Here is a 57,671-nt window from a genome sequence, read left to right on the forward strand (position 1 = left end):
AACGCCCGGGCCAGGACCGCCGACGACTCGACGTCCTCGTCCAGGTCCACCAGCACGATCCGGCCCGGGTTCTCCGACTGCGCCGAACGCAACAGACCCCAGACCGCAGCAGCGGCAAGATCCTCACCGGTGCTCGCACCGCGCGTCACCACCACCAGGCGGGAGTCCGCGAACTCCTCCGCCGCCAGCCACTCCTGCACCAGCGCCAGCGCCTCCCGCACCGCCGCGTGGGTGGCAGCGGCAGCGTCGCCGGCAGGAGCGACAGCCCCGGCGGGCAGCGGGACCAGCACCGCCCCCGGCACGGCCCCGGCCGCCGCCACGGCCGCCAGATCGGCGAAGCACACCGCGCCCGGCAGGCCGAGGTCCTCGTCGCCCAGCACGGCGATCGCCCCGGCCGGAGCGTCCGGCGGCAACGCCACCGGCATCCACTCCCGGCGGAACAGCGACTCATGCCCGCCCGAGGCCGCCAACTGCTCGGCTGCGAACGGACGCAGCACCAGCGACTCGACCACCGCGACCGGCTGCCCGGTGGCATCCGCCACTGCGAGCGACACGGCATCCGTGCCCGCCACCGAGATCCGCACCCGAAGCTCACCGGCACCGGCCGCGTGCAGGGACACCCCCGTCCAGGCGAACGGCAGCCGCCCCTGACCGGTATCCTCCAGCAGCCCGCCCACGCCCACGGCGTGCAGCGCGGCATCCAGCAACGCCGGATGCAGACCGAACAGCCCGGCCTCCGCCCGCGCCTCCTCCGGCACGGCAACCTCGGCGAACACCTCACCGTCCCGCCGCCACGCCGCCCGCAGCCCCCGGAACACCGGCCCGTACTCCAGCCCTGCGGCAGCGAGTCCCTCGTACAGCCCGTCCACCGCGACCGGCTCCGCGCCGGCCGGCGGCCACTGCGCGGGCTCGAAGGCAGGGGGTACGACCGTGGGTGACAGGAAGCCCGTCGCGTGGCGCGTCCAGGGCAGTTCGGGCCACGTGTCGTCGTCGGTCTCGTCGTCCTGCGGACGGGAGTGCAGGCTCAGCGGCCTGCGTCCCAGCTCGTCGAGGGCCCCCACCGTCAGGCACAGCTGGACGGACCCCGTCACGGGAACCACCAGCGGTGCTTCGACGGTCAGCTCGTCCAGCCTGCTGCACGCCAGCTGGTCGCCGGCCGCCACCGCGAGGTCCACGAAGGCAGTGCCGGGGAGCAGCACCCGGCCCGCGACGGCGTGGTCGGCCAGCCAGGGATGCGTCCGCAGCGACAGGCGCCCGATGAACAGTCGCCCGTCCAGCTCGGGCACCGACACGACGGCCCCGAACAGTGGGTGCGTGATCGAGCCGAGGCCGGCCGCCGTGACGTCACCGATCTGATCGGCGCCGCTGTCGAGCCAGTACCGCTCGCGCTGGAAGGCGTACGTGGGCAGGTCGACGCGGTGGGCGGCGGTGCCGGCGAAGACGGCCTGCCAGTCCAGCTTGACGCCGCGCACGTGCAGCTGGGCGAGAGCGGTGGCGAAGCTCTGAGCCTCGGCGCGGTCCCGACGCAGGGCCGGGGTCAGGACGGCGTCGGAGTCCTCCGTCAGGCACTGCTGAGCCATCGCGGTCAGCGTGCCGTCCGGGCCGAGCTCCAGGAACGTCCGGACGCCCTCGGCCTCCAGCACCTGGACGGCGTCGGCGAAGCGGACGGCCTCGCGGACGTGGCGCACCCAGTACTCGGGGTCGGTGAGTTCGGTGGACGCGAGCGCGCCCGTCAGGGTCGAGACGACCGGGATCCGCGGCGCCTGGAAGGCCACCTGCGCGGCGACCGCACGGAAGTCCGCCAGCATGCCGTCCATCAGCGGCGAGTGGAACGCATGACTGACGGTGAGCCGCTTGGACTTGCGGCCCTCCAGCTCGGCCACCACCGCCAGCACCGCGTCCTCGACGCCCGAGATCACCACCGACGTCGGGCCGTTGACCGCCGCGATCCCGACACCCTCGGTCAGCAGCGGCAGCACCTCCGCCTCCGACGCCTGCACCGCCACCATCGCACCACCGCGCGGCAACGCCTGCATCAACCGCCCACGAGCCGCCACCAACTTCGCGGCGTCCGCCAACGAGAACACACCCGCCACATGCGCGGCAGCCAGCTCACCGATCGAATGCCCCGCCAGGAAGTCCGGCCGCACACCCCACGACTCGACGAGCCGGAACAGCGCGACTTCGAGGGCGAACAACGCCGGCTGGGTGAAGCCCGTCTCGTCGATCAGCTCCGCATCCGCGATCGCCTCGCGCAGCGGACGATCCAGCAACGGATCCAGCGCCGCGCAGACGGTGTCGAAGGCATCCCGGTACACCGGGTACGCGGCGTACAGCTCCTCGCCCATGCCCGTCCGCTGGCTGCCCTGACCCGCGAACAGGAACGCCGTCCGCCCCGCCGTCCCCGACACCCCGGACACCGAAACCGACGCCGAACCCGCAGCCGACCCACCCGCCGCCAGCGCCTCCAGCCCCGCCAGCACCTGCGCCCGGTCACCGCCCACCAGCGCCGCCCGGTGCTTGAGCGCCGCGCGGCCGGTGGCAAGGGACAGGGCGACATCCGCGAGGTGGACGTCGTCGTCGGCGGCCAGGTGGGCCCGCAGGCGCTCGGTCTGGGCCCGCAGGGCCGCTTCGTCGTGGCCGGAGAGCACCAGTGGCACGGGGACCGGCACCGCGCGCGGCGCGTCCACCGTCTCGGCCGACCCGGACGACCCGGCCGGCACGGGGGCCTGTTCGAGGATGGTGTGGGCGTTGGTGCCGCTGACGCCGAAGGAGGAGACGGCGGCCCGGCGCGGGCGGCCGGTCTCGGGCCAGGGGCGGGCCTCGGTGAGCAGCTCGACGGCGCCGGCCGTCCAGTCGACGTGCGGGGAGGGCTCGTCCACGTGCAGGGTCTTCGGCAGCACGCCGTGCCGCATCGCCATGACCATCTTGATGATGCCGCCGACGCCGGCCGCCGCCTGGGTGTGGCCGATGTTGGACTTGAGCGAGCCGAGCCAGAGCGGGCGGTCCTCGTCTCGGCCCTGGCCGTAGGTGGCGAGAAGGGCCTGCGCCTCGATCGGGTCGCCGAGGGTGGTGCCGGTGCCGTGCGCCTCCACCGCGTCGATCTGGTGGGCGGTCAGGCGGGCGGCGGAGAGGGCCTGGCGGATGACGCGCTGCTGTGCCGGGCCGTTGGGGGCGGTGAGGCCGCTGCTGGCACCGTCCTGGTTGACGGCGGTGCCGCGGACCACCGCCAGGACGGGGTGGCCGTTGGCGAGCGCGTCGGAGAGCCGCTCGACGAGCAGCATGCCGACGCCCTCGCCCCAGCCGGTGCCGTCGGCGGCGGCCGCGAAGGACTTGCAGCGGCCGTCGGCCGCGAGTCCGCGCTGGCGGCTGAAGTCGATGAACGCGTTGGGGGTGGACATCACGGCGACGCCGCCGGCCAGCGCCAGCGAGCACTCCCCGGCGCGCAGCGCCTGTACCGCCCAGTGCAGGGCGACCAGCGAGGACGAGCAGGCGGTGTCGACGGTGACGGCCGGACCCTCAAGGCCGAGCGCGTACGCGACGCGGCCGGAGGCGACGCTGCCGGAGTTGCCGTTGCCGAGGTAGCCGGCGACCTCCTCGGGCACCGTGACCAGGCGGGAGGCGTAGTCGTGGTACATCACGCCGGCGAAGACGCCGGTCGCTGTGCCCCGTACGGATTCCGGATCGATCCCGGCCCGCTCGAAGGCCTCCCAGGAGGTCTCCAGCAGCAGGCGCTGCTGCGGGTCCATGGCCAGGGCCTCGCGGGGCGAGATGCCGAAGAACGCCGGGTCGAACTCGGCGGCGTCGTGCAGGAAGCCGCCCTCGCGGGTGTACGAGGTGCCGGGGCGCTCCGGGTCCTCGTCGTGCAGGGCGGAGACGTCCCAGCCGCGGTCGACGGGGAACTCCGAGACGCCGTCGCCGCCGTCGGCGACCAGCCGCCACAGCTCCTCGGGCGAGGTCACCCCGCCCGGGTAGCGGCAGGCCATGCCGACGATCGCGATCGGCTCCGGCTCCTGCTCCTCCAGCTCGCGCAGCCGTCGGCGCGTCTCGCGCAGATCGGCGGTCGCCCGCTTGAGGTAGTCGAGGAGCTTCTCTTCGTTCTCCACGTGCTGTCACACCCTTGAACCCGGTCGTGGGGGCCGTGCCGGCCACTTCGGAACGTCCGAGCACGTCCGGAGGGCCCTGGGCACGGCCGCCGTTGATTCGCGATGAAAACGTGCGCCCGAAACTCCCCGCCGATGCGGGAGATATCTGGCCCCGGCAATTCCGGCTTCGGTTCCCCGCGCCCGCCCGCCGGATTTCGCGGCGCCCCGGCGGGCGATATCCCCCGGCGGGATCGCGGGAATTGCCTGCGCGCCGTCACGCTAGCAGCGGCGCTCAACAGGAGGCATCCCCTAACCTCCCCCTAACCGGGGGTTCCCCGGGTCCCGAATGGACCCGGGGCCCTTTCCTGCGGCCCCGGGATCAGCCCATCGGGAATTTCACCTGGCCGGAGACGATCGGGTTGAGGTAGTTCGGGCCGGCGATCTTCAGGCGGTTCATGGCCAGGCCGGTGAGGCCCTCGAAGATGGCGCGGCGGGCGTTCATGGTGGTGGAGTAGCCGGGGTCCAGGTGCGGGGCGACCTCGACGACGTCCATGCCGATGACCTTGGTCTCGTGGCAGATCCGGCGGAAGGCCGGGAAGATCTCACGGTTGGTCAGGCCGCCGGGCTCGGGGGTGCCGGTGCCGGGGGCGTAGACGGGGTCCAGCACGTCGATGTCGAGCGAGAGGTACACGTACTCCGCCTTCTCCTGGACCTCGGCGATCGCCTTGTCCAGCACGGCGTGGAAGCCGATCCGCTCGATCTCGGCCATGAAGTGCGTCTTCATGCCCTGGCGCCGCATCCAGTTGAAGAGCTGGTTGTCCGGGCCGGTGACGGTGCGCACGCCGACCTGGACCACGTTGCCGGCCGGGATCTTCTCGTCCTCGATGATCCGGCGGATCGGGGTGCTGTGGGTGGCGCGGTGGCCGAGCTGGCTGTCGTGGCAGTCGGGGTGGGCGTCGAAGTGGATGACGCCGATCTTCTCCGGGCCGTACACGTCGGCGAGCGCGCCGACGCTCGGCCAGAGCAGCGAGTGATCGCCGCCCAGCAGCACGGGGACGGCGCCGACCTCGGCGATCTCGCGCACGAGGGAGCGGATCGGGCCGAGCGAGTCGGCGGTGCTGAACGCGTCCACGGCCGCGTCGCCGTAGTCGACCACCTTGAGCACGTCGAAGGGGTTGATCCGGGTGCTGGCGTTGATCATGGCTTCGGGGGTGTTGAAGATGTAACGCTCGTCGGCGCGGATCATGCGCGGGCCGTACGCGGCGCCGCGGTGGCCGACCGAGGAGTCCAGCGGGATGCCCAGCACGGCGACGTCGACGTTGCCCGCGCGCAGGTCCTCCTGGTTGAGGCAGAACGGGACGCCCATAAAGGTCGCCAGGCCCGAGTAGGCGGGGTGTGCGTAGTAGCGGCGCAGGTCGATCGGGCCGGGCTCCCGGGCGGGGGCCGCGGAGCGGTCGATCTCCACGAGGTGTTCCGGGGTCTGAGGCTGGTCGTTCACACACATCTCCTCGGTGGCGTGGCATGGCGGGTGGCGCGGGCAGGGCGATGGCGCTGGGCGCGGTGTGTCGCGCCGCCGGGCGGGGTCGCGGGCCTGCACACACGTCGCTGCGGATCGAGCGTAGATCCGCTGAAATGCCGTCAATACCCGTGCGAGCCACCTACCCGACCCCTAGTTCGCAAGGACCGACCCCTACCCCTGCCGCGGCGGACGCGGACGGACGTCGACGCGGACAGGGGCAGGGACCGGGGTGGGCGGCGCCGGCCGGCCGCCGGGAGCGGGGGAACTCCCGGCGGGCGCCGGCGTCAGTTCAGGCCGAGCTCCTCGTCGAGGAGGCTGAACAGCTCGTCTGCCGTCGCCGCCTCCAGCGCGGCGTCCTCGGCCGCCCGGGCGGGCTCGGGGCCGGCCGGGGTCCGGGTCTCGGTCCACATCGCGAGCAGCGTGCGCAGGCGGGTGGCAACACTCCGGTGCTCCTCGTCGCCCGGGGAGAGGGCGGCGAGCGCCGACTCCAGCCGGTCGAGTTCCGCGCCGATCGGCAGGGCCGGGGCCGCCGCCTCCCGCTCGCGGGTCTCCTCGCGCAGGTAGGCGGCGAGGGCGGCCGGCGTCGGGTGATCGAAGATCAGCGTCACCGGCAGCCGCAGGCCGGCGGCCGCCCCTAGGCGGTTGCGCAGGTCGACGGCGGTGAGCGAGTCGAAGCCCAACTCCACGAAGCCGCGGGCCGGTTCGATGGCCTCGGCGCCGCCGTAGCCGAGCACCCCGGCGACCTGGGCCCGCACCGCGTCCAGCAGGATGCGGTCGCGGTCGGCGTCCGGCAGGCCGCGCACCTGCTCGGCCAGGGTGCGCGGGGCCTCCTGCCCGGCCCGGTCGGCCGTGGCCGCCCGGGAGCCGGCGGCCGGGCGGCGGGCCGGTATCCGGACCAGGTGGCGCAGCAGGTGCGGCACCGCCTCGGGGTCGCCCTGCGCCCGCAGGGCGGCCGGGTCGAGCCGCATCGGCACCAGGACGGCGTCCGGCAGGGTCGGCACCAGGTCGAACAGGTCCAGGCCCTCGGCGGTGGGCAGCGGGGCGAACCCGGCCCGGGTCATCCGGGCCACGTCGGCCTCGTCCAGCCCGCCGGACATCCCGCCGCCGGTGCCGTCCTGGGCCCACAGGCCCCAGGCCAGCGAGACGGCGGCCCGGCCACCGGCCCGGCGGTGCCGGGCCAGTGCGTCCAGGAAGGTGTTTCCTGCGGCGTAGTTGGCCTGGCCGGGGCCGCCGAGCACGCCGGCGGAGGAGGAGAACATCACGAACGCCGAGAGGTCGAGCCCGGCGGTGAGCTCGTGCAGGTGCCAGGCCGCGTCGATCTTGGGGCGCAGCACCGCCTCCAGCCGCTCGGGCGTCAGTGCGCCCAGCACACCGTCGTCGAGCACGCCCGCGGTGTGGACGACGGCGGTGAGCGGGTGCCCGGCGGGGACGGCGGCGAGCAGGGCGGCGAGCGCCGTCCGGTCGGCGCTGTCGCAGGCCGCGACGGTGGCCTCGGCGCCCAGCGCGGCGAGCTCGGCGATCAGCCCGGCCGCGCCGGGGGCGTCGGCGCCGCGCCGGCTGGTCAGCAGCAGGTGCCGGACGCCGTGCCGGGAGGCCAGGTGACGGGCCACCAGCGCGCCGAGCGCGCCGGTGCCGCCGGTGATCAGGACGGTGCCGTCCGGGTCGAAGGCCGGCCGCTCGGGCCCGGCGCCCTCGGCGTCCGGGGTGGCCGCGACGGGCACCCGGGTCAGCCGCAGGGCGTGCGCGACGCCCCGGCGGACGGCCAGCTGCGGTTCCCCGGAGTCGAGGGCGGCGGGCAGCGCCCGGAGGGACTCGGAGTCCTCGTCGAGGTCGACCAGCACGATCCGGCCCGGATTCTCGCTCTGGGCGGAGCGCAGCAGGCCCCACACCGGCGCGTGCACCAGGTCGGTGAGGTCCTGGTCGTCGGCGGTGGCGACCGCGCCCCGGGTGAGTACCACCAGCCGGGCGTAGGCCGGGCCCTGGTCGGCGGCCCAGTCCTGGGCGAGCCCGAGGGCGCGTCGGACTGCGGCCCGGGCCGCGGCCGGGGTGTCGGCCGCCGGGGCGGTGCCCGGGAAGGCCGGGACGAACACCGTGTCGGGCACCGGCGCCCCGCCGGTGACGGCGGCCGCCAGCGCGGCGAGGTCGGCGTAGGCGGGCGGGGCGACCGACGACAGACCGGACAGTGCGGCGGCGGCGCCGAGCACCGCCCAGTGCCGGCCGGCTGCCGCCGGGCTGCCGACCCCGCCCGCGGTGGCGCCGGGCAGGGCGGTCCACTCCGGACGGAACAGCGAGTCGTGGTGGGCGCCGTGGGCGGAGTGCAGCTGCGCGGGCGAGGCCGCGCGCAGCACCAGGGCGTCGACCGTGGCGACCGGGCGGCCGTGCTCGTCCGCGAGGTCCAGCGTCACCGCGTCCTGGCCGGCCGGGGCGAGCCGTACCCGCAGCGCGGCGGCGCCGGGGGCGTGCAGCCGCACGCCCGTCCAGGAGAACGGCAGGCGGGGCCGGCCGGGGTCCTGGTCGGCGGCCGGCACCAGGCCGCCGAGGCCGATGCCGTGCAGGGCGGCGTCCATCAGCGCCGGGTGCAGCCCGTACGGCGCGGCGTCCAGCGGGCGGCCGGCCGGTTCGGGGCGGATCTCGGCGAAGAGCTCGCCGTCCAGCCGCCAGGCGCGGCGCAGACCCTGGAACGCCGGTCCGTAGTCGAGGCCGGCGGCGGCGGACCGCTCGTACAGGCCTTCGGTGTCGACGGGCTCGGCGCCGGGCGGGGGCCACTCGGTGAGCTCGACGCCGTCCGCCGGGGCTCCCTCGGCCAGCAGGCCGGTCGCGTGGCGGATCCAGGGCTCGTCGGCGGGCACGTCCTCGATCCGGGAGTACAGGGCCAGGGCCCGCCGGCCGTCCGGCTCGGCCGCCGCGACGGTCAGGCGCAGCTGGACGCCACCGCGCTCGGGCAGCACCAGCGGTGCGGCGAGCGTGAGTTCGTCCAGCAGGTCGCAGCCGGCCTGCCGGCCTGCCGTCAGCGCGAGCTCCACGAGGGCGGTGCCGGGCAGGACGGCCGTGCCGTGCACGGTGTGCTCGGCCAGCCAGGGCTGGGTGGAGCGGGCCAGCCGGCCGGTGAACACCACGGAGCCGGTGTCGGGGAGTTCGACGGCCGCGCCGAGCAGCGGGTGGCCGGCCAGGTCGAGTCCGGCGGAGGCCATGTCCCCGGCGGACAGGCCGGTGTCCAGCCAGTAGCGCTCCCGTTGGAAGGCGTAGGTGGGCAGGTCGATCCGACGGGCGTGGTGGCCCGCGGTCAGGGCCCGCCAGTCGACCTCGGCGCCGCGTACGTGGAGTCCGGCGAGGGCGCCGGCCAGGGTGAGGGGTTCGGGCCGTTGGCGGTGCAGGGCGGGCAGGAAGGCGGCGCCCGTCCCGGTGGTGCAGTCCTGGCCCAGGGAGCTGAGGACGCCGTCGGGGCCGAGCTCCAGGTGGCGGGTGACGCCCTCGGCCTCCAGCACCCGGACGGCGTCGGCGAAGCGGACGGCCTCGCGGACGTGGCGTACCCAGTACCCGGGGTCGGTGAGCTCCTCGGCCGTGGCGAGCGCGCCGGTGAGGGTGGAGACGATCGGGATCCGCGGCGCCTGGTACGTCAGCGTCTCGGCGACGGCGCGGAAGTCGTCCAGCATGCCGTCCATCAGCGGGGAGTGGAAGGCGTGGCTGACGGTGAGGCGCTTGGTGCGCCGGCCGTCGGCGGCCAGCTTCTCGGCGATCTCCAGGACGGCGGTCTCGGTACCCGAGAGCACCACGGACGTGGGCCCGTTGACGGCGGCGATCGCGACGCCGTCGGTGAGCAGCGGCAGTACCTCGGCCTCGGCGGCCTCGACGGCGACCATCGCCCCGCCGCGCGGCAGCGCCTGCATCAACCGGCCACGAGCCGCTACCAGCTTCGCCGCGTCCGCCAGCGAGAACACACCCGCCACATGCGCGGCCGCCAGCTCACCGATCGAGTGCCCGGCCAGGTAGTCCGGCCGCACCCCCGAGGACTCCACCAGCCGGAACAGCGCCACTTCGAGGGCGAACAGCGCGGGCTGGGCGCAGCCGGTCTCGTTGATCAGCTGCGGGTCGGCGACGGCCTCGCGCAGCGGACGGTCCAGCAGCGGGTCCAGCTCCGCGCACACCGCGTCGAACGCCTCGGCGAACACCGGGAAGGCCGCGCACAGCTCCTGCCCCATGCCGGCCCGCTGGCTGCCCTGGCCGGTGAACAGGAAGGCGGTACGGCCGGGGGCGGCCGAGCCGCGCAGCAGACCGGGTGCCTCGGCGCCCTCGGCGAGCGCGGCCAGGGCGGTGAGCAGCTCGGCCTGCCCGGCGGCGACCAGGACGGCGCGCTGCTCGAGGGTGGCCCGCGTGGTGGCGAGCGCGTGGCCGACGTCCAGCGGCTCCGGCGCGGGGTGGTCCTCCGCCAGGTGCGCCAGCAGGCGGGCGGCCTGGGCGCGCAGGGCCGGCTCGCCCTTGGCGGAGAGCGGCCAGGCCAGCACGGGCGGCCGGGCCCCGGCGGGCACGGCCGGATCGTCCTGCGGGGCCTGTGGGGCCTGCGGGGCCTGTGGGGCCTGCTCCAGGATGGTGTGGGCGTTGGTGCCGCTGATCCCGAAGGAGGACACCCCGACCCGGCGGGGCCGGCCGGTCTCCGGCCAGGGGACGGATTCGGTGAGCAGCGTGACCGCGCCCGCCTCCCAGTCCACGTGCGGCGAGGGCTCGTCCACGTGCAGGGTCTTGGGCAGCACACCGTTACGCATCGCCATGACCATCTTGATCACACCGGCGACACCCGAGGCGGCCTGGGTGTGCCCGAGGTTGGACTTCACCGAGCCGAGCCGGAGCGGCCGCTCGGCGCTGTGCTCCTGGCCGTACGTGGCGAGCAGGGCCTGCGCCTCGATCGGGTCGCCGAGGCGGGTGCCGGTGCCGTGCGCCTCGACGGCGTCCACGTCGGCGGCGCTCAGGCCGGCGTCGGCCAGCGCCTGGCGGATGACGCGCTGCTGGGAGGGGCCGTTGGGCGCGGTGAGCCCGTTGGAGGCGCCGTCCTGGTTGACGGCCGAGCCACGCACGATGGCCAGCACCTGGTGGCCGTTGCGGCGGGCGTCGGAGAGGCGCTCGACGAGCAGCATGCCCGCGCCCTCGCCCCAGCCGGTGCCGTCGGCGGCCGCCGCGAAGGACTTGCAGCGGCCGTCCTCGGCGAGGCCGCGCTGGCGGCTGAATTCCATGAAGGTACCGGGGGTGAACATCACCGTCACCCCGCCGGCCAGCGCCATGGTGCACTCGCCGTTGCGCAGCGCCTGGGCGGCCAGGTGCAGGGCGACCAGCGAGGACGAACAGGCCGTGTCGACGGTGACGGCCGGGCCCTCAAGGCCGAAGGTGTACGCGACGCGGCCCGACACGACGCTGCTGGAGCTGCCGGTGCCCAGGTAACCCTCCACCTCGTCGGGCGCGGTGCGCAGCCGGGTGCCGTAGTCGTGGTACATCACGCCGGCGAAGACACCGGTACGGCTGCCGCGCATGGTCGCCGGGTCGATGCCGGCGCGCTCGAACACCTCCCAGGTGGTCTCCAGCAGCAGCCGCTGCTGCGGGTCCATGGCCAGGGCCTCGCGCGGCGAGATCCCGAAGAAGGCCGGGTCGAAGTAGTTGGCGTCGTGCAGGAACCCGCCCTCGCGGGTGTACGAGGTGCCGGGGTGATCGGGGTCCGGGTGGTAGAGCGCGTCGAGGTCCCAGCCGCGGTCGGTGGGGAAGCCGGTGATGCCGTCGCGCTCGCCCGCGATGAGCTGCCACAGCTGCTCGGGCGAGGAGATGTCGCCGGGGTAGCGGCAGGCCATGCCCACGATGGCGATCGGATCCTCGTCGCCGGTGCCCGTGGTGGTGCCGGCGGGCCGCAGGTCGGCGGCGGCGGGCCGGTCGCCGAGGAGTTCGGCGCGCAGGTGGACGGCGAGCGCGGCGGGGCTGGGGTAGTCGAAGACCAGCGTGGCGGGCAGCCGCAGGCCGCTCGCGGCGCCGAGCTGGTTGCGCAGCTCGACGGCGGTCAGCGAGTCGAATCCGAGCTCCTTGAAGGCGCGTTCGGCGTCGACGGCGCCGGCGTTCGGGTAGCCGAGCACGGCGGCGACCTGGCCGCGGACGAGGTCGAGCAGCTCGCGCTCCTGCTCGGCGGCGCCGAGTGCGGCGAGCCGCTGGACCAGTTCCGACTCGGCGGTGCCCGTGGCGGGGCCCGCGGTGCGCACGGCCCGGCGCAGCGGGGCGCGGACCAGGCCGCGCAGCAGCGGCGGGAGGTGGCCGCTCGCGGCCTGGGTGCGCAGGGCGGCGGTGCTGATGTGCATCGGCACCAGGACGGCGCCGTCGTCCTGGGCGCGCTGGGCGGCGAGGGCGGCGTCGAACAGGGCCAGGCCCTCGTCGGCGGAGAGCGGGCCCAGGCCCGAGCGCTCCATCCGGGCGAGGTCGTTCTCGGTGAGGTGCCCGCTGACGCCGCTGGCCTGCGCCCACAGGCCCCAGACCAGCGAGGTGGCGGGCAGGCCCCGGGCCCGGCGCCGGCCGGCGAGGGCGTCCAGGTAGGCGTTGGCGGCGGCGTAGTTGCCCTGGCCGGGGCCGCCGAAGAGGCCGGCGGCGGAGGAGAAGAGCACGAAGGCGGCGAGGTCGAGCCCGGCGGTGAGCTCGTCCAGGTGCCGGGCGCCGTCGGCCTTGGGGCGCAGCACGGCGTCCAGGCGGCCGGGGGTGAGCGAGCCGATCACGCCGTCGTCGGTGACGCCGGCGGTGTGGACGACGGCGGTGAGCGGGTGCCCGGCGGGGACGGCGGCGAGCAGGGCGGCGAGCGCCGTCCGGTCGGCGGTGTCGCAGGCCGCGACGGTGGCCTCGGCGCCCAGCGCGGCGAGCTCGGCGATCAGCCCGGCCGCGCCGGGGGCGTCGGCGCCGCGCCGGCTGGTCAGCAGCAGGTGCCGGACGCCGTGCCGGGTGACCAGGTGACGGGCGAGCAACGCGCCGAGCGCGCCGGTGCCGCCGGTGATCAGGACGGTGCCGTCCGGGTCGAAGGCCGGCCGCTCGGGCCCGGCGCCTTCCGCGTCCGGCGTGACCGCGACGGGCACCCGGGTCAGCCGCAGGGCGTGCGCGACGCCCCGGCGGACGGCCAGCTGCGGTTCCCCGGAGTCGAGGGCGGCGGGCAGCGCCCGGGCGGAGCCGGGGTCCTCGTCGAGGTCGACCAGGCTGATCCGGCCGGGGTTCTCGGTCTGCGCGGAGCGCAGCAGGCCCCAGGCGGCGGCGTGCGCCGGGTCGGTGACCTCCGGGTCGTCGGCGGCGGCGACGGCGCCCCGCGTGAGCACCACCAGGTGGGTGTCGGCCGTCCGCTCCTCGGTGAGCCAGCCCTGGAGGAGGGCGAGCACCCGGTACAGCGCCTCGGTGACGGCCTCGGCGCCCCGGGGGGCGTCCGGCCCGGCCGGCGGGAGGCAGGGGGCGAGTGCCACGGCGGGGACATGGGCCGCCGCGGTGAGCGCGGCCAGGTCGGCGTGGCGCTCCACGGGGAGGCCGAGGCCGGCCGGCGGCTCGCCGCCGAGCACGGCCCAGCGCTCGTCGGCGGCGGGGGCGGCGCTCGCACCGAGGGGCAGCGCGACCCATCGCGGGCGGAACAGCGACTCGTGGAACACGGCCTGCGCGGACTGCACCTGCTCGGCCGTCACGGGCCGCAGCACCAGCGAGTCGACGGTGGCGACCGGGCGGCCCTCCTCGTCGTCCAGGCGCAGGGTGACGCCGTCCGTGCCGTGCGGGGTCAGCCGGGCCCGCAGCGCGGCGGCGCCGGCCGCGTGCAGGCGCACGCCCGTCCAGGAGAACGGCAGGCCGGCCTGCCAGTCGGCGCCGTCGGCGACGGTCAGGCCGAGCGCGTGCAGGGCGGAGTCGAGCAGGGCGGGGTGCAGGCCGAAGCGGGCGGCGTCGGCCTCCGCCTGCTGCGGCAGGCGCAGTTCGGCGTACACCTCGCCGTCGTGCCGCCAGGCGCGGCGCAGGCCCTGGAAGGACGGGCCGTAGTCGAAGCCGACCGCGACCATGCCCTCGTAGCGGCCGCCGAGGTCGACCTCGGTGGCGCCGGCGGGCGGCCAGGGGCCGGTGGCGGGTTCGGGCCGGCCGGCGCCGGTGGCGGCGAGCAGTCCGGTGGCGTGCCGGGTCCACGGCTCCTCGGCGGGGAGGTCCTCGCGGCGGGAGTGCAGGCTGAGTTCGCGGCGGCCGCTCGGGTCGGGCGCGCCGAGGGTCAGCCGCAGCTGGACGCCGCCCTGCGGGGGCAGCACCAGCGGTGCGGCGAGGGTGAGTTCCTCCAGCAGGTCGCAGCCGACCTGGTCGCCGGCCCGGATGGCGAGCTCGACGAAGGCGGTGCCGGGCAGCAGGACGGAGCCCAGCACGGCGTGGTCGGCCAGCCAGGGGTGGGTGGCCAGGGCGAGCCGGCCGGTGAACACCAGGCCGCCGGAGTCGGGGAGTTCGGCGGCGGCGCCGAGCAGCGGGTGGTCGGCGGCGCCGAGGCCGGCCATCGTGACGTCGCCCGCGTCCATCGGCGGGACGTTCGGCCAGTAGCGCTCACGCTGGAAGGCGTAGGTGGGCAGGTCGATCCGGCGGGCGCCCTGTCCGGCGAACACCTCGGGCCAGTTCGGGGCCGCACCGCGCACGTACGCCTGGGCGAGGGCGGCGGTGAGCGTCTGCCCCTCGGGGCGGCCGTGGCGCAGCACGGGCGCGAAGGCGGCGGGTTCGGTGGTGCTCTCCTGGGCGAGGGCGCTGAGCACACCGTCGGGGCCGAGCTCCAGGTAGGTGGTGACGCCCTGGGCCTCCAGGGCGCGGACGGCGTCGGCGAAGCGGACGGCCTCCCGGACGTGCCGCACCCAGTACTCGGGCGAGGTCAGCTCCTCCGGCGAGGCCGGGGCGCCGGTGAGGGTGGAGACGAGCGGGATGCGCGGCGCCTGGAAGGTCAGCCGCGCGGCGACGGCACGGAAGTCCGCCAGCATGCCGTCCATCAGCGGGGAGTGGAAGGCGTGGCTGACGGTGAGCCGCTTGGTCCTGCGGCCCGCCAGCTGCTCCGCCACGGCCAGCACGGCGTCCTCGATGCCCGAGATCACCACGGACGTGGGCCCGTTGACGGCGGCGATCGCGACACCCTCGGTGAGCAGCGGCAGCACCTGCGCCTCGGTGGCCTGCACCGCGAGCATCGCCCCGCCGCGTGGCAGCGCCTGCATCAGCCGGCCCCGGGCGGCGACCAGCGCGGCGGCGTCCGCCAGTGCGAACACGCCCGCCACGTGCGCGGCGGCGAGCTCGCCGACGGAGTGCCCGGCCAGCACGTCCGGGTGCAGGCCCCAGCTCTCCAGCAGGCGGAACAGCGCCACCTCGACGGCGAACAGCGCGGGCTGCGCGTACGCCGTCTCGTTGACCAGCGTCTCGTCCGCGATCGCCTCGCGCAGCGGCCGCTCCAGGTGGCGGTCCAGCTCGGCGCAGACCGCGTCGAAGGCCTCGGCGAACGCCGGGTGGGCGGCGTACAGCTCCTCGCCCATACCGGCCCGCTGGCTGCCCTGGCCGGTGAACAGGAAGGCGGTGCGGCCGAGGACGGCCGTGCCGCGGACCAGGCCGGGTGCCTCGCCGCCCTCGGCGAGCGCGGTCAGCGCGGCCAGCCGTTCCTGCTGGTCCTCGCCGGTGATCAGGGCCCGCTGTTCGAGGGCGGCGCGGGTGGTGGCCAGCGAGTGACCGACGTCCAGCGGGCTCAGCGCGGGCTGCTCGGCGAGCAGGGCGGCAAGCCGCGCGGCCTGGCCGCGCAGCGCCTCCGCGCTGCGGGCGGAGAGCGGCCACGGCACGGTGGCCGGCGCGACGGGCGCGGGCGCGGGGGCGTCCTCGGGCGCGGGGGCCTGCTCGATGATGGTGTGCGCGTTGGTACCGCTGACGCCGAAGGAGGACACGGCGGCCCGCCGGGGCCGCCCGGTCTCGGGCCAGGGGCGGGCCTCGGTGAGCAGTTCGACCGCGCCGGCCGACCAGTCGACGTTCGGCGAGGGCTCGTCCACGTGCAGGGTCTGCGGCAGCAGGCCGTGCTGCATCGCCAGGACCATCTTGATGACGCCGGCGACACCGGCGGCGGCCTGGGTGTGGCCGAGGTTGGACTTCACCGAGCCGAGCCAGAGCGGCTGCTCCCCGGTGTGCGCCCGGCCGTACGTGGCGAGCAGCGCCTGCGCCTCGATCGGGTCGCCGAGGGCGGTGCCGGTGCCGTGCGCCTCCACCGCGTCGACCTCGGCGGGCGACAGCCCGGCCGAGGCGAGCGCCTGGCGGATCACCCGCTGCTGCGACGGGCCGTTCGGGGCGGTGAGGCCGTTGGAGGCGCCGTCCTGGTTGACGGCGGAGCCGCGGACCAGCGCCAGTACGGGGTGGCCGTTACGGCGGGCGTCGGACAGCCGCTCGACCAGCAGCAGGCCGACGCCCTCGCCCCAGCCGGTGCCGTCGGCCCCGGCCGCGAACGCCTTGCAGCGCCCGTCGGCGGCCAGGCCCCGCTGGCGGCTGAAGTCGATGAAGTTGCCGGGGGTGGACATCACGGTGACGCCGCCCGCGAGCGCCAGTTCGCACTCACCCGAGCGCAGCGCCTGGATCGCCCAGTGCAGCGCGACCAGTGAGGAGGAGCAGGCGGTGTCGACGGTGACGGCCGGGCCCTCCAGGCCCAGCGTGTAGGCGATCCGGCCGGAGAGCACGCTGGCCGCGTTGCCGGTGCCGAGGAACCCCTCGGAGCCGTCGGGGGCGCTCAGGATGAGCGGCAGGTAGTCCTGGCCGTTGGTGCCCGCGAAGACGCCGGTCCGGCTGCCGCGCAGGCTCGCCGGGTCGATGCCGGCCCGCTCGATGGCCTCCCACGAGGTCTCCAGCAGCAGCCGCTGCTGCGGGTCCATCGCGAGCGCCTCGCGCGGCGAGATGCCGAAGAAGCCGGGGTCGAAGGCGCCCGCGTCGTCCAGGAAGCCGCCCTCGCGGACGTAGCTGGTGTCCGGGTGGTCCGGGTCGGGGTGGTAGACGGCGTCGAGGTCCCAGCCGCGGTCACCGGGGAAGGGGATCAGCGCGTCGGTGCCGTCGGCGAGCAGCCGCCACAGCTCCTCGGGCGAGCCCACCCCGCCGGCGAAGCGGCAGCTCATGCCGACGATGGCGATCGGTTCGTCGTCCGCGCCGGCGCCCGCCGCCCGCTCGGGGGCGGCCTCGGGGGCGGCGCCGAGCAGTTCGGCGCAGAGCAGCTCGGCGAGGGCGGTGGCGTTGGGGTGATCGAAGACGAGCGTGGCGGGCAGCCGCAGCCCGGTGAGGACGGCGAGCAGGTTGCGCAGTTCGACGGCGGTCAGCGAGTCGAAGCCCAGCTCGCGGAAGGCCCGGCCGGGTTCGACGTCCTGCGGCCCGGCGTGGCCGAGGACGGCGGCGACCTGGGTGCGGACGAAGTCCAGCGCCAGGCGGGGCCGCTCGCTCTCGGCGGCGGCGAGCAGCCGCTGCCGGAGCGAGGAGGCGTCCGACTGGGCCTGGTACTCGGCGTCGGCGGCGGCCATCGCCTGTCGGGCCTGGGGCAGCTCGTCGAAGAGGGTGCTGGGGCGGATGGCGGTGTACTGGGGCGCGAAGCGGTCCCAGAGCACGTCCACCACGATGGAGAAGGTCTCGTCGAGGTCGAGGGCGTGCTGCATGGCGGCGACGGCGGTGGCCGGGTCGAGGGCCGGGACGCCGCCCCGGCGCAGCCGCTCCTTGACGGTGTCGTCCACCGCCATGCCGCCCTCGGCCCAGGCGCCCCAGGCCATCGCGGTCGCGGGCAGGCCGGCGGCGCGGCGCTGCTCGGCGAGCGCGTCCAGGAAGGCGTTGGCGGCCGCGTAGTTGGCCTGGCCGGGGCCGCCGAAGGTGCCGGCGAAGGAGGAGAACATCACGAACGCCGAGAGGTCGAGCCCCCGGGTGAGTTCGTGCAGGTTGACGGCGGCGTCCACCTTGGGGCCCAGCACGCCGGCGAGGCGCTGCGGGGTGAGCGCGTCCAGCACGCCGTCGTCCAGCACACCGGCCGCGTGGACCACGGTGCTCAGCGGGTACTTCGCGGGGATCTCGGCCAGCAGGGCGGCGACCGCGGCTCGGTCGCTCACGTCACAGGCCGCGACGGTCACCCGGGTGCCCAGGGCGGTGAGTTCGGCCTCCAGCTCGGCGACACCGGCGGCGTCCCGGCCCCGGCGGCTGGTCAGCAGCAGGTGCTCCGCGCCCTGGCGGGCCAGCCAGCGGGCGACATGGGCGCCGAGGGCGCCGGTACCGCCGGTCACCAGGGCGGTGCCGCGCGGGGACCAGCCCTCGGCCGGGGCCTCGGCGCGCGGGGCGCGGACCAGGCGGCGGGCCAGGATGCCGGACGGGCGGATCGCCAGGTGGTCCTCGGCGCCGAGGCCGGCGAGCACCGCGGCGAGGCGGGCCTGCGCCCGCTCGTCCGGGGCCGGCGGCAGGTCGATCAGGCCGCCCCAGCGGTCGGGGTGCTCCTGGACGACGACTCGCCCGAGGCCCCAGACCTGGGCCTGGACGGCGCTCTCCAGCCGGTCGGAGCGGCCGGTGCTGACGGCGCCGCGGGTGGCGCACCAGAGCGGCGCCTCGATGCCCGCGTCGCCGAGCGCCTGCACCAGGGCGAGGGTGCCGGTGAGGGCGAGTGGCGCCGACGGGTGCTCGGGGTGGCGGCCGGCGGCCAGCGGGAGCAGCGAGAGGACGCCCGCGAACTGCTCCCCGTCCGCAGGGAGTTCGGCGTGCAGCAGCGCGGCGAGTGCGGCCCGGTCGGTGGCCGCCGGGTCGACGGCGAGGTGCCGCACGCGCACGCCGCGCCGGGTCAGGGCGGTGGCGGCGGCCGTCACCCAGGCATCGGCGCCCTCGGACTCGGCGCCCTCGGCGCCCTCGGCGCCCTCCAAGCCTGCGCCGGCGTCGGCGTCGGCGGCCGGGGTCACCAGCAGCCAGGCCCCGGAGAGCTGGGCGGCGGGCGTCTCGGTGACCGGCCGCCAGGTGATCCGGTAGCGCCAGTCGTCGACGGTGGAGCGCAGACGGCTGTGGCGGCGCCAGGCGGTCAGCGCGGGCAGCACCGAGCTGAGCGGCTGGTCGCCGGCGACCGCCAGGGTGGTGGTGAGCGCCTCCAGGTCACCGCGCTCGACGGCCGCCCAGAACTCCTCGTCGACCGGGGATCCGGCCGACGGCTCGGTGCCCGTGCCCTCGTCCCAGGCCCCGGCGGTGGGCCAGAAGCGGCGCTGCTGGAAGGCGTAGGTGGGCAGGTCGACGTGGCGCGCGCCGGTGCCGGCGAAGTACGCCTGCCAGTCGGCGCGCACCCCGCGCACCTGAAGCTGCGCGAGGGCGGTGGTCAGCGCGCGCAGCTCCGGGCGGTCGGCGCGCAGGGCCGGGGCGAAGGCGCTGTCGGCGCGCTCCGCGCTCTCCTGGCCGAGGGCGGTCAGCACCCCGGCCGGGCCCAGCTCCAGGAACGTCCGGACGCCCTCGGCCTCCAGCACCCGGACGGCGTCGGCGAAGCGGACGGCCTCGCGGACGTGGCGCACCCAGTACTCGGGGTCGGTGAGTTCGGTGGACGCGAGCGCGCCCGTCAGGGTCGAGACGACCGGGATCCGCGGCGCCTCGAAGGCCACCTGCGCGGCGACCGCACGGAAGTCCGCCAGCATGCCGTCCATCAACGGCGAATGGAACGCATGACTGACGGTGAGCCGCTTGGACTTGCGGCCCTCCAGCTCGGCCACCACCGCCAGCACCGCGTCCTCGACGCCCGAGATCACCACCGACGTAGGCCCGTTGACCGCCGCGATCCCGACACCCTCGGTCAGCAGCGGCAGCACCTCCGCCTCCGACGCCTGCACCGCCACCATCGCACCACCGCGCGGCAACGCCTGCATCAACCGCCCACGAGCCGCCACCAACTTCGCGGCATCGGCCAGCGAGAACACACCCGCCACATGCGCGGCGGCCAGCTCACCGATCGAATGCCCCGCCAGGAAGTCCGGCCGCACACCCCACGACTCCACCAGCCGGAACAGCGCCACCTCCAACGCGAACAACGCCGGCTGCGTGAAGCCCGTCTCACCGACCAGCTCCGCATCCGCGATCGCCTCGCGCAACGGACGACCCAGCAACGGATCCAGCTCCGCGCAGACAGCGTCGAAGGCCTCCCGGTACACCGGGTACGCGCCGTACAGCTCCTCGCCCATGCCCGTCCGCTGGCTGCCCTGGCCGGTGAACAGGAAGGCCGTGTGGCCCTCGACCGGCGAGCCGAGCACCAGGTCGGCCGAGCGCCCGCCCGTCGCCAACGCGTCCAGCGCGGCGAGGAACTCCTCGCGGCCGTCCGCCACCAGCACCGCGCGCTGCTCCAGCGCGGCTCGGCCGGTGGCGAGCGTGTAGGCGACGTCCAGGGGCCGCAGGCCCGGCTTTGCCGTCAGCCGCTCGCGCAGCCGGGCGGCCTGCGCCCGCAGCGCCGCCTCACCCTTGCCGGAGAGCGGCCAGGGCAGCACGGCGGGCACCGGCAGAACGGCCCCGGCGGCCCCGGCGCCCTCGGTGCCCCCGTCCGCCGCCGGGTCCCGGTCCGCCACCGCCTGCTCCGCCTCCGGCGGGGCCTGCTCGATGATGGTGTGCGCGTTGGTGCCGCTGAAGCCGAACGAGGAGATGCCGACCCGGCGCGCCCGCCCGGTCTCCGGCCACGGGCGGGCCTCGGTGAGCAGCTCCACCGCGCCCGCCGACCAGTCGACGTTGGCGGTCGGCCGGTCCACGTGCAGGGTCTGCGGCAGCAGGCCGTGCCGGATCGCCATGACCGACTTGATGACACCGCCGATGCCCGCCGCGGCCTGGCTGTGGCCGATGTTCGACTTGAGCGAGCCCAGCCAGAGCGGGCGGTCCTCGGGCCGGTCCTGGCCGTAGGCGGCGATGATCGCCTGGGCCTCGATCGGGTCGCCCAGCATGGTGCCGGTGCCGTGCGCCTCCACCGCGTCGACCTGGTCGGGTGTCAGGCGGGCACTGGCCAGCGCCTGGAGGATGACGCGCTGCTGGGAGGGGCCGTTCGGGGCGGTGAGCCCGTTGGACGCGCCGTCCTGGTTGACGGCCGAGCCGCGCACGATGGCCAGCACCGGGTGGCCGCCCCGCCGCGCGTCGGAGAGCCGCTCGACCAGCACCATGCCGGCGCCCTCGGCCCAGCCGGTGCCGTCGGCCGCGTCCGCGAAGGACTTGCAGCGCCCGTCGGTGGCGAGTCCGCGCTGGCGGCTGAAGTCCACGAAGGTGCCGGGGGAGTTCATCACGGTGACGCCGCCGGCCAGGGCGAGTGAGCACTCGCCACTGCGCAGCGCCTGGACGGCCAGGTGCAGGGCGACCAGCGAGGAGGAGCAGGCCGTGTCGACGGTGACGGCCGGGCCCTCCAGGCCCAGGCTGTAGGCGATCCGGCCGGAGACGACGCTGGCGGCGATCCCGGTGCCGAGGTAGCCCTCGACGTCGTCGGCGGAGCCGAGCAGCACCGACAGGTAGTCCTGACCGCTGGTGCCGGCGAAGACTCCGGTCCGCGTGCCGTGCAGCGACAGCGGGTCGATGCCGGCCCGTTCGAAGGCCTCCCAGGACGTCTCCAGCAGCAGCCGCTGCTGCGGGTCCATCGCCAGTGCCTCGCGCGGCGAGATGCCGAAGACGGCGGGGTCGAACTGCGCGAGGTCGTGGATGAACCCGCCCTCACGCGTGTAGCAGGTGCCCGGGTGATCCGGGTCCGGGTGGTAGAGGTTCTCCAGGTCCCAGCCGCGGTCGGCCGGGAAGCCGGACATCGCGTCGGCGCCGGACGCCACCAGCTGCCAGAGGTCCTCGGGCGAGCGGACCCCGCCGGGGTACCGGCAGCTCATCCCGACAATGGCGATCGGCTCCTGGTCCTTGGCCTCGGTCTCCCGCAGGCGCAGCCGCGTCTGGTGCAGATCGGCGGTCACCCGCTTGAGGTAGCCGCGGAGTGTCTCTTCATTCGCCATGTTTACTGTGACCTCTTTACGGCCTTGCGGCTGCGAGCGGATGTTCGCCCAATGCAGGGTTGTTCCGACCGGGCGGCGGGATTTCGCGGGCGGCGCCGCACCGAAATGCGGGCCCGGGCAGCCGGAAATCCCCGGCCGGGCGCCGCTCCACGCAGAAGCGAAAGCCCGCCAGAGGCTTCTCGGTGTCCGAACTCCGCGTTCGCCGGCAGGCCCGACCCGCCTGCCGCCTGCGACGCTCCCGAGCTCATCGGAGAACCATTTCCGGCGCCACGCTAAAAGCGGCTCCCGGGGCGAACAACCCCTACCACTCCCCTACGGGGTGCCCCGGCCGCCGCCCGGGACGTGCGGGGCCGGACCCGGGGATCAGCCCCCGGGGTGCCCCACGGGAGGGTCGCGGCGGCCGGGGCGGCACGCCCGCTCCCCCCGGGGCTCCCGCCGCCACCACCGGATGCCGGCACCTCCAGAGGATCTTGACGCTTCATCAGGTCATCCGTCCGGGACTATTGACTGTCATTCCAACAGTGGAGATTCTCGTCACATCGAGTACGCGGGACATGACAGTCGGCCGGACGGGCGCGGTCATGCCCCGGACGGTCCGGTGCTTCGACCGCGTCATCCGCTCACCGAAGACATGAGTGGTGACCATGACCCAGCACGCGCACAGCAGAACCAGGCTCATCACGCTCCTGTCCCTGCTCCTCACCCTGGTGGCCATGGCACTGGCCGCCCCCGCACCGGGCGCACCGGCCGCGGGCGCGACGCAGTGGTGGAACCCGGTCGCCCGGCCCGCCCCGGACTCGCAGATCAACGTCACCGGCGAGCCCTTCAAGGGCACCGACGCGCAGGGCCACGTACGGGGCTTCATCGACGCGCACACCCACCTGATGGCCAACGAGGCCTTCGGCGGCCGGCTCATCTGCGGCAAGCCGTTCTCCGGACAGGGCGTCGCGGACGCCCTCAAGGACTGCCCGGAGCACTACCCCGACGGCTCGCTCGCGATCTTCGACTACATCACCCACGGCGGCGACGGCAAGCACGACCCCGTCGGCTGGCCGACGTTCAAGGACTGGCCCGCCCATGACTCGCTGACCCACCAGCAGAGCTACTACGCCTGGGTCGAACGCGCCTGGCGCGGCGGCCAGCGGGTGCTCGTCAACGACCTGGTCACCAACGGCGTGATCTGCTCGGTCTACTTCTTCAAGGACCGCGGCTGCGACGAGATGACCTCCATCCGCCTCCAGGCGCAGAAGACGTACGAGCTGCAGGCCTACATCGACACCATGTACGGCGGGCCGGGCAGGGGATGGTTCCGGATCGTCACCGACAGCGCGCAGGCCCGCTCGGTCATCGAACAGGGCAAGCTGGCCGTCGTCCTGGGGGTGGAGACCTCCGAGCCGTTCGGCTGCAAGCAGATCCTGGACATCGCGCAGTGCAGCAGGCAGGACATCGACCGCGGCCTGGACGAGCTGTACGGGCTCGGTGTGCGCAGCATGTTCCTGTGCCACAAGTTCGACAACGCGCTGTGCGGGGTCCGCTTCGACGAGGGCGCCCTCGGCACGGCGATCAACGTCGGCCAGTTCCTGTCGACCGGCACCTTCTGGAAGACCGAGCGGTGCGCCGGGCCGCAGCACGACAACCCGATCGGTCTCGCGCCGGCGCCGGCCGCGCAGCAGGAACTGCCGCAGGGCGTGGCCCTGCCCTCGTACGCCACCGACGCCCAGTGCAACACCCGCGGCCTCACCGAGCTCGGCGAGTACGCCGTACGCGGCATGGTGCAGCGCAAGATGATGCTGGAGATCGACCATATGAGCGTCAAGGCCGCGGGCCAGGCCTTCGACATCCTGGAGTCCGTGTCGTACCCGGGTGTGATCTCCTCGCACAGCTGGATGGACCTCGACTGGACCGAGCGGGTCTACCGGCTCAACGGCTTCGTCGCCCAGTACATGCACGGCGCCGAGGGGTTCAGCGCGGAGGCGCAGCGCACGGCCGCGCTGCGTGACAAGTACCACGTCGGCTACGGCTACGGCACCGACATGAACGGCGTCGGCGGCTGGCCAGGACCGCGCGGTGCGGACACCCCGAACCCGGTGCGCTACCCCTTCCGCAGCGCGGACGGCGGCTCCCTGATCGACCGCCAGACCACCGGCGACCGCACCTGGGACCTCAACACCGACGGCGCCGCGCACTACGGACTCGTCCCGGACTGGCTGGAGGACATCCGGCTGGTCGGCGGCCAGGGCGTGGTGGACGACCTGTTCCGGGGCGCCGAGTCCTACCTCGACACCTGGGGGGCGTCCGAGCAGCACCGGGCCGGGGTGAACCTCGCCGCGGGCTCGTCCGCCTCGGCGAGCTCCGCGGAGTGGAACCCGTTCATCAGCTACGCGCCCGGCCGGGCCGTGGACGGAAGTACGGGCACCCGCTGGGCGAGCGACTGGAGTGACGACCAGTGGCTGCGGATCGACCTCGGGACGACCGCCCTGGTCGGGCGCGTCACCCTGGACTGGGAGCGCGCCTACGGGAAGGCTTACCGCATCGAGGTCTCCACCGACGGCGCGAACTGGCAGTCCGTGTGGTCCACCACCACCGGTGACGGCGGCCTGGACACCGCGCGGTTCACGGGCGTGCCGGCCAGGTACGTCCGGGTCCACGGGCTCCAGCGCGGCACCAGGTGGGGCTACTCGCTCCACGAGGTCGGCGTCCACAGCACCTGACGGGGTCTCGTGTCCGCCCGGCCGCGGGTCCGCGGCCGGGCACCCGGAGCGAGAGGAACCCCATGACACGGATGCCGTCGGCCGACCGGCGCCGGCAGCTGACCGAGGCCGCGATCCGCGCGATGACCCGCGACGGTGTCGCCGGCACCACGACCCGGTCGGTCACCGCCGAGGCGGGCGTGTCACTGAGCGTCTTCCACTACTGCTTCGACTCCAAGCAGGCCCTGCTGGAATCCGTCATCGCCACGATCACCGAGCACTCCGTCGCGGTGGTCAAGGAGGCGATCCGGCCCAGAGCCACCCTGCGGGAGACCGTCCGGGCCGGCTTCCAGGCCTACTGGGACCACGTCGGCGCCAACCCGGGCGAGCACATGCTCACGTACGAACTCACCCAGTACGCCCTGCGCCACCCCGGGTTCGAACAGCTGGCGCGGCGCCAGTACGAGCTGTACCTCGCCGCCTACACCGAACTGCTCGAACACCTGCGCCGCGAGGCGGGCTTCGAGCTGCGCATCCCCGCCGAGGTGCTGGCGCGCTACCTGGCCGCGATGACGGACGGGCTGACGCTGAACCTCCTGGTGCTCGGCGGCGAGGGGGCGGCGGAGATCCTCGACATGATCGCCGACCACGTCGCCGGCCTGGCCCTGGACCAGGGCTGAGCAGCCCGGGCTACACCGGGTCCGGGGCGCGCTCCAGGGCCGGCAGGAACTGGTCGTAGAAGCTCACCTTGAGCTCCAGCGCCCGCTCCTCGGTCTCCCGGAAGCCGGCGGTGGACTCCTCGCGGGCGAGGAGTTCGCTCAACCGCAGGGCCAGGCGGTCGGAGTGGGTGGTGGACAGCAGGGACACCGCGGCGAGCGGGTGCGCCTTGGCGTCGTGGAGGTGGTGCGGGTAGTAGAAGCGCGAGCGGTTCCCGCCGTCGTGCGTCAGCAGCGGCTCCATCCGCTCCCACAGCCTTCCGTACTCGACGGAGACCAGCACCTCGCCCCAGAAGCGCAGCAGCGTCAGCAGCCGCAGGTCGGCGTCGTCCTCGGCGCCCGCCTCGGCGATCAGGTCGAGGGTGTCGGTGATGGCCTTCTGGGTGGCCGCGGTCGGCCGCGACCCGGCCAGGCTCGTACGGGGGATGCCGAGCAGGCGCAGATCGTGCGTCATGTCCTCACGGTGCGAGGGCGTATGCCCGTTGCTGTCCGGGTACTCCTCGCGCAGGATGACCCGGGCGATCCGCCGCCCGGCCTCGTCGTTCAGCAGGTCGATCGCGAGGTCGTAGGAAGGGGTGAAGGCGAGCGACAGGAAGCGTCGCTGGAGCAGGACCGCGGCGAAGTCGCCGTCCGGGAGCAGGCGGATGTTCGCCAGGACCGGGTGCTGCGCGAACCCCTCGATCAGCCCGTCCTCGAACGCGTCCAGTTCTCGCGTGGTCGCCATGTCTCGTCCTTCGATCACAGGTTGATGGTGCTGACCGATGCGCGCCAGTCACCGAGATCGACCTCGCGGCCGATCTCCCACAGCATGTCCAGTTCCCGTTGGACCTGCCGGCCCATGGGAGTGTCACTGCCGTCGATCTCCGTCTGGGTCGAGCGGATGGCGAGCTGGCCGTGCAGGAACGAGCTGACCAGGTAGTGCTGGTCGGCCTTGTAGACGGCGATCGACGGCAGGGAGTTGTACACCCGCACCTGGAGCCGTGCCCGGTCCTCGCGCGGCACCTCGCGGTGGAGAGACTCCAGGATGGACAGCGAGCGTTCGACGCTGGCCTTCACGTCCTCGTCGAGGGCGGGATCCCGTACGGTGCGCAGCGCCTCGTCGCGCAGCCGCGCCACGGGCGAGGAGGGGTGCAGCAGCAGGATCCGGATCCGCTGGACCCGCCGGTCGATCAGTGCCTTGCGCAACGCGGCGTCGAGCAGGTCCAGATTGGGGATCCAGGTCTGCAGGATGGCCACCTCGCTGCTCGCGCCCTCCACGAACCCGGTGAAGGTGTCGTCGGGGAAGCGGCGGTGCACCTGGACCACGCCGCCGTAGTGCTCCTCCTTGAGCTGCTGCGCGAGAGCGCCGATGTCGAGCTTGGAGAGCTGCGCGTCGACGTGGTCGAGCACCTTCAGGCGGTCGACCTCCAGCAGGAGGAACACGGTGACGGTGCTCAGGATGAGCAGCGTGATCTTCGGGAGCGTGCCGCCGGGAGCCACCTTGTCCAGCCACCCGAGGAGGTCGGCGATCAGGACCGCGATACCCGAGGTGGCCATCAGGGCCAGCGATATCCGCTCGGCCCGGTAGCGAATGCCGCTCCCCATACCCACCCCAGGTTCTGACGCGCCGTCATCGGTGATCCACGGTACACCGTGGCCTGCCCGGGAGGCCGCGATTCGAGATCACGGCCGGGGCCGGGACCGCCATACCGCACGACGTCCGGGAAAGGCTGATCACCGGCCGGATTCCCGCCACCTTGATCGCCGATGGACGGTCCGGCGGGTGGCGGACGACGGGGCCCGATGTCAGGTTCCGGCCAAGGGCGATCCGTCGGGCGGGTGGCGGCGCCCGCCGGCCGAGACCGCTTCGAGGACGCACGACCCGAAGCCGGTCCAAGATCCGTGCCGGCTCCGCACCGCGGCACCCGACGGCCGGGGCGGCGGCCCCGGCCGCGTGATCCAGCCGGATTCGGCATTGGCGGATTAGGTTCGAACTTCCGTTCAGCTTCGACCGAAAGCGGGCGGAACTCCGGCCGCACAGCGGTATCAATGACTGCGCACGGCCCCGATTGCCCGACGCCGGCCGGCGCAGGTCGGCCCGGGAATCGAATCGAAGTGCCGGCGCCATTCCTTTCGCCACGCATTTCGCCGCAGCACACCGTGCTGCGCGAGGGGCCGCACCGTTGTTCCACCGCTACGCGCAGACAGCTACGGGTAGCACCGGTGGCCGCAAGAGCCGTGCCCGACACACCACTGGGAGAAGTGGAATGACCACAGAAGCAGACAGGGAATCCACCCGGGAACGGGACAGGGAGCGGGAACAGCTCAGCCTCAGTACCGCCGCCGCGCGGAACCTCGCGACGACCACCAAGTCCGCCCCGCAGATGCGCGGCATCAGCTCGCGCTGGCTGCTGCGCCGGCTGCCGTGGGTGGAGGTGTCCGGCGGCACCTACCGGGTCAACCGGAGACTCTCGCTGGCCGTCGGCCGCGGCCGGGTCGGCTTCGTGCAGGCCGGAGCGGACGACGTGCGGATCATCCCCGAGACGCTGCGCGAGATTCCCGTGCTCCGGGATTTCGGTGACACCGCCCTGCTCACGGAACTCGCCGGGCGGTTCACCGCCCGCGACTTCCGCAGCGGCGAGGTCATCGTGGAGGAGGGCCACCCCATCGAGGAGGTCTTCATCGTCGCGCACGGCCGCATCGAGCGGCTCGCCACCGGGAAGTACGGCGACCAGGAAACGCTGGGTGTCCTCGCGGACGGTGACCACCTCGGGGACGAGGCGCTGCTCCAGAGCGACCCGCTCTGGACGGCCACCGTCCGGGCCGACACCGCAGGGACCGTCCTGGCGCTCCCCTGGGCGGACTTCCTCGACCTGTTCAACCGCTCGGAGGACCTGCGCGACCACATCAACGCATTCCTCGCCAACGCGTCCCGGAAGGTCAATTCCAAGGGCGAGGTGGAAATCGCCGTCTCGGCCGGTCACGAGGGCGAGGCCGAAATCCCCGGCTCGTTCGTCGACTACGATCTGGCACCCCGCGAATTCGAGCTCTCGCTCACCCAGACCGTCCTGCGGGTCCACTCCCGGGTCGCCGACCTCTACAACGACCCGATGAACCAGCTGGAGCAGCAGCTCAAGCTGACGATCCAGGAGATCCGGGAACGCGAGGAGTGGGAGCTGTTGAACAACCGGGAGTTCGGCCTGCTCCACAACGCGGCCTACGACCAGCGGATCAACACCTGGTCGGGCCCGCCGACGCCGGACGACATGGACGACCTGCTGTCGATGCGCCGGGGCACCGACTTCTTCCTCGCCCACCCGAAGGCGATCGCGGCGTTCTTCCGCGAGTGCAACAAGCGCGGGATCTACCCCGACAGCACCGATGTCGACGGCCACCGGATCCCCGCCTGGCGGGGGGTGCCGATCTTCCCCAGCGGCAAGATCCCGATCACCGGCGGGCAGGTCTCCTCCATCCTCGCGATGCGCACCGGCGAGGACCGGCAGGGCGTCATCGGGCTGCACCAGACGGGCATCCCGGACGAGTACGAACCCGGCCTGAACGTCCGCTTCATGGGCATCGACGACCAGGCCGTCATCCGCTACCTGGTGACGGCCTACTACTCGGTGGCGATCCTCGTCCAGGACGCCGTCGGCATCCTGGAGAACGTCCACCTGGCCGCCCCCCGCTCCTGACCGGCTCCCCAGGAGGACCGATGCCCCCCTCGCAGAGCGCCGCCCGTCCGGGGCGGCCGCTGCCGACCGGCCCGACCGGGCTCGGCACGTCGGCGGCCCGGATCACCGGGCCGCTCCGGACACCCGCCCCGCCCACCGCCACCCGCACCGCCCCCGGCGCACCCGCCCGCGGGCGCGGCGCAGGCGTCCCCGAGCTGTACTGCCCGCCCCACCTGCGCGACGACGCCGCCCTGGGTGAGGAGGTCAACGAGCGTCTGGTGCGCTGGGCCGAGGAGGTCGGCATCTACGCCGGCCGGCTGGAGAAGTTCCGGCAGGCCGACTTCGGCCGCCTGCTGATGCTGACCCACCCCGACACCGACGACCCCGACCGGCTGCTCGCGGCGGCCCGCTGCATGGCCGCGGAGTTCGCCGTCGACGACTACTTCTGCGACGAGGCCGCCGCCGGCGACCACCCCGAGCGGCTGGGGCCGCAGCTGATGCTCGCCCAGTCGGCGATCGACCCGGCGCAGCTGCCCGGTGGCGCCCGCGCCCGGTACGAACGCGCGATGGCCGGGCAGCCGGTGTGGAACGCCCTGCGCCGTTCGGTGGCCGACCTCGCCGGGTACGCCAGCGGCTCGCAGATCAACCGGCTCCGGCAGGAGATCGCCGGGCTCTTCCTCGGCATGGACGCCGAGGCGGGCTGGCGGATCGGCGGCAGCCCGCCGCCCGTCTGGGAGTACCTGGCGAACCGCCAGATGAACAGCTTCCTGCCGTGCATGGCCCTGGTCGACGCCGTCGGCGGCTACGAGCTGCCCGCCGACGTCTACGGCCGCCCGGACGTGCGCCGCGCGACGCTGGAGGCCGCCCTCGCGTCCGTCCTGCTCAACGACGTCTACTCGATGCACAAGGAGGGCGGCGCCCAGGGCGTCGAGTACAACCTGCCGACCGTGATCGCGGCGGAGGAGGGCTGCTCCCTCCAGGAGGCCCTGCGGCGCTCCGCCGACCTGCACAACGAGCTCGTGCACTCGTTCGAGGCCTCCGCGGCCGAGATCACCCTCACCGCGGACCCGGTGCTCACCCGCTACCTGGGCGGCCTGTGGGCCTGGCTCGGTGGCAACAAGGAGTGGCACGCCAGCAGCCCCCGTTACAACCAGAGTTAGGGACCATGCGATGACCGTGACCGACACCCGTACCGACGTGCTGTCCACCCGGTACCAGAAGTCCGTGGCCGACTACTGGAACCAGGAGCAGGACCCCGTCAACCTGCGCCTGGGCGAGGTCTCCGGCACCTTCCACCACCACTACGGCATCGGTGACGTGGACCGGTCGGTGCTCGAAGGCCCCGAGAGCGCCCGCGACGAGCGGATCATCGAGGAACTGCACCGGCTGGAGAACGCCCAGGCCGAGTTCCTGCTGGACCAGCTGGGCCGCCTCACACCGCAGGACCGGGTGCTGGACGCCGGCTCGGGCCGGGGCGGCACCAGCTTCCTGGCCAACCTGCGCTTCGGCTGCCGGGCGGACGGCATCTCGATCTCCGAGAAGCAGGTGGGGTTCGCCAACGAGCAGGCGCGCCGGCGCGGCGTGGCCGACCAGGTGGCCTTCCACTTCCGGAACATGCTCGACAACGGCTTCCCCGCCGCCACGTTCCAGGCGATCTGGAACAACGAGAGCACCATGTACGTCGACCTGCACGAGCTGTTCGCGGAGCACGCCCGCGTCCTCAAGCCCGGGGGCCGGTACGTCACCATCACGGGCTGCTACAACGACGTCCACGGCCGCCAGCCGTCCCGGGCCGTCAGCCAGATCGACGCGCACTATATCTGCGACATCCACCCGCGCAGTGACTACTTCGCGGCCATGGCGGCCAACGACCTGCTCCCGATCAGCGTCGTCGACCTGACCGCCGCGACCATCCCCTACTGGGAGCTGCGCGCCGAGTCCCCGGTGGCGACCGGCATCGAGGAGGCCTTCCTCACCGCGTACAAGGAGGACAGCTTCCACTACCTGATGATCGCGGCCGACAAGGTGTGACGGCCCGCCGCCGCCCCCGGCGACGCGCGGCGGCCCCGAGTCGGGGACTCGGGGCCGCCGCGGCCCGCCGCCGGAACGTGCGGTGGTCAGACCTGCTGGTCCTCGGGCAGGGTGATGACCCAGCGGGTGTTCTGACGCGGCCGCAGGTAGAGCACCCAGTACAGGCTGGCGACGACGGTGATACCGCCGGTCCAGGCCAGGGCGGCGTGGTCGAGCTGGGTCAGGACGTAGCCGAGCACCACGATCAGCGCGATCGGCAGCACCGGCCAGAGCGGCTGCCGCCACGCCGGGGCGTCCCCGTGGCGCCCGCGCCGGGAGAACAGCGCGGCCACCGCGACGAGCAGGTAGAGCGCGGCGACGGCGACCCCGGTGATGTTGGTCAGCAGGTCCTGGGGGACGAAGCAGAGCACCGCGCCCGGGATGCCGACCGCGAGGGTGGAGATCCACGGGGCGCTGAAGCGGTTGAGGGTGCCGAAGGCCCGGTTGGCGGGCTCGGGCCAGGCCTTGTCCCGGCCCGAGGCGTACAGCACCCGGGAGTTCTGGATGACCATGACGATGCCGGCATTGATGATCGCCAGGGCGATGCAGAGACTGACGAAGGTGCCGAGGGCCGTCCCGGACCAGCCGGTCACCAGCTCGGAGATGTTGCCCGCGGTCAGGCTGTCCAGGTCGGGGGCGCCCATCGTGACGGCGGCGACCGGCACCAGGATGATCACCACGGAGAGTCCCAGCGTCCACAGCACCGTACGGGCGACGTTGCGGCGCGGGTTCTCCAGCTCCTCGGAGAGGTAGATCGCGGTGGAGAAGCCCTGGGTGACGAACAGCGCGGTTCCCATCGCGGCGAGCACGGCCGCCAGGCCCACGGTGCCGCTGCCGCCGCTCCCGTCGCCCACGGCGCCGTGCAGCAGGCTGCTCACCCCGCGCTCACTGTGCGCGAAGCCGAGGAAGGAGACGACCGCGCAGGCGATCACCTCCAGCACCAGGAAGACGCCGGTGATCCACGCGTTGGCGCGCAGGTCCAGCAGGCCCGCTACGGTGGCCGCGATCATCACCGCGGCGCCGGCGATCCCCGGCGGAATGTCGACGATCGGCGCCAGGTAGTCGGCGGTACCGATCGCGATCAGCGAGGGCACGATCATCACGACGATCAGGGACTGGATGAACACCAGCCAGCCGGTGAAGCGGCCCGCCAGCGTGCCGACCATGGCGTACTCGCCGCCGGCACTGGGGATCAGCGTGCCGAGCTCCGAGTAGCAGAACGCCACCGCGACGCAGAGCAGCGAGCCGATGGCGATGGCCATCGCGGTGTACGTGCCCAGGCTGCTGAAGAGCTCCGGCACGATCACGAACAGCGACGACGCGGGGGTCACGCACGACAGCGTGAGCAGGGTGCCCCCCACGACGCCGAGCGACCGGGCGAGCTGCTTCGGCGCACCGGCCTTCGTGCCGGGCGCCACCGCCGGGACTGTGGGGGACGGGTCAAGCGTGTCGGTCATGGCCGGTTCCGATCGACTCGGGCACGCGGTGAGGCGTGCTCCTCGGTGCTCTGCTGAGTGGGGAGCGGTATCTCCTCCGGACAGTTCTCGCGGTCTTGGGTCCTGTCGCTCCCGGCTCGCCATGGAAGCGGGCCGGCGGGGCGCCGTCAACGCCGGGAACGCTTCGGATTTCGTTGCGGACGGCCACATAGGTATCCGACCCGGCCGCGCCGACATATCTCGGTCGACCAAGGATCCAAGCCACAGGCACCGTACAGACGTAGAAGGCAAGGCCACATTGCCGATCTGACTGCGATCCGAGCGTGCGATGCACCGTTGCCGCGCATGGCTATGACCGGGGGCGGGCCGGGAGCGGCGCAACGATAACCGCAGGCGAGGGCGGAGAAGTCGTCCATAACATTTCAGCCAGTGGTCACTCGGCGGTCACCCGGCTGGTCACCGGGCGGCGGCACGACCTCCGGATGCGCCGCCCGCGGGCCGGCCGGGGCGATGACCGCCGCGGGCCGAGCGAGGTCGGAGGAAGAAGGTTCGCTCCGGGAGTGACACCGGGCACCGCGCGGACGCTGAAGGACATGAGACACCCCCTCCGCCCCAACCCGCGCTACCCGCAGAGGCTGCCCAGCGATGACGACACACCCTCATTCCGTGCACGAGGACACGGTGCCGATCCCGCGCTTCGAGGACGACCTGCCGGGCGGCGCCGCGCCGGACCGGGAGCCGGCTGCCCAGCCGAACCCGGTCTTCGTCGACACCTCCGGCCGACGCCAGCGCAGGGTTCGCCGTCTGGGCCAGGTGATGGTCGTCCCAGCCGGCGCCTATGTCGCCCTCCTGGCCAGCACTCTGCTCGGCGGGCCCACGGTGCAGTCACCGTTCCTCCCCTCCGCCCAGGCACCCCGCGCCGGCGCTCCCGCGACCGGGCCGAGCCCCTCACCCACCTCCGCCGAGACGGTGGCCACCGCCGCACCACGATCCGCCCGCCCCACACCCCGCGCGGCCCCGGCCACATCCGCCACCGTCCCCCGTCCCACCGCGCGCACGACGCCTGCCACCGCCCCGACCACGAGCACCGAGCCGACCACGAGCACCGGGCCGACACCGACCGCCACCAGCACCGGCCCCGGTGCCGGCCACGGCAAGGCGGGTTCAGCCCCCGGCCAGAGCGGCAAACCCACCGCCCGCCCGTGACCCGCCCGACCGCCACAGGCAGGAAAGCCCCCCCTTGTCGAAGAACCGCCGCCACCCCCGCGGCCGACACACCAGCACCCGCAACGTCCCGCTGCGCACCCACTGGCTGCTGCTCAGCACCCTGGTCCTGACCCTGTCGGCCGCGCTGCTGCTCCAGGGCTACACCCAGCACATGTTCGACAGCACCGCCGACGGCGCCCCTCGCGCGAAGAGCGCGGCCGGGGCCGTCCCCGAACAGGTCGCCTCCGGTGGCCCCGTCATCGAGGCCGCAGCCGGGCGAACGGCCGAACCGGCGGCCCACACGATCGCGCTGACCTTCGACGACGGCCCCGACCCGGTCTGGACCCCCCGGATCCTGGACATCCTGCGCCGCAACGACGTCCACGCGACCTTCTTCACCGTCGGCACCCAGGTCGCCGCCCACCCCGACCTGGCCCGGCGGATCGTCGCGGACGGCCACCAGATCGGCCTGCACACGTTCACCCACACCGACCTCGGCGCCGCATCGCCCTGGCGGCGATCCCTCGAACTGCGCGAGAGCCAGCTCGCCATCGCCGGCGCCACCGGCGTGACCACCCCGCTGCTGCGCCCGCCCTACTCCTCCACCGCGCAGGCGCTCACCGACGCCGATTGGAGCGCCGTCGTCCAGGCCGGTCAGGAGGGCTACCTCACCGTCCTGACCACGCAGGACAGTGAGGACTGGCGCCGACCCGGCGTGGACCGGATCATCGCCAACGCCACTCCCCGAGGCAGCGACGGCGAGATCCTGCTCATGCACGACGCCGGCGGCGACCGCACCCAGACCGTCGCCGCCCTGGAGCAGCTGATTCCCAAGCTCAAGGCAGCGGGATTCCGCTTCGCCACGGTCGGCGACGCCAGTGGCGTGCCCGACGCCGTGCGACCCGCGACGGCCGCGGACCACTGGCAGGGGCTCGCCCTCATCACCGCGCTGCGCACCAGCGACTGGATCCTCGCCGCGCTCTCCTGGCTGCTGTGGGCAGCCGGCGCGATCAGCGTGCTGCGCGCCGGCGCGGTGCTCGTCGCCGCGCGTCGTCACGTCAGGATGCGCCGAGAGCCCTGGGGCCGTCCGGTCACCGAGCCCGTCAGCGTCATCGTCCCCGCCTACAACGAGAGCGCCGGCATCGAGGCGGCGGTGCGCTCGCTGCTGGCCTCCGACCACCCGGTCGAGATCATCGTCGTCGACGACGGCTCCACCGACGGCACCGCCGACCTCGTCGAGGCCCTGCGCCTGCCCGGCGTCAGAGTCATCCGCCAGGCGAACGCCGGCAAGCCCGCCGCCCTCAACACCGGCATCGCCGCCGCCTCCTGCGACCTGCTCGTGATGGTCGACGGCGACACCGTCTTCGAACCGGACGCCGTACGCATGATCGTCCAGCCCTTCGCCAACCGCCGCGTCGGCGCGGTCTCCGGCAACGCCAAGGTCGTCAACCGCACGGGCCTGCTCGGCCGCTGGCAGCACATCGAGTACGTGGTCGGATTCAACCTCGACCGCCGCCTGTTCGACCTCGCCGAGTGCATGCCGACCGTCCCCGGCGCCGTCGGCGCCTTCCGGCGCGAGGCCCTGCTGCGCATCGGGGGCGTCAGCGACACCACCCTCGCCGAGGACACCGACCTCACGATGGCGCTGTGCCGCAGCGGCTGGCGGGTCGTCTACGAGGAGCGGGCCAAGGCCTGGACGGAAGCCCCGGCCTCGCTCGGCGCGCTGTGGAAGCAGCGCTACCGCTGGTGCTACGGCACCCTCCAGGCCATGTGGAAGCACCGCGGCGCCCTCACCCAGCGCGGCCAGGCCGGCAAGCTCGGCCGGCGCGGCCTGCTCTACCTGCTGATGTTCCAGGTCCTGCTGCCGCTGCTCGCCCCCGTGGTCGACGTCTTCGCCGTCTACGGCCTGATCTTCCTCGAACCGCTGCGCATCGTCGGCCTCTGGAGCGCCTTCCTCCTGCTCCAGGTGCTGATGAGCGTGTACGCCTTCCGCCTCGACGAGGAGCGCGTCGGCCCCCTCTGGAGCCTGCCCCTGCAACAGTTCGTCTACCGGCAGCTGATGTACCTGGTCGTCATCCAGTCCGTCTTCACCGCGGTCGCCGGCTCCCGGCTGCGCTGGCAGCGGATGGAGCGCTACGGCAGCCTCCAGGTGCCGCCCGGCTCCCCCGCTCCCCCTCCCCCCGCACCCGCGGTGCCGGGCCTCGAACTCGCCCAGGCCTGGACCGCGGAGGCCCAGGCGGCGGAAGTGACCCCGGGAGTCGTCTTCCACAGCAGGCTCCCCGGTGCGGCGTGGGACCACCCGCACCGGAGCGGCGGGTCACCCGGCCGTCCCGGGGCGAGCTAGGCACGGGCGACGTCGACCGAAGCGGCCCGCGCCCCGGGCCCACACTGCCGACGGGGCCCCGGCAGAACACAGCTGCCACTCAGGTGTGACACCGGAGAGGGCCCCGGCGCTTATCAACGTGAGACCTGCCCGTCAGCTCCCGCCGCCGCGCCGGTCTCTCCCCCTACCCAAGACAGTGAACGGTAGCCATGCACAGATCCTTCACCACCAGAGCCGCTCTCACCGCGGCGGCGGCAGCCTGCCTCGCGCTCGTTCCCGCCACGTCGTCCGCCTTCGCCACCGCCGGCGGCACCTACACGGTCGGCATCCACCAGAACCCCCCGATCACGGCCACCGGGTTCGCCGAGCACGAGGCGAAGTGCGGGGGGATCGGTGCCGACCAGGACGGCTGGCACTTCGTTCTTCCCGGCAACAGCACGGACTTCGTGAAGCTCACGGTCGCCTTCGACAACGGCGCGCCGCAGGTCGTCACCACGTTCGGGCCGCCCACCACCAAGCACGCGTACGTCGCCTCCGCACCGGGCGCGAAGCTCACCTCGGCGACCGCCGAGGTCAAGGGCGGCGAGGTGAAGTGGTTCAACCTCTCCCACACCTGCCCGGCCACCGCGGTGCCCCCCAGCCCGACCGCGTCGAGCCCGGCTCCCACCACGAAGCCGAGCACCACCGCGTCGCCGACGGCGTCCCCGAGCACGACGACGGCCCCGAGCGCCACCACCTCGCCGACCGCGACCGGGGCGCCGACCTCCACTGCCTCGGCCGGGGTGTCGCCGCAGCCGACCGCCAAGCCGACGCCGTCGACGGCTGCCTCCACCGCTGCGAACGTCGACGCCGCGCGCTCCCCCTCCGCCGGTCCGTCCACCGCCGCAACCACCCCGGTGAGCTCGGACACCCTGGCCTCCACCGGCGCCGATGTCGGCCTCGCCGCCCTCGCCGGCGTGGCCCTGATCGGGGCGGGCGGCGTCCTGGTGATGCGCCGGCGCTCCCGCTCCGCGCAGCACTGACACCCGGCTCGGCCGGACGGTCCCGACCCGTGATCCTCCGTCGGCGAAGGACCTGACCACCTCGTGCCGAGGGGCCGCACGGCACCGCCCACACGGTGCCGTGCGGCCCGTTCCCGGAGCGCGCCCGGCGATCGCCGCCGCTCTCACCCGCCTGCCGCGCGACACCGTCGGCACCGGCGCGTCCTGCCGCGACGCCCCGGCCCCGGCCCGCCCGGTGACCTGGCTGCTCGATCCCCCGGCGAGCCCTGACGGCCCCGGGTAGCATGGCCCGCTCCCGAGTTCAGGACGGACCCGGCGCGAGTCGAAGGAGAGTCAGGCCATGGGCGCCCCCTATCCGCCGATCGAACCGTACACGCACGGCATGCTCGACACCGGCGACGGGAACCTCGTCTACTGGGAGGCCTGCGGCAACCCCGAGGGCAAGCCCGCACTCGTCGTCCACGGCGGCCCCGGCTCGGGGTGCACGAGCGGCCCCCGCAGGTCCTTCGACCCCGAGCGCTACCGGATCATCCTCTTCGACCAGCGCGGGTGCGGCCGGAGCACGCCGCACGCCGCCGATCCCACCACCGACATGACGCTCAACACCACCGAGCACCTGATCGCCGACATGGAGCGGCTGCGCGAGCACCTCGGCGTCGAGCGCTGGCTGCTGTTCGGCGGTTCCTGGGGCTCGACGCTCAGCCTGGCCTACGCCCAGCGGTACCCCGAGCGGGTCTCGGAGATCGTCCTGGTGGCCGTCACCAGCACCCGCCGGCACGAGATCGACTGGCTCTACCGGGGCGTCGGACGGTTCTTCCCCGAGGCGTGGGAGCGCTTCCGGGATGCGCTGCCCCCGGAGGACCGCGACGGCGACCTCGTCGCGGCATACGCGCGGCTGATGGAGCACCCGGACCCGGACGTCCGGAGCCGGGCCGCCGTCAGCTGGGCCGCCTGGGAGGACGCCGTCCTGTCCGCGGAGCCCGACGGCGCGCCGAACCCCTACGGCGACCGGCCGCCGGTGGCCCTGCTGGCGTTCGTCCGGATCTGCGCACACTACTTCGCCCACGCCGCCTGGCTGGAGGAGGGCCAGTTGATCCGCGACGCGGGGCGCCTGGCGGGCATCCCCGGCGTGCTGATCCACGGCCGCCTGGACATGAGCGGGCCGCTCGAGACGGCCTGGGAGCTCGCCCGCGCCTGGCCCGGGGCGGAACTGGTGGTCGTCGACGACGCGGGACACAAGGGAAGCGCCACCATGCGGGCCGCCCTGTACGGGGCCTTCGAGCGGTTCGCGAAGCGCTGAGCGGGGCCGGCCCGCCATCTGCCGGCCGGGTGAGACCCGCCGCCCACGGGAGCCCGGGCCACCGGCACTGACGTACCGGTTCCGCAGCTGCGTTTGTCCGTCGATCCCGCTCAGTTGCCGCTGCCCGCACCCGACCTGCTCGCCGAGCTCAGCCGTCCGACGGCGGGCTCCCGATGAGGCCGCTGGCCGCCCGCGCGGCACTGGCTGCCGCCGTCGCTGCGGTGGCGCTGCTCGGCTCGGCCGCCTGCACCGGCCATGGCGCCGGCCGGGTCCCCGGAGGGTGCCCTCGGCCGGCCGTGCCGCACGGTGACCTGCACGGCGTCACGCGCGGCCATCACCCGCGCCGACTCCCCTCCGACCAGCCACCCGACGGAGACCTGTCGCGGGCAACGCCCGCACCGACGGCGCGTACGGCCCGCCCGTCCTCGCGCCGGCCGATGCGAGCGCCTTTCACCGGGCGCCGGCTGTCGGCGGGAGGAATCCTGGATGGGATGCCCGACCACCCGGGACGGACAGCAGCAGGACAGGACGGACCGACCCCGGTGCCCTGGCCGGGTCCGACGGGTCCGGGAGGATGGTGCTCCGAGTGGGTGATCCGAGTGGGTGATGAGATGAACGGGCACGGGGGTCACGGTCCGCCGGTGCTGGTCGGCGTGGATCCCGGGACGCAGGGTGGCGGCGTGGGCGACATCGTCCGATTCGCGGCCCGGGAGGCTCAGCTGCACCGGACGGCGCTGCGGCTGCTGCACGTCGTCGACCGGACCGAGCGGGCCCCGGCTCCGGCGGAGGGGGGCCTACCGGAGCAGGCGGGCGCCGGTGTCCTCGCGCCGTACAGCGCGCTGGTCCGCGCCGAGTTCCCCGGCCTGGACGTCGCGGAGCACACCGAGCCGGGGAAGCCCGCGTCCGTACTGGTCACCCGGTCCGGCGAAGGCGCGATGATCGTGCTCGGCCACCGTGGCCACGGCGGCTTCCCCAGGCTCCCGCTGGGGTCGGTCGCCCTCCAGGTCGCCACCAACGCCCGCTGCCCGGTGGTCGTCGTGCGACCCGCTCCGGCCGAGCGGGACGCGCCCGTGGTGGTCGGATTCGACCTGCCCGAGGACTCACTCGACGCGCTGGAGTTCGCCTGCACCGAGGCCGGGGCGCGCGGGGCGCCGCTGGAGATCGTGCACGCGGACTTCCACCCCCAGGTGCTGCCCCCCGGCATGGCACCGCCCGGGCAGACCGACCAGGGCGAGATCGTCCGGGCCGAACGGCAGTTCCTGGAGGCGGAGGCCGCGCAGGTCCGCGAACGGCACCCCGGCCTGACAGTCCGCGTCCGCGTCGCACACACCAACGCCACCTCGGCCCTGCTGGCCGCCGGGGCGGACGCCGCGCTACTGGTCGTCGGCACCCACCAACGCTCGGCGCTGGCCAGGCTGCTCCTCGGCTCGGTGGCCGGCGAGGTCCTGCACCGGGCCCGCTGCCCGGTCGCGGTGGTCCCCAAGGCCGGCACCGGCACCAGGACCGGCGCCGGCACGGAGGAGGCAGGATAGACACCACCTCGCCGAGGAACGCGCTGGTCAGACCTTGGTGAAGCAGAGGGTGTAGTCGGTGCCCCGGCTGATCGAGTACTTGATGCCGTAGTCGAACTTCGACCCGCAGGACTTGTCGGGGCCGTACAGCTTGTCGGCCGTCTTGTACTGGGCCTCGGCGGACTTGCAGTCGACGATCTCCGGCAGGGGGTCGCCCTGCGGGTCCTGGACCTTGACGCAGTCGCCGATCTTCGGGTCGTGCTTCTTGTCCTCCTCGGCCCGCGCCGACTGCGAGGCCTGCGCCTTGGCCTTGCCGCCGTTGGGGTCGGTGTTGTACTTCCAGACGTACCACGCGCCGCCGCCGAGGACCGCCACGATGATGGCGATCGAGAGCAGCGAGTGCACCGGGCTCCTCCGCTGCGGCTGCTGCGGGCGCTGCGGGCCGCGCTGCGACGGCTGCGGCGGCGCCGGCTGCTGACCACCGTACGGCGGTTGCTGCCCGTACCCGGGCTGCTGGCCGTAGGGCGGCTGCTGGCCGTACCCGGGCTGCTGCCCGTACGGCGGCTGCGCCGGCGGCGCGTACCCGTACGGCTGCTGCGGCGGCTGGTTCTGATAGGGCGGCGGTGGTGCGGACATGACTTGGGATCCCCGTGATCGACTGCACGAACATTGGGTCAACGCGATGTTGACCGGTGCAGGTTACAGTTCGCCGCCTGTCCGTCCGTCAGCAGGCCGCCCTCACGACCTCCGGCCCTGGTTCGGTGTCCTGCTCCGCGAGGACCTTGCGCAGGACCCGGATCGCGTAGAAGTTGCGGGACTTGACCGTCCCCACCGGAACGCCGAGGGCCACCGCGGTGTCGGCGACAGAACGGTCCTTCAGGTGGAGCTCCACCACCACCTCGCGGTGGTGGGGCTGCAGCCTGGCGAGGACGGCGCAGAGGTCCTGGGAGGCCAGTACCTCGTCGAAGGGGTTCACCACGGCGGTGCGCTCCTCGGGGATGTCGGTCATCACCTCCTGGGCCCGGGCGCCGGCCATCCGGAGGTGGTCGATGGCTATCCGACGGGCGACCGTGAACAGCCACGGCCGGCTCCGCTCCGGCCCCCGGGACATCACCTCGGGGTGCTGCCAGGCGCGCAGCAGCGTCTCCTGCAGGATGTCCTCGGCCTTGCCGCGGTCGCCGTTGGTCACGCGCAGGACGGAGCGCAGCAGGTAGGGGCCGTGCAGCCGGTAGAGCTCGGCGAGCTCGTCGTGGTCCAGAGTGGCGCGAGGGGCGGCGGCCGACGTGGCGGCCACGGCGGGTGCGGCGGGAGCGACGGGAGCCGCGGGAGCCGCGGGAGCGGAAGGTACGGCGGACACGGCACGCATCACGGACACCCTCCGTACGGCGGACGCGGATTGGGCCTTCGGCGACGGGGTGCTGAGGGCGGCGGCGCCACCACCGGTACGGTTCGCGGCCACGGCAAGGGTCTGCATGGTCACACTTCTCTCTCTTCGCGTCGGCTCGCCACGGGTCCCGGTCCCGGGGTGGCGTCGCCTGGGCGACGCCCGGGAACCTCCCTGGCCTGACCCGTCGGATCCTTCAGGGCACTGCCAACAGCGCCCCAAGGCGTCACCAACGAGCGCCCTTGCCGCGGCCTTGGCCGCCTGCACCGCCCCGCACCGCCGGCACCGCCGGCACCGCCGGCACCGCCCGCTGGACTGAACGCACCGCAGGCCCCGGGCCGTTCAGCTGGGTGACGGTCGAAGCGATGCACAGGAGGCAGCTGGTGGCAGCGGCGGCAGGCAACGGGGCAGCGACGGTGCGGCGTTTGGCGGACGACCGCGACTGGGACCGTTCGCCGGACTACACCCCCGCCGAGTGGCCGATGCCCATGGCGGTCGGAGCAACCGGAGCTGTCGGCGAGGTCGGACGGGCAGCCCCTGGGACGGACTCCCCGGCGGCCGCACCGGACTGGATGCGCCCCCTGGACCCGCTGGGGACGGTGCTGGTCCCGCCGACCGCGCGGCCGGCCCGCAGCGCGGTGGAGCCGCGGGTGGAGGCCGCCGCCCCCGTGGCCGCGGCGATGCCCGCCGACCGGACGATGCCCCCGACGCCGCCCGAGCTCCTGCTCCCGCCCATGCCCGCGGCCGCGCCGGCGGTCGGCCGGCCACCCCAGCCCCAGCCCCAGCCCCAGCCCCAGCCCCAGCCCCAGGCGAACGGAACCGCCGCCCCCGCACCGCGCAGGCGCTTCGCCGGTCTCGGCGGTGGCGGCGGGTGGGAGCAGGAGCAGCTCGCCGCCATCCGCACACCGCTCAGCCGCAGCTACCGAGTAGCCGTGATCGGCCTCGCCCACGGGGTGGGCAAGACCACCACCACGCTCGGCCTGGGCTGGATGCTGGCGTCCGAGCGTTCCGGCGGGGTGGTCGCGATCGACGCCGACCCGGGCACGGGCAGCCTCGGGCGACGGGCCGGGCACCGCAATCCCGCGACCGTCCGCGACCTGGTGGAGGCGGCCGCACCACTCGCCGGCCGGCACGACGTACGCCGCTTCACCTCGCAGACCCCGCACGGCCTGGACCTCCTCGCCCACCCGGTGGGCCCCGCCAGCGCGTTCTCCCCCGCCCTCGACGCCGGGGCCTACCGGCAGGCGGTCCAACTGGCGGGCGACCAGTACCCCGTGACCCTCGCCGACTGCGGCGCGGGCCTGCCGACCGAGGCACTGCGCGGGGTGCTCGACGTCGTCGACCAGGTGGTCGTCGCCGCCGGTACCACCGTGGACGGCGCGCGGGGCGCGCTCGCCACGCTGGAGTGGCTGACCGCCTACGGCTACGGGGAGCTGGCGCAGCGCGCGATCATGGCGGTCTGCCCGGCGCGCAGTGCCGGACGCCGGATCAGGCCCGAGGACATGGCACCCTACTTCCGGGCCCGCTGCCGGGACGTGGTGGTGGTGCCGCCCGACGAGCACCTCGCGGGCGAAGGCGGGTTCGACCCCGCCGAGCTACGGCCGCGGACCCGCAAGGCCTTCCGCACCCTCGCGGCGCTGGTCGGCGAGGACATGCGGCGCGTTGAGCGGGCCGGCGCCGGCTCTCAGTGATCCACCGCCGGCGCGGGCCGGGGAACCCGCGCGGTGAGGAGGGGCTGGTAGAAGCCACTGGCCTCGGGTAGTTCCCAGGCGATCTCGGTGAACCCGGCGCCGGCCGCGAACTCCGTCAACTGCCGCTGTGTGAGGGCCCAGTAGGTGGTGCGGCGAACGGCGACCCGCCAGTCCTGCTCCTGTGCGACGAGCTGGAAGTGCTCCAGGTCGTAGCGTTCGCCGTCGTCGTGCCAGTGCCACAGCTGGAAGGTGACGGCACGGCCGCCGGACGTCGGCCCGACCTGCGGCGGGGTCGACGCGGGACGGGCCCGAAGGAGCTCGTCGTAGGGCCGGGTGCTGACCACCAGCAGTCCGCCGTCGCGCAGGACGCGTCGCATCTCGGCCAGGGCGGCGCGCACGTCCTCCTCGGTGAGCAGGTGCGGGAGGGAGTTGTCCGCGCACACGACGACGTCGAACACGGCGTCGGCGAAGGGCAACCTCCGCATGTCGGCGGTCGCCGCCGGCAGCCGCGCCCCTCGCAGCGCCGCCTCCCGCGCCGCCCGGCCGACCGCCGCGGAGCTGAGGTCGGTACCCGTGACCCGGTGGCCGCGAAGAGCGAGGCCGATCGCCTGGGTGCCGATCCCGCAGGAGCAGTCCAGCACGGACGCGGCACCCTCGCCGAGCCTGCCGCGGATCACCGCGTCCAGGACCTCGCCCTGCCGGGTCATGGTGGCGTCCCAGTCGGCGAAGATGAGGTGGTAGTCGGCCGCGAGCCGATCGTAGAAGTCTGCCACTGAGTCGTCCCGCATGACGGCCACCCTAACGCCGGCTGCCCGCGCGTCAGCCGGGCCCGGCCCGGCCGGCCTCCGGCACCGATCGTGCGGTGGCCGCCGTCCTGCGGCGCACCGCACAGACCGTCAGCGCGCGGCGTGCCGGACGCCTCGCTCCCCTTCGCCGCCCCGGCCGGTGGTGCCCATCCCCGTCCCTGCCAGCCGTCAGCCGGTGCAGTCGGCCCGGATGGCGGCGGCCGCCAGGTGGGCGGTCTTCGAGCTGCCCTCCCAGTCGTTGCCCCTGTCGTGCAGCATCACGGCGATCCTGCCGTTGCTCACCGGGAACGTAGGGGTGCCGACCCAGCGGCCGCGGTTGCCGACCTGGTCGACGGTGAACGAACCGCTCGTACCGCTGCCCGGGCTCGTGCCGCTCTGCACCGTGTAGTACGCCGGTGCGCCACCCACGGCCTTGACGTCGCCGTTGTCCGGAACGTAGACGGAGAACTTGCAGCTGCCGCTCTTGACCTGACCGGTGGAGAACGTCCAGAGCGCGGAGTTCTCGTAGTCCTTCTTGGCGTCGCCGGACATCGGCATCGAGCTGTATTTGCCCTGGCAGCCGTCGCCGCTGTACCCGCCCTTGGAGTTGACGACCCAGCCGGACTCCCCCTTGTCGTACCAGCCGAACTGCTGGAAGCCGGTACCGGCGTTGACGTTGGTGCAGGAGGCGCCGGTGACCGCCCGGTAGGTGGGTGGCGCCGGCGGTGCGGAGGCCGAGGGGGCCGGGTTGGGCCGTGCCTGCGCCGGGGCGGGGGCCGCCGCCTGAGGCGGCGCCGCAGGCGGAGCGGCCGGCGGCTGGCCCTGCGGCTGGGATCCGCCCTGCGACTGGGGCTGGCCCTGCGACTCGGACCGGTTCTGGGGCTTGGACGAGGACTGCGACTGCTGTTGCGACTGGGTACCCCCGGAGCCGCCGCCGCGGGTCGTCGTACCGCCGGAGCCGCCGTTGCCCGGCGGGGCCGCCGGTGCTCCCATGACGTCGCCGCCGCCACTGCCACCACCTGCACCGACCGGTGCGCCGCCGTCGGTACCGGCCGGAGTCTGCGAGTTCGGCGCCGGCTCCGCGGGCGGACTGCTCGCCCGGGGTGAGGCGCCGGGGTCGACGTTCCCGTGCGCGTCGGCCGTCGGAACGAAGCCGTCACCGCCGTCGCCCTGCTGGTCGTAGCCGGCCGCGGCCGCGGCGGCCTGCCCGTGGTGCGCACCGTCGCCACCACCGCCGAGGGGCGAGAGGAGCAGCGGCAGACCTATCAGTACCGCGCCGGCGGTCGCCGCGGCGGCGATCATCGGCTTGGGGAACCGGCCGGGCCTGCCGGCGTTCCGCGAATCGGGAGCCGCAGGGGCGGGCGGCACTCCGCCGGACCGACCGGCCGGTGCCGGGACGGTCGCGATCTCGGTGCTGCTCCCTGCCGAGCCCGCAGCCCCGACCCCGACACCGGCCGATGTCCCGGCCCCGGCGTCCGCCCCCGCCCCTGCGGGCGCGGGCACGGACGCGGGCCCCGAGCCGGCGCCGATCTCGGACGCGGCAGCGGTACCGGGCGCCCCGGGGGCCTCGGGGGTCTCGGGCGCAGCAGCGGCCTGGGGCGCCGTCTCCTGTCCCTGCTCCGGCACCTGCCCCGCTGACTCCTCCTCGGCCCAGGCTGCGGCCGGCAGCTGGTACCCGGCGGTCGCCGCCGGCCCGTCCGGTCGTCCGTTCTTGCCGTGCCGGTACTTGCCCACCTGGTTCCTGGCCCTTCGACGACGGTTCTCGGTGGAACGCGCGCCGCTCCTGCCCCGGTGGGCGGAGCGCAGACGCGTCCATCCGCAGTGACGGACGGCGGGGCCCCGCGGGTTCACCACCCCCGCGACCGGCCTGAACCGGCCCGAACCGCACGGGTTCGCCGACCCGGGACACCGGAGCCTGCCGCCGGAAGGCGCACGGCCGGGCGCACGGCCGGACAGTGTGACAGGGATCACCCCCTATATGCTGAACCACCCCCTGCCGCGCCGACCGGCCCCCAATCAGACTGCCATCTGGGGAAGTTCGGGAACCAGGCCATACCCCGCCGGCATCCTGGCCGATGACCGGGCGGCAGCGGGGCCGCAGGGCGTACCGCTGCCACCCCTCACCGTCGTTAAGCTGCTTGTCCGGTTATCGACCAGAAGGCTCCGGGGTGGTCTGCGTTGGGGAACGCATGCGGGATTCGGCTGCTCGGACCGGTGGAACTGCGGGCCGATGACGGCACGCCGGCGGAGGTGGCCGGCTCACAGCGACGTGCCGTGCTTGCGCTGCTCGCACTTCAGCTGGGGCGTGTCGTCCCGGTGGACCGATTCTTCGAGCTGCTCTGGGGCGACCAGCCGCCCGCCCAGGCGAAGGCCGCCCTCCAGGGGCACATCGCCGCCCTGCGCAAGGTGCTCGGCGGCACTTCCTTCACGCTGCACACCCGCCCACCCGGCTACCTGCTGACCGGGGAGGCGGACGACGTCGACCTGTGCCGCTTCGAGGCCCTGGCCGCCCGCGCCGAGGCCGCCACGCAGGACACCGAGGCCGCCACGCTCCTCCAGCAGGCCCTGGACCTCTGGGGCGGCGCGGCGCTCGCCGACCTGCCCGACACCGAGCTGCGCCAGGCCCTGGCCGGGCAGCTCCACGAGTCCTGGACCCTGGTGCTCATGGCCTGGGCGGAGCGGCTGTTGCGCCTGGGCAGCGGAGCCGTCGCCGTCCCGGCCCTGGAGCAGGGCGTCCGGGCGGACGGCCTGCGCGAGCCCCTGGTCGCCCTGCTGATCCGCTGTCTGCACCAGGCGGGCCGGCTCTCGGACGCGCTGACCACCTATCACCAGGCACGCGAGCGGCTGGACAGCGAGCTCGGCGTCACCCCGGGCCCCGCGCTGCGCGCCGCCTTCGCCGCGGCGCTCAGCGACGACCTCCCGGTCGCCGGCGGCGCGGGCCTGGGCACGCCGGGCCAGGAGCCGCGGCCGGCGGCGGCCCAGCCGCCCGCGGAGCCTCACGCACCGGTGGCCCACGCACCGGCAGCCGAAGCGACCGAGGCCGCTGGGGCCGCCGGGGCCGCCGGGGCGGGCGAGGTCGCCACGCCCCCCGGCACAACCGAGACCGCCCCCGACCGCACCACCGCCGTCCCGGGCACGCCGCCCGTACGGGCAGCGGCCACCGCCCGCGCCCGGCACCTGCCCCGGCAGCCCGCCGGATTCGTCGGCCGCAGCCTGGAGTCGCACTGGCTGGACCAGGAGTGCGGCCCGGACCGGGTCGGCGACGGGCTGGCCGTGGTGGTCGGCCCGGCCGGCGTCGGCAAGAGCGCCACCGTCGTCCGCTGGGCGCACACCGCCGCCGAGGGCTTCCCCGACGGCCGGCTCTTCACCGACCTGCGCGGCTTCGACCCAGCCGGGCCGACCGACCAGGGCGAAGTGCTCACCCAGTTCCTGATCGCCCTGGGCGTGGCGGAGAGCGCCGTCCCGCGGGACCCGGCGGCCCGCGCCGCCCTCTACCGCGCGCGCACCGAGCAGCAGCGGATCCTGGTCGTCCTGGACAACGCCCGCAGCGCGGCGGACGTGATCGGCCTGCTCCCGAGCGGTCCGCACTGCTCGACGGTCATCACCAGCCGCAACACGCTGGAGGATCTGCTGGTCACGGAGGGCGCCGCCCTGCTGCGGCTGGACGCGCTGCCCGACGGCGACGCACTGCGGCTGCTGGAGCGGGCACTGACCGCCGACCGGGTGCAGGCCGAGCCCGCGGCGGCACAGCGGCTGATCGCCCTCTGCGACCGTCTCCCGCTGGCACTGCGGATCGCGGCCTCCCGGCTGGCCTCCCGCCCGAGCTGGACCATCGCCGACCTGGTCGCCGAACTCTCCGACGAGCGCACCCGGCTGCTCACCCTGGACACCCAGGGCTCGGTCAGCGTCCGCACCGCGCTCACCCTGACCTATCGCCACCTCTCCCTCACTGCCGCCAGGCTGCTCGTGCTGCTGGCCGCCCATCCGGGCCCCGAGGTGGACGGCCACGCCGCCGCCGCGCTGCTCGGCCGCGAACTGCGCGACGCGCGGCGCGCCCTCGGCGAGCTGGCCTCGTACCACCTCCTGACCGAGAACACACCCGGCCGCTACGGCCGCCACGACCTGGTCCGGTTGTTCGGCATGGAGCTGTACGAGGAGCAGCCGGCCGAGGTCCGCCGGCTGACCACCGACCGCCTGATGGACTACTACCTGGAGGCGGCCCGGCAGGCCGCCGACCACCTGGACCCCGGCATCGAGTGCTACGGCGAGCGGGAACACCCTCCGCTGGCCGTCCCGCAGGCCGGCGACGCCCGCTCGGCGCTCGCCTGGTTCCGCCCGGAGGAGCCCGCCATCCGTGCGCTGGTCATGGACGCCACCGCCGACGGCCGGTACGAGCGGGCCTGGCGGCTGGCCCGGACGGCCGAGAGCCTGTACTACGGCACGGGCCGGCTGAACTACTCGCTGCCGTTCCTGCGGACCGGGCTGCGGGCCGCGGAGCTGAGCGGGTCCCAGCAGGGGATGGCCGTCCTGGAGAGCTCCTGCGCCAACGCCCTGTTCGGCGTCGACTTCTCGATGGAGGCCGTGAGCCTGGCCCGGCAGGCGGTCCGGCGCACCGGGCCGTCGGACGGGAACACCCGCCTGCGCGCCCTCTACACGCTGGCCCTGGTCGTCGCCAACTTCGGGGACCCGCAGGAGGCGGAGCAGCTGTGCGCCCGCGCCACCGAACTGAGTCTGACGGACACCCTGCCCCACCACCGGGCCGCCGTGCTCTGCTACGACGCCGCAATCATGAACATGACGGGCGACAACAGGACGGCCCTGGTCCGCACACGCGAGGTCAGGCGCCTGCTGGCCGACCGCCCGGCCGCCACCGTCCACCTCTGGGCGATGATGACCGAGGCGCGGGCCCTGCACACGCTAGGCCGCTCCGCGGCCGCCGAACCGCTGTGGACCTCGGTGCTGGCCACCTGTCAGAACGTCGGGTTCCTCCACCTCCAGGCCGTCGCCGAACAGGGCTTCGCCGACTTCCTGCTCGACCAGGGGCGCCCGGAGGACGCCGCCGAGCACCTGCGCGCCGCGATCAGCCTCCACCAGCTGCACGGGCACATCGCGGACGCCGTCACCGAGCGCCTCGCCACCATCGAGAGCTCGCTGACACACTGAGCGCCGGCGGTCGGCCGCGCTGAACCCCCGCCGGAACGCCGCCCGTAGATCCCGGTGAGAGGCCGAACCGGCGGAAGGCTCGGCACCAGCGATCAGCGGAGGCCGGCGATGCGCGCGAGGTTCACGCGACCACAGTCCGCCGACACCTCCGTGCCGGCCACGCCGCCCGGCCCGGCCGACGTCTCTCCGCTGCGGAGGCTGCGCAGGGTGACCGGCCGGCTGGGCGGGGCATCCGGAGCCGGCGACGGCAGCGGCGACGGCAAGGAGCAGCGAGCGGCGCGGTCGGGTCCGTCGAAGCTGTACCGGGCCGGCCCGCACTTCGTGATCGCCCCCACCGGCGCCGACCCGGCTGGCCCGGACGGGCCCTGGCAGCTCGCCGGTGCCCTCTCCCTGCTGCGGCCCGCCCCGGACGCGTTGATCGTGATCGCCGCCGCGGCCGACGCGGCGCCCGTCCTGCGCGCGCGCCTGCCCGAACTGGCCCGGGCGGCGGTCGGCCGGGGCGCCACCGTCCTCCTGCTCGCCGCCTCCGGGCTCGCCGCCGTACAGCCGGACGGCCGGCGGGTCGCCGAGCAGGTCGCCGGGCGCGCCGGGCTGCCCGTCATCGCGCCGGACGGCACGGTGTCGATCGAACCCGACGGCACCCTGCTGGTGACCGGTGCCGACGGCGCCGAACCGGCCTCCTGGTGGCGCTGCGCGCCGGCCGGTACGGCCGAGCGGCTGGGCCCGACCTGGCCGGTGCCCACTCCGGCACCTGTGTCTGCGCCTGCGTCCGTGCCCCTTCCGGTAGCGGCACCGGCACCGGCTTCCACTCCGGAACCGGAGCTCACGGCACCCGCCCAGGTCATACCCACGGCCCCACCCGAGCCTTCACCCGATGCCCATGACACCTCGCCATCGGCGGCCCCGCCGGCTCCAGAGGCCCCACCGGCCGCTCCGGCCACCCCTGTCACAACCCGCGCAACCTCCGAGCCCGTCCCGGTCCTTTCCGGCGAGCCCTTCGGCCGGGGCGGGCCGCTGGCCGCCTGGATCCCGGCGGGCTGCTGGGTCAGGGCGCCGGGCGCCCCGGTCGGCCTGCGTGCGGCGGCGATCGACGACGCCGCCGCCGCGCCCGGCACCTTCGTCCTGGTCCTCGGTCACCCCGCCGAGCCGCTGGTGTCCGTCGACCACCTGGCCACCGCCGTCAGGCGCTGGGCGCCGGCCACCGCGAGTCTGCTGCTGAGCGCGCCGTGGGCCGCTCCGGCCGCGCTCACCGGCCTGGCCTGCGGGCTCGCCGTCGAGCTCGGCCGCGAGGTCCGGGCAGCGTTCGGGCTGCCGCTGCCCACCGCCGACGGGCACTCGGCACGGATCCTGGACGCCGAGGGCACCCCCACCTGGGAGCCCCTGCTGGTCGAGCTGACGGCCTCCGCCGAGCGTCGTCGGGTGGTCGCCTCGTCCTGGCGCAGCCGCCCGGACGGCTGGACGGCCTGCGGCCCGGCGCTGTTCGAGGCGCTGCCCGGCTGGCTGCTGGAGGCGGTCCCGGCCGGGCTCTGGCTGCGGCCTTCGGGCGCGCCGACGGACCTCGCGCCCCGGCTGCGGACGGCGGATCCCGCCCGGCCGCTGCTGATCGTCGGTGAGCAGGGGCAGCCCGTGCCCGAGGACGTCTGGCAGAGCCTGGGCGAACTGCTGCGCGGGATGCCGGAGTTCGGCCCGGCACGGCCCGGGCTCCTGGTGGCCGGCTCGACCGGCCCGGAGTCCGGCGCGATCGCGCGGTTCGTCGCCCGGATGAACGGACTCGAGTGGACCGACCCCGAGCCGCCGGCCCCGGCACCAGCCGTCCCTGCTACTCCCGCCCCGGTCCCCCTCCCTTCCCCCGACCCGGCCCCGGCCCCGGCGGGCGACCCTGCACCCCCCGCCGGGGAGGCGGCTCCCCCGAGCCCGCGCCCACAGGCCGACGAGCAGCCCCGAAGGCTCCCGGTCCCCCCGGTCCCCCCGACCGCCCCGACCGCCCCGACCGCCGAGGCGCCCGCACCGACCGCCGTCGCCGTTGCCCCGGCCGCCACGCCCCGAGCAGCCACCGAACCCGGACGGGCCGAACCCCCACCCGCCGAACCCCCACTCGCCGGACCCACACCCGCCGGACCCGCACCCGCCCACCGACCGGATTTGCCGCACGCCCCCGCTCTGCCATCGTGGAAGAGCACGCCATGAGGCCACAGCAGCTGCCAGGAGGTGGGTCCGGTGGCGCGAGCAGCGGGACCAGCGGGCGAGCAGCGGGACGACCAGTCCGCCGGGATCCTCGACGCCCTCTTCACCCAGGCGCCCCAAGGCCTCTTCGTCTTCGACGGTGACCTGCGGATCGTCCGCTTCAACACGGCGGCGCGCGGGATCCGGGGCGTCGCCGCGGACAAGGTCGTGGGGCACCGGCTCAGCGACTTCGCGCCCGGCTTCGACACCGCCGCGCTGGACTCGCTGGCCGCGAGCGTACTGGAGACCGGCACGGAGGTCCGCAACCTGGTGGTGCACGGCACCGCGCCCGCCGATCCCGGGCGCCGGATCTCGCTGGTGATCTCGATCTTCCGGGTGCAGGACGCCGACGGCAGCGTCCTCGGCATCGCGTCGGCACAGGACGTGACCAAGGGGCAGCAGGCCGTCGAACGACTGCGGATCCTCACCGCCGCGCATCGGTTGATCGGCACCACCCTCGACGCCTTCAGGACCGCCACCGAGCTGTGCGACACCGCCGTGCCGCGCTTCACGGACGCGGTGACGGTGGACATCCTGGACGCGGCGCTGCGCGGCGTGCCGCTGGAGCCGGGACCGGTCGGATTGGGCGCCCCGCTGCGCCGGGCCGCCTTCCGCTCCCTCACCAGCGGCGTCAGCGGTGCCGACGCGGACGAGCAGGGCGCCCTGCGCACGTTCCCCTTCCCCACCCCCTTCACCCAGAGCCTGGGCGACGCCGCTCCCCGGCTCGTCCGCAGCCTCGACCCGGACGAGACGTGGCTGGCGACCGACCCGGTCCGGGCCCGGCGGCTGCTCGACATGGGTGTGCACTCGATGATCATCATGCCGCTGAGCGTGCACGGGACGCTGCTGGGCGTGGCGGGCTTCTACCGCTACCGGCGCATCGAGCCCTTCGACGACGACGACCTCGAACTGGCCCGTGAACTCGCCGCCCGAACGTCCCTCAGCATCGACAACGCGCTCAGCTACGCCCGCGAGCGCACCATCGCCACCGCTCTCCAGCGCCACCTGCTGCCCCAGGAGCCGCCGCCGCTGACGGCCGTCGAGACCGCGCACCTCTACCTGGCGGGCTCCGCGGGCGGCGGCGGGCACTGGTACGACGTCATCCCGCTCTCCTCGGCCCGGGTCGCCCTGACCGTCGGCGATGTCGTCGGCAGCGGCATCGAGGCGGCCGCCACCATGGGCCAGCTCCGGACGGCCCTGCGCACGCTCGCGTCGCGCGACCTGCCGCCGGAGGAGCTGCTCGCCGGCCTGGACGAGACCGCCGGCACCCTCAACGCCGAGCAGGACCGCGAACCCGGCGGCGGTCCCGGGATCGCCCTGCGGCCGCTCGCCACCTGCTTCTACGCCGTCTACGACCCGCTGACGCGGGTCTTCACGGCGGCCAGAGCCGGCCACCCACCGCCGGTGCTCGTCGGCCCGGACGGCTCCGCGCTCGCCTTCGACCCGCCGCAGGGAGCGGCCCTCGGCACGGGTGAGGGCGGGTACGAGGCGGCCACCCTGGAGCTGCCGGAGGGCAGCCTGCTGGCCCTGCACACCAGCAGCCTGACCGCCGGCGCCGGACCCGTCAGCCACCCCGACGGACCCGGCGGGCCCGGCGGGCCCTCCTCCGCCGACCCGGCCGACGTCCTGTGCCGGGTACTGGCCCACCCTGGGCAAGACCTCAAGCAGATGTGCGACGACGCCGTGTACGCGCTCCTGCCGGGCCGCACCAGCCACGACGCCATCCTGTTGCTGGCCCGCACCCGGGCCCTGGGCGAGGACCGGGTCGCGATCTGGACCCTCCCCGACGACCTCGCCGTGGTCCGTACCGCCCGCCGGCTCGCCGAACACCAGCTCGGCGTCTGGGACCTGCCGGACCTGGCGTACCCGACCGAACTGATCGTCAGCGAGCTGGTCACCAACGCCATCCGCTACGGCAGCCCGCCGATCCTGCTGCGGATGATCCTCGACCGCAGCCTCATCTGCGAGGTGTCCGACAGCAGCAGCACCGCGCCGCACCTGCGCCGGGCCCGGCCCACCGACGAGGGCGGGCGGGGGCTGTTCATCATCGGGCAGCTCGGGCAGCGCTGGGGCACCCGGTTCGGCGCCCGTGGGAAGACCATCTGGTCCGAACAGGCACTGCCGGGCGGAGCGCAGCACCCGGCTGCCTGACCGATCCCCGACCCGTCGGACACGTCGGACCCGTCGACCCGTTGACCCCTGCCGAGCCGGCTCCCCGCCTGCCGGAGCGCGTCAGCGCGCCACGGCGGCCCAGCGCCGCCGGGCCGCCACCAGGTGCGGGCCCTCGCGCAGACCGCCCGGCAGCCGCAGCAGGCCCGCCCTCACCACCCTCGCCTCGGCGGTGGCGGCCAGGTCGGTCACCGTCCAGCCGGGCAGGCCGTACATCCGGCGCGCCCAGCCCGGCAGCAGGGCGAAGGCCAGCGCCGCCAGCCCACACCAGGCCGGCCGCACCGGCGTGGCCCAGCGGGCCAGCGCCGGGAACGGCGGGACGAAGGCGAACCGGAGCGCGGCCCGGGCGGCCGGGGTGGCCAGCAGCTCGGGCCGGACCTGCCGGAAGTACCCGTCCAGCGAGGCCGTCGACTCCGGTACGGGATGGTGCGGCGGGACGCCGACCAGCCTGGCCACCGCCGCCTGCTCGCGCAGGTACGCGTCGGCCTCACCGTCGGTCAACCGCAGGCCCGCGCGCCGGACCACGTCCAGGAACGAGGCGACCTCGCTGCAGTGCACCCAGACCAGGAGGTCCGGGTCGTCGGCCCGGTACGGCCGGCCGGTGGCGGGGTCGGTGCCGCGGACGCGGCGGTGCACCCGGTGGACCCGTTCCAGGACCTCGCGCGCCTCGTCGCCCGTACCGTACGTGACCGCCCCGATGAAGAAGGCGGTGCGGTACAGCCGGCCCCACGGGTCCTCCCGGTAGGCGGAGTGCTCCGCGACGCCGGCCATGGCCAGCGGGTGGAGCGCCTGGAGCATCAGCGCCCGCAGGCCGGCCAGGCCCATCGCGGGATCCGCGTGCACGCGCCAGGACACCGACTCCGGTGTGAACACGCCCTCGTCGGGGATGCCCCGCAGCCCGGCCGCCAGCCGCTCGTCCATCCGCGTCGCCTCCTCCGCCCCCGCTGCTCCTCACCGCCGCCCACCCCATCCGCCCGCCCACCGGTGCCTCATCGATGCCCGCCCTGCTGATACCCGTCTGTGCTGCATTCGAACAATTGCGGCGGAATGAGCGGGATCAGGCGAGCCATGACATACCATTTGAACCGTCAGAACGCCAACCAATTCTGTGATTTGAACAGTTCTGATCGTTATTGGCTACAGATTGGTCAAGATTCCGTCGCGCGGATGGCGCCTGTTGGCTGCTCATCGTCAAGCTCTGTCGCAGCTTGTCCCTGCAGCTACCCCGACTGGAGTCAGAGTGAGCCCCACCTCCTCTCACCGCCGCCACCTCGCGGCCGCAGCCATAGCGGCCACCGCCGCCCTCGTCGCCACGACCGTGCAGACCGGTACGGCCTCCGCCGTCTCCGGCCGTGACGCGGCGATCGCCCACGCCAGGGCCAACGTCACCCGCAACGCCGCGGTCTTCGGCTTCGGCCCGGAGCAGGACCTCCAGGTCAAGGACGTCATCCTGGACGCCGACGGCAGCCAGCACGTCCGCTTCGACCGCACCTACCGTGGACTGCCCGTCGTGGGCGGCGACCTGGTGGTGCACCAGGACGCCCACGGCCGCCTGACCGACTCCTCCCGGGCGGCGGCGCACGACGCCGCGGTGAAGTCCACCGTCCCGGCCATCCCCGCCCAGACCGGCGCCTCCCGCGCGCTCCAGCAGGCCCAGGGCATCAGCGCCGCGACCAGCACCCCCGAGCTGGTGGTCTGGGCCGCGGACGGCACGCCCCGCCTCGCCTGGCGGACCACCGTCGCCGGCGTCGGCGAGCACGGCCAGCCCGCCGGCAGAGTCGTCGTCACCGACGCGTCGACCGGCGAGCAGATCGAGGCGTACGACGCCGAGCAGGAGGCCACCGGCACCGGACACTCGGAGTACACCGGCGACGTCGCCATCGAGACCACCCCGCGCAACGGCGCCTACGCCCTGATCGACTCCCTGCGCGGCCACACCACCAAGGACGCGCGCAACGTCTCGGCGAACTCGATCACTGCGAGCTCCGGCCTGCTGGTCACCGACGCCGACAACGTCTGGGGCGACGGGCAGAAGTTCTCCACCGACCGCGCCACCGCCGCCGTCGACGCCCACGCCAACACGGCCTGGACGTACGACTACTACAAGAACACCTTCGGCCGTAACGGCATCAAGAACGACGGCAAGGGCGCCACCGTCTTCGTCCACGTCGGCACCGCGTGGGACAACGCCCAGTGGTCGGACACCTGCTTCTGCATGATGACCGGCGACGGCGACGGCGTGACCGACCCCGAGCAGGTCGACCTCGACACCATGGGCCACGAGATGACCCACGGCGTCACCAGCGCCACCGCCAACCTGCGCTACAGCGGCGAGTCCGGCGGCCTCAACGAGGCCACCAGCGACATCTTCGGGACGATGGTCGAGTGGTACGCCAACAACCGCGTCGACACCCCCGACTACCTGTTCAGTGACCAGTCCACCCCGCCGTGGCTGCGCCGCTTCGACAAGCCGTCCCTGGACGGGCGGTCCGCCGACTGCTGGAGCAGGAAGGTCGCCCAGCTCGACGTCCACAACTCCTCCGGCGTCGGCAACCACTGGTTCTACCTCGCCAGCGAGGGCAGCGGCGCCAAGACCATCAACGGCGTCGCCTACAACAGCCCCACCTGCGACGGCTCCACGGTGACCGGCATCGGCAACCAGAAGATCGCCAGGATCTGGTACCGGGCGCTGACGGTCTACATGACGTCCACCACCACCTACAAGGGTGCCCGTACCGCGACCCTGAACGCCGCCAAGGACCTCTACGGCACCGGCAGCACCGAGTACAACGCGGTCGCCGCGGCGTGGAGCGCCGTCAGCGTCAGCTGACCGCCGGTCAACGGCGGACGCGGTGTCGCCCCGGGTTCGGCGGAGCCCCGGGGCGACACGGCGTCAGCGCGCCCGCGGGACGCACGCACGACGGCCCCGCCAGGCCTCTGACGCCAAAGCTCCTGACAGCCGCTCAACACTGTTTCTTGTCATGTCACCTCGAATCCGCTCGGATGGCGGATGCTGCCGACAGCAGCCCCCACCGGGTGCACCGTCCGACATGTCCCAGGAGACACCTTGACCCTCCGTCGCACCTTCGCCGCCGCGCTGCTCGCCGGCGTGGCCGCCGCCGTCACCCTCGGCCTGCCGGCCCAGCAGGCGACCGCCACCGCGCCCTCCGACCCACCCTTCGGCTCGGCGACCACCGTCGGCCTGCACAACACCTATGACCCCGCCGCCTTCTCCTACCTGGCCCAGGCGCTGGACACCGGCACCGGCATGATCGAGCTGGACGTCTGGACCGACACGATCACCAAGGAGTGGAAGGTCAGCCACTCCAACCCGCTGGGCAACAGCAACAACTGCGTCAACGCGAGCAGCCCGGCGCAGCTGTACAGCGGCGGGGCGAACAAGAACCTGGAGAGCTGCTTCGACGACCTGCGGGTCTGGCTCGGCGCCCACCCCCAGTCCGGTCCGCTGGTGGTGAAGCTGGAGCTCAAGGCCGGCTTCGCCGCCAACCGCGGCATGGGCCCGGCCGAGCTGGACGCGCTGATCGCCGCCCACCTCGGCGCGGCCGCCTTCCGCCCGGCCGACCTGCTCGCCAGGCCCGGCGGCGGCTCCTACCCCAATCTCGACGAGGCCGCCAAGGCCGGTAACTGGCCCAGCCGTTCGGCGCTCGCCGGCCGCGTACTGGTCGACGTGATACCCGGCACCCTGGAGGAGAGCAACCCCTTCGACACCCTGCACACCGACGTCGAGTACGCCCGCCACCTGCGCGGCCTGGCCGCGGCCGGGAGGATCGGCCAGGCCCAGGTCTTCCCGGTGGTCCACGGCGCCACCGCCGGCGACCCGCGCAACGCGTACGGCGACAGCGGCATCCGGCCCTGGTTCGTGGTCTTCGACGGCGACGCCGCCGCGTACGTCGGCGGGATCGACACCGGCTGGTACGACGCCCGGCACTACCTGCTGGTGATGACCGACGCCCACAACGTGGCGCCCGCGATCAGCGCCACCGACCCGACCGCCGAGCAGGCCCGCGCCCGCACCGCCCAGCTGGCGGCCGCGCACGCGAGCGTCGTCTCCAGCGACTGGCGCCACCTGCCTGCCGTCCAGTCCCTGGTCCTCCCCCGGGGCTGACCCACCCCGCCCCGAGGACCGGCCGCCCAGCCCGCGCCCGGCCGGGGCGCCTCCGCGAAGGTGCCCCGGCCGGGCTCACGTCAGGCTTCGGGCTTCAGCCTTCAGATTCGAGTTCGGCCCCGGACTCTGCCTCGGCCTCTGCCTCTGCCTCTGCCTCTGCCTCTGCCTCGGAGTCGGGATCCAGCAGGCCGGTGCGCAGCACCTCCAGGCACCGGGTGAGCAACCGGGAGACGTGCATCTGGGAGAGCCCGAGGCGGTGGCCGATCTCGGCCTGGGTGAGGTCCTCGGTGAAGCGCAGGGCCAGGATCGTCCGGTCCCGCTCCGGCAGGGCGGCGATCAGCGGCTTGAGGGACTGGATGTCCTCCACCGCCGCGAGGCCCGGGTCGCAGCAGCCCAGCCGGCATTCGATGGTGCTGTCGCAGTCGCCGTCCTCGGTGGGTGCCTCCAGCGAGCTGGTGGTGCGAGCGTTCCCGGCCTGGAGGCCTTCGACCACCTCGTCCACGCTGAGCGCGAGGTGCTCGGCCAGCTCGGCGGTGCCGGGCGGGCGGCCGAGATCCTGCTCCAGCTCGTCCCATCCGCGCGCCAGCAGCAGCCGGGTCTCCTGGAGCCGCCGGGGTACGTGGACGGCCCAGGTGGCGTCCCGGAAGAAGCGCCGGATCTCGCCGGT

At 74.3% G+C, this 57,671-nt stretch carries 28 protein-coding genes (1 of these 28 running past the window's edge); 16 read left to right on the plus strand and 12 right to left on the minus strand.

Annotated elements, in window-relative coordinates; translation table 11 throughout:
- The 3 genes from ACIBH3_RS27155 to ACIBH3_RS27165 all read right to left on the minus strand — a co-directional run.
- Positions 1 to 4,106: type I polyketide synthase (locus ACIBH3_RS27155; protein ID WP_396314703.1), on the minus strand; the 4,106-nt coding region annotated here is incomplete at its 3' end.
- A gap of 358 nt (positions 4,107 to 4,464) precedes the next feature.
- Positions 4,465 to 5,583, minus strand: a complete 1,119-nt coding sequence (locus ACIBH3_RS27160) for an agmatinase family protein (RefSeq protein WP_396314704.1) — start codon at positions 5,581 to 5,583, stop codon at positions 4,465 to 4,467.
- Between the two features lie 305 nt (positions 5,584 to 5,888).
- Positions 5,889 to 21,560 (minus strand): type I polyketide synthase, encoded by a 15,672-nt coding sequence (locus tag ACIBH3_RS27165; protein WP_396314705.1) that lies wholly within the window; start codon positions 21,558 to 21,560, stop codon positions 5,889 to 5,891.
- 644 nt (positions 21,561 to 22,204) lie between these two features.
- Between ACIBH3_RS27165 and ACIBH3_RS27170 the strand changes: the two genes are divergently transcribed.
- Positions 22,205 to 24,271: a discoidin domain-containing protein gene (locus ACIBH3_RS27170; protein WP_396314706.1), complete on the plus strand. Its 2,067-nt coding sequence runs from the start codon at positions 22,205 to 22,207 to the stop codon at positions 24,269 to 24,271.
- A gap of 62 nt (positions 24,272 to 24,333) precedes the next feature.
- Positions 24,334 to 24,930, plus strand: coding sequence for a TetR/AcrR family transcriptional regulator (locus ACIBH3_RS27175; RefSeq protein ID WP_396314707.1), 597 nt, complete (start codon positions 24,334 to 24,336; stop codon positions 24,928 to 24,930).
- A gap of 10 nt (positions 24,931 to 24,940) precedes the next feature.
- Here ACIBH3_RS27175 and ACIBH3_RS27180 read toward each other — a convergent pair whose 3' ends face one another.
- Complete coding sequence (locus ACIBH3_RS27180) at positions 24,941 to 25,690, minus strand: hypothetical protein (protein ID WP_396314708.1); 750 nt, start codon at positions 25,688 to 25,690, stop codon at positions 24,941 to 24,943.
- Between the two features lie 14 nt (positions 25,691 to 25,704).
- Entirely contained in the window at positions 25,705 to 26,550 is an 846-nt protein-coding gene (locus tag ACIBH3_RS27185; RefSeq protein WP_396314709.1) for a hypothetical protein, read from the minus strand.
- A 662-nt stretch (positions 26,551 to 27,212) separates the two neighbouring features.
- Here ACIBH3_RS27185 and ACIBH3_RS27190 point away from each other — a divergent pair.
- From ACIBH3_RS27190 to ACIBH3_RS27200, 3 genes are read left to right on the plus strand one after another with little or no spacing between them, the layout of a single operon-like run.
- Positions 27,213 to 28,637 carry a family 2B encapsulin nanocompartment shell protein gene (locus tag ACIBH3_RS27190; RefSeq protein WP_396314710.1) on the plus strand — a complete coding sequence of 475 codons (1,425 nt, stop codon included), beginning with the start codon at positions 27,213 to 27,215 and terminating at the stop codon, positions 28,635 to 28,637.
- A gap of 20 nt (positions 28,638 to 28,657) precedes the next feature.
- The gene (locus tag ACIBH3_RS27195) at positions 28,658 to 29,776 is read left to right on the plus strand and encodes a family 2 encapsulin nanocompartment cargo protein terpene cyclase (RefSeq protein ID WP_396314711.1); all 1,119 of its coding nucleotides are present in this window, start codon (positions 28,658 to 28,660) and stop codon (positions 29,774 to 29,776) included.
- Between the two features lie 10 nt (positions 29,777 to 29,786).
- Positions 29,787 to 30,647, plus strand: a complete 861-nt coding sequence (locus ACIBH3_RS27200) for a geranyl diphosphate 2-C-methyltransferase (RefSeq protein ID WP_396314712.1) — start codon at positions 29,787 to 29,789, stop codon at positions 30,645 to 30,647.
- A gap of 86 nt (positions 30,648 to 30,733) precedes the next feature.
- Here ACIBH3_RS27200 and ACIBH3_RS27205 read toward each other — a convergent pair whose 3' ends face one another.
- The gene (locus ACIBH3_RS27205) at positions 30,734 to 32,143 is read right to left on the minus strand and encodes an APC family permease (protein ID WP_396314713.1); all 1,410 of its coding nucleotides are present in this window, start codon (positions 32,141 to 32,143) and stop codon (positions 30,734 to 30,736) included.
- A gap of 645 nt (positions 32,144 to 32,788) precedes the next feature.
- Here ACIBH3_RS27205 and ACIBH3_RS27210 point away from each other — a divergent pair.
- The 5 genes from ACIBH3_RS27210 (at position 32,789) to ACIBH3_RS27230 (ending at position 39,484) form a co-directional block, all read left to right on the plus strand.
- Positions 32,789 to 33,328: a hypothetical protein gene (locus ACIBH3_RS27210; protein WP_396314714.1), complete on the plus strand. Its 540-nt coding sequence runs from the start codon at positions 32,789 to 32,791 to the stop codon at positions 33,326 to 33,328.
- Between the two features lie 34 nt (positions 33,329 to 33,362).
- A complete protein-coding gene (locus tag ACIBH3_RS27215) occupies positions 33,363 to 35,672 on the plus strand; it encodes a bifunctional polysaccharide deacetylase/glycosyltransferase family 2 protein (RefSeq protein ID WP_396314715.1) in 2,310 nt (769 codons plus the stop codon).
- A gap of 188 nt (positions 35,673 to 35,860) precedes the next feature.
- Positions 35,861 to 36,673, plus strand: coding sequence for an LPXTG cell wall anchor domain-containing protein (locus ACIBH3_RS27220; RefSeq protein WP_396314716.1), 813 nt, complete (start codon positions 35,861 to 35,863; stop codon positions 36,671 to 36,673).
- A 319-nt stretch (positions 36,674 to 36,992) separates the two neighbouring features.
- Complete coding sequence (gene pip, locus ACIBH3_RS27225; RefSeq protein ID WP_396314717.1) at positions 36,993 to 37,952, plus strand: prolyl aminopeptidase; 960 nt, start codon at positions 36,993 to 36,995, stop codon at positions 37,950 to 37,952.
- 611 nt (positions 37,953 to 38,563) lie between these two features.
- Positions 38,564 to 39,484: a universal stress protein gene (locus tag ACIBH3_RS27230; protein ID WP_396314718.1), complete on the plus strand. Its 921-nt coding sequence runs from the start codon at positions 38,564 to 38,566 to the stop codon at positions 39,482 to 39,484.
- Positions 39,485 to 39,511: 27 nt separating this feature from the next.
- On the opposite strand, the gene ACIBH3_RS27235 is transcribed toward ACIBH3_RS27230, so the two are convergent.
- Both ACIBH3_RS27235 and ACIBH3_RS27240 read right to left on the minus strand, forming a co-directional pair.
- Positions 39,512 to 40,099, minus strand: coding sequence for a hypothetical protein (locus ACIBH3_RS27235; RefSeq protein WP_396314719.1), 588 nt, complete (start codon positions 40,097 to 40,099; stop codon positions 39,512 to 39,514).
- A gap of 88 nt (positions 40,100 to 40,187) precedes the next feature.
- Positions 40,188 to 40,829: a sigma-70 family RNA polymerase sigma factor gene (locus ACIBH3_RS27240; protein WP_396314720.1), complete on the minus strand. Its 642-nt coding sequence runs from the start codon at positions 40,827 to 40,829 to the stop codon at positions 40,188 to 40,190.
- 401 nt (positions 40,830 to 41,230) lie between these two features.
- On the opposite strand from ACIBH3_RS27240, the gene ACIBH3_RS27245 reads away from it, so the two are divergent.
- Positions 41,231 to 42,538: a MinD/ParA family protein gene (locus ACIBH3_RS27245; protein WP_396314721.1), complete on the plus strand. Its 1,308-nt coding sequence runs from the start codon at positions 41,231 to 41,233 to the stop codon at positions 42,536 to 42,538.
- Here ACIBH3_RS27245 and ACIBH3_RS27250 read toward each other — a convergent pair.
- Positions 42,532 to 43,326, minus strand: coding sequence for a class I SAM-dependent methyltransferase (locus ACIBH3_RS27250; RefSeq protein ID WP_396314722.1), 795 nt, complete (start codon positions 43,324 to 43,326; stop codon positions 42,532 to 42,534). The two genes, ACIBH3_RS27245 and ACIBH3_RS27250, sit on opposite strands and share 7 nt — an antisense overlap.
- 186 nt (positions 43,327 to 43,512) lie before the next feature.
- On the minus strand, positions 43,513 to 45,057 hold the full coding sequence (locus tag ACIBH3_RS27255) for a hypothetical protein (protein ID WP_396314723.1): 1,545 nt from the start codon (positions 45,055 to 45,057) through the stop codon (positions 43,513 to 43,515).
- Positions 45,058 to 45,597: 540 nt separating this feature from the next.
- On the opposite strand from ACIBH3_RS27255, the gene ACIBH3_RS27260 reads away from it, so the two are divergent.
- The 3 genes from ACIBH3_RS27260 (at position 45,598) to ACIBH3_RS27270 (ending at position 52,860) form a co-directional block, all read left to right on the plus strand.
- Positions 45,598 to 48,486 carry a BTAD domain-containing putative transcriptional regulator gene (locus tag ACIBH3_RS27260; RefSeq protein ID WP_396314724.1) on the plus strand — a complete coding sequence of 963 codons (2,889 nt, stop codon included), beginning with the start codon at positions 45,598 to 45,600 and terminating at the stop codon, positions 48,484 to 48,486.
- Between the two features lie 108 nt (positions 48,487 to 48,594).
- Positions 48,595 to 50,673: a hypothetical protein gene (locus ACIBH3_RS27265; protein ID WP_396314725.1), complete on the plus strand. Its 2,079-nt coding sequence runs from the start codon at positions 48,595 to 48,597 to the stop codon at positions 50,671 to 50,673.
- 30 nt (positions 50,674 to 50,703) lie between these two features.
- Complete coding sequence (locus tag ACIBH3_RS27270; protein ID WP_396314726.1) at positions 50,704 to 52,860, plus strand: SpoIIE family protein phosphatase; 2,157 nt, start codon at positions 50,704 to 50,706, stop codon at positions 52,858 to 52,860.
- An 81-nt stretch (positions 52,861 to 52,941) separates the two neighbouring features.
- Here ACIBH3_RS27270 and ACIBH3_RS27275 read toward each other — a convergent pair whose 3' ends face one another.
- Positions 52,942 to 53,799 (minus strand): oxygenase MpaB family protein, encoded by an 858-nt coding sequence (locus ACIBH3_RS27275; RefSeq protein WP_396314727.1) that lies wholly within the window; start codon positions 53,797 to 53,799, stop codon positions 52,942 to 52,944.
- A 319-nt stretch (positions 53,800 to 54,118) separates the two neighbouring features.
- Between ACIBH3_RS27275 and ACIBH3_RS27280 the strand changes: the two genes are divergently transcribed.
- On the plus strand, positions 54,119 to 55,708 hold the full coding sequence (locus tag ACIBH3_RS27280; RefSeq protein WP_396314728.1) for a M4 family metallopeptidase: 1,590 nt from the start codon (positions 54,119 to 54,121) through the stop codon (positions 55,706 to 55,708).
- A 237-nt stretch (positions 55,709 to 55,945) separates the two neighbouring features.
- Positions 55,946 to 57,004, plus strand: a complete 1,059-nt coding sequence (locus ACIBH3_RS27285) for a phosphatidylinositol-specific phospholipase C domain-containing protein (RefSeq protein WP_396314729.1) — start codon at positions 55,946 to 55,948, stop codon at positions 57,002 to 57,004.
- Between the two features lie 94 nt (positions 57,005 to 57,098).
- Here the strand turns inward: ACIBH3_RS27285 and ACIBH3_RS27290 are convergent, their stop codons facing one another.
- Positions 57,099 to 57,671, minus strand: partial view of a SigB/SigF/SigG family RNA polymerase sigma factor gene (locus ACIBH3_RS27290; protein WP_396314730.1) — the 3' portion only. 390 nt of this gene lie beyond the right edge of the window; only the last 573 of its 963 coding nucleotides appear in the window; its start codon lies off the right edge, out of view; it ends in the stop codon at positions 57,099 to 57,101.

Origin of the sequence: Kitasatospora sp. NPDC050543 (genome assembly GCF_044457565.1) — a bacterium.
Lineage (GTDB): Bacteria > Actinomycetota > Actinomycetes > Streptomycetales > Streptomycetaceae > Kitasatospora.

Bases quoted from the DNA above. Each gene is read 5' to 3' on its own strand.
- ACIBH3_RS27165 (WP_396314705.1), bottom strand. From the start codon at position 21,560: ATGGCGAATGAAGAGACACTCCGCGGCTACCTCAAGCGGGTGACCGCC.
- ACIBH3_RS27170 (WP_396314706.1), top strand. From the start codon at position 22,205: ATGACCCAGCACGCGCACAGCAGAACCAGGCTCATCACGCTCCTGTCC.
- ACIBH3_RS27175 (WP_396314707.1), top strand. From the start codon at position 24,334: ATGACACGGATGCCGTCGGCCGACCGGCGCCGGCAGCTGACCGAGGCC.
- ACIBH3_RS27180 (WP_396314708.1), bottom strand. From the start codon at position 25,690: ATGGCGACCACGCGAGAACTGGACGCGTTCGAGGACGGGCTGATCGAG.
- ACIBH3_RS27185 (WP_396314709.1), bottom strand. From the start codon at position 26,550: ATGGGGAGCGGCATTCGCTACCGGGCCGAGCGGATATCGCTGGCCCTG.
- ACIBH3_RS27190 (WP_396314710.1), top strand. From the start codon at position 27,213: ATGACCACAGAAGCAGACAGGGAATCCACCCGGGAACGGGACAGGGAG.
- ACIBH3_RS27195 (WP_396314711.1), top strand. From the start codon at position 28,658: ATGCCCCCCTCGCAGAGCGCCGCCCGTCCGGGGCGGCCGCTGCCGACC.
- ACIBH3_RS27200 (WP_396314712.1), top strand. From the start codon at position 29,787: ATGACCGTGACCGACACCCGTACCGACGTGCTGTCCACCCGGTACCAG.
- ACIBH3_RS27205 (WP_396314713.1), bottom strand. From the start codon at position 32,143: ATGACCGACACGCTTGACCCGTCCCCCACAGTCCCGGCGGTGGCGCCC.
- ACIBH3_RS27220 (WP_396314716.1), top strand. From the start codon at position 35,861: ATGCACAGATCCTTCACCACCAGAGCCGCTCTCACCGCGGCGGCGGCA.
- pip (WP_396314717.1), top strand. From the start codon at position 36,993: ATGGGCGCCCCCTATCCGCCGATCGAACCGTACACGCACGGCATGCTC.
- ACIBH3_RS27230 (WP_396314718.1), top strand. From the start codon at position 38,564: ATGAACGGGCACGGGGGTCACGGTCCGCCGGTGCTGGTCGGCGTGGAT.
- ACIBH3_RS27235 (WP_396314719.1), bottom strand. From the start codon at position 40,099: ATGTCCGCACCACCGCCGCCCTATCAGAACCAGCCGCCGCAGCAGCCG.
- ACIBH3_RS27240 (WP_396314720.1), bottom strand. From the start codon at position 40,829: ATGCGTGCCGTGTCCGCCGTACCTTCCGCTCCCGCGGCTCCCGCGGCT.
- ACIBH3_RS27250 (WP_396314722.1), bottom strand. From the start codon at position 43,326: ATGCGGGACGACTCAGTGGCAGACTTCTACGATCGGCTCGCGGCCGAC.
- ACIBH3_RS27265 (WP_396314725.1), top strand. From the start codon at position 48,595: ATGCGCGCGAGGTTCACGCGACCACAGTCCGCCGACACCTCCGTGCCG.
- ACIBH3_RS27275 (WP_396314727.1), bottom strand. From the start codon at position 53,799: ATGGACGAGCGGCTGGCGGCCGGGCTGCGGGGCATCCCCGACGAGGGC.